This window comes from Microcoleus sp. Z1_B2 (genome assembly GCF_036700325.1).
Lineage (GTDB): Bacteria > Cyanobacteriota > Cyanobacteriia > Cyanobacteriales > Microcoleaceae > Microcoleus.
Genome location: NZ_JAUBOQ010000030.1, coordinates 57672 through 100943, shown reverse-complemented (window position 1 = coordinate 100943; position 43272 = coordinate 57672). Strand labels below are relative to the sequence as shown.

At 44.9% G+C, this 43272-nt stretch carries 38 protein-coding genes and 1 pseudogene (1 of these 39 cut by a window edge); 20 read left to right on the top strand and 19 right to left on the bottom strand.

From position 1 onward, the window contains the following. Positions 1 to 345 precede the first annotated feature (345 nt). Positions 346 to 579 carry a hypothetical protein gene (locus tag QT984_RS18680; protein ID WP_333035767.1) on the top strand — a complete coding sequence of 78 codons (234 nt, stop codon included), beginning with the start codon at positions 346 to 348 and terminating at the stop codon, positions 577 to 579. A gap of 429 nt (positions 580 to 1008) precedes the next feature. Here QT984_RS18680 and QT984_RS18675 read toward each other — a convergent pair whose 3' ends face one another. From QT984_RS18675 to QT984_RS18665, 3 genes are all read right to left on the bottom strand, one after another. Continuing rightward, positions 1009 to 1242, bottom strand: coding sequence for a ferredoxin-thioredoxin reductase variable chain (locus tag QT984_RS18675; RefSeq protein WP_333057518.1), 234 nt, complete (start codon positions 1240 to 1242; stop codon positions 1009 to 1011). A 277-nt stretch (positions 1243 to 1519) separates the two neighbouring features. Beyond that, the gene (locus tag QT984_RS18670; protein ID WP_333211315.1) at positions 1520 to 4288 is read right to left on the bottom strand and encodes a DUF3536 domain-containing protein; all 2769 of its coding nucleotides are present in this window, start codon (positions 4286 to 4288) and stop codon (positions 1520 to 1522) included. Positions 4289 to 4384: 96 nt separating this feature from the next. Beyond that, complete coding sequence (locus QT984_RS18665; protein ID WP_333057522.1) at positions 4385 to 4615, bottom strand: hypothetical protein; 231 nt, start codon at positions 4613 to 4615, stop codon at positions 4385 to 4387. Positions 4616 to 4837: 222 nt separating this feature from the next. On the opposite strand from QT984_RS18665, the gene QT984_RS18660 reads away from it, so the two are divergent. From QT984_RS18660 to QT984_RS18640, 6 genes are all read left to right on the top strand, one after another. Next, entirely contained in the window at positions 4838 to 5047 is a 210-nt protein-coding gene (locus QT984_RS18660; RefSeq protein WP_333211313.1) for a hypothetical protein, read from the top strand. A gap of 73 nt (positions 5048 to 5120) precedes the next feature. After that, positions 5121 to 5213: a nucleotidyltransferase domain-containing protein gene (locus QT984_RS29835; protein WP_445243045.1), complete on the top strand. Its 93-nt coding sequence runs from the start codon at positions 5121 to 5123 to the stop codon at positions 5211 to 5213. 85 nt (positions 5214 to 5298) lie between these two features. Further along, positions 5299 to 5559, top strand: coding sequence for a DUF4160 domain-containing protein (locus tag QT984_RS18655; protein WP_333211310.1), 261 nt, complete (start codon positions 5299 to 5301; stop codon positions 5557 to 5559). Between the two features lie 3 nt (positions 5560 to 5562). Beyond that, entirely contained in the window at positions 5563 to 5844 is a 282-nt protein-coding gene (locus QT984_RS18650) for a DUF2442 domain-containing protein (protein ID WP_333211308.1), read from the top strand. A 55-nt stretch (positions 5845 to 5899) separates the two neighbouring features. Then, complete coding sequence (locus tag QT984_RS18645) at positions 5900 to 6397, top strand: DUF4365 domain-containing protein (RefSeq protein ID WP_333211306.1); 498 nt, start codon at positions 5900 to 5902, stop codon at positions 6395 to 6397. Next, positions 6394 to 6936, top strand: a complete 543-nt coding sequence (locus QT984_RS18640; protein WP_333272111.1) for a hypothetical protein — start codon at positions 6394 to 6396, stop codon at positions 6934 to 6936. Before QT984_RS18645 ends, QT984_RS18640 begins: the two co-directional genes overlap by 4 nt. A gap of 27 nt (positions 6937 to 6963) precedes the next feature. Here the strand turns inward: QT984_RS18640 and QT984_RS18635 are convergent, their stop codons facing one another. The 7 genes from QT984_RS18635 to QT984_RS18605 form a co-directional block, all read right to left on the bottom strand. Beyond that, on the bottom strand, positions 6964 to 7779 hold the full coding sequence (locus tag QT984_RS18635; protein ID WP_333233921.1) for an alpha/beta hydrolase: 816 nt from the start codon (positions 7777 to 7779) through the stop codon (positions 6964 to 6966). Between the two features lie 253 nt (positions 7780 to 8032). Then, positions 8033 to 9232, bottom strand: coding sequence for an FAD-dependent monooxygenase (locus QT984_RS18630; RefSeq protein ID WP_333374626.1), 1200 nt, complete (start codon positions 9230 to 9232; stop codon positions 8033 to 8035). A gap of 157 nt (positions 9233 to 9389) precedes the next feature. After that, positions 9390 to 9986, bottom strand: a complete 597-nt coding sequence (locus QT984_RS18625) for a Uma2 family endonuclease (protein WP_333057532.1) — start codon at positions 9984 to 9986, stop codon at positions 9390 to 9392. Positions 9987 to 10234: 248 nt separating this feature from the next. Continuing rightward, positions 10235 to 10618 carry a VOC family protein gene (locus tag QT984_RS18620; RefSeq protein ID WP_333057533.1) on the bottom strand — a complete coding sequence of 128 codons (384 nt, stop codon included), beginning with the start codon at positions 10616 to 10618 and terminating at the stop codon, positions 10235 to 10237. Positions 10619 to 10786: 168 nt separating this feature from the next. Next, positions 10787 to 11443 carry an MAE_28990/MAE_18760 family HEPN-like nuclease gene (locus QT984_RS18615; protein WP_333057535.1) on the bottom strand — a complete coding sequence of 219 codons (657 nt, stop codon included), beginning with the start codon at positions 11441 to 11443 and terminating at the stop codon, positions 10787 to 10789. Further along, entirely contained in the window at positions 11440 to 12552 is a 1113-nt protein-coding gene (locus QT984_RS18610; protein WP_333057537.1) for a DUF262 domain-containing protein, read from the bottom strand. The genes QT984_RS18615 and QT984_RS18610 overlap by 4 nt, the downstream gene beginning before the upstream one ends. Positions 12553 to 12753: 201 nt before the next feature. Then, complete coding sequence (locus QT984_RS18605) at positions 12754 to 12879, bottom strand: hypothetical protein (RefSeq protein WP_333233918.1); 126 nt, start codon at positions 12877 to 12879, stop codon at positions 12754 to 12756. A gap of 46 nt (positions 12880 to 12925) precedes the next feature. Here QT984_RS18605 and cax point away from each other — a divergent pair, with 46 nt between their 5' ends. Further along, entirely contained in the window at positions 12926 to 14047 is a 1122-nt protein-coding gene (cax, locus tag QT984_RS18600) for a calcium/proton exchanger (RefSeq protein WP_333057539.1), read from the top strand. A gap of 741 nt (positions 14048 to 14788) precedes the next feature. Continuing rightward, positions 14789 to 16858, top strand: coding sequence for a serine/threonine-protein kinase (locus QT984_RS18595; RefSeq protein ID WP_333211286.1), 2070 nt, complete (start codon positions 14789 to 14791; stop codon positions 16856 to 16858). Between the two features lie 467 nt (positions 16859 to 17325). Here the strand turns inward: QT984_RS18595 and QT984_RS18590 are convergent, their stop codons facing one another. Further along, positions 17326 to 17964 (bottom strand): transaldolase family protein, encoded by a 639-nt coding sequence (locus tag QT984_RS18590; protein ID WP_333057543.1) that lies wholly within the window; start codon positions 17962 to 17964, stop codon positions 17326 to 17328. Between the two features lie 583 nt (positions 17965 to 18547). Between QT984_RS18590 and QT984_RS18585 the strand changes: the two genes are divergently transcribed. After that, positions 18548 to 18775 (top strand): hypothetical protein, encoded by a 228-nt coding sequence (locus tag QT984_RS18585; protein WP_333057544.1) that lies wholly within the window; start codon positions 18548 to 18550, stop codon positions 18773 to 18775. Between the two features lie 435 nt (positions 18776 to 19210). Here the strand turns inward: QT984_RS18585 and QT984_RS18580 are convergent, their stop codons facing one another. Then, positions 19211 to 19879 carry an ElyC/SanA/YdcF family protein gene (locus QT984_RS18580; protein WP_333233916.1) on the bottom strand — a complete coding sequence of 223 codons (669 nt, stop codon included), beginning with the start codon at positions 19877 to 19879 and terminating at the stop codon, positions 19211 to 19213. A 101-nt stretch (positions 19880 to 19980) separates the two neighbouring features. On the opposite strand from QT984_RS18580, the gene QT984_RS18575 reads away from it, so the two are divergent. Together QT984_RS18575 and QT984_RS18570 are read left to right on the top strand one after the other, a co-directional pair. Next, on the top strand, positions 19981 to 20652 hold the full coding sequence (locus tag QT984_RS18575; protein WP_333057546.1) for an aminotransferase class IV: 672 nt from the start codon (positions 19981 to 19983) through the stop codon (positions 20650 to 20652). Positions 20653 to 20756: 104 nt separating this feature from the next. Further along, complete coding sequence (locus QT984_RS18570; RefSeq protein ID WP_333374623.1) at positions 20757 to 22208, top strand: anthranilate synthase component I; 1452 nt, start codon at positions 20757 to 20759, stop codon at positions 22206 to 22208. Positions 22209 to 22685: 477 nt separating this feature from the next. Here QT984_RS18570 and QT984_RS18565 read toward each other — a convergent pair whose 3' ends face one another. Further along, entirely contained in the window at positions 22686 to 23846 is a 1161-nt protein-coding gene (locus tag QT984_RS18565; protein ID WP_333233915.1) for a quinone-dependent dihydroorotate dehydrogenase, read from the bottom strand. Between the two features lie 230 nt (positions 23847 to 24076). On the opposite strand from QT984_RS18565, the gene QT984_RS18560 reads away from it, so the two are divergent. Continuing rightward, the gene (locus QT984_RS18560; RefSeq protein WP_333233914.1) at positions 24077 to 26998 is read left to right on the top strand and encodes a GAF domain-containing protein; all 2922 of its coding nucleotides are present in this window, start codon (positions 24077 to 24079) and stop codon (positions 26996 to 26998) included. 404 nt (positions 26999 to 27402) lie between these two features. Here QT984_RS18560 and QT984_RS18555 read toward each other — a convergent pair whose 3' ends face one another. Further along, the gene (locus tag QT984_RS18555; protein WP_333211278.1) at positions 27403 to 27876 is read right to left on the bottom strand and encodes an ABA4-like family protein; all 474 of its coding nucleotides are present in this window, start codon (positions 27874 to 27876) and stop codon (positions 27403 to 27405) included. A 178-nt stretch (positions 27877 to 28054) separates the two neighbouring features. Here QT984_RS18555 and QT984_RS18550 point away from each other — a divergent pair, with 178 nt between their 5' ends. Next, positions 28055 to 29065 (top strand): leucine-rich repeat domain-containing protein, encoded by a 1011-nt coding sequence (locus tag QT984_RS18550; RefSeq protein WP_333262322.1) that lies wholly within the window; start codon positions 28055 to 28057, stop codon positions 29063 to 29065. Between the two features lie 139 nt (positions 29066 to 29204). Here QT984_RS18550 and QT984_RS18545 read toward each other — a convergent pair whose 3' ends face one another. After that, a complete protein-coding gene (locus QT984_RS18545) occupies positions 29205 to 29576 on the bottom strand; it encodes a hypothetical protein (protein WP_333211274.1) in 372 nt (123 codons plus the stop codon). Between the two features lie 46 nt (positions 29577 to 29622). On the opposite strand from QT984_RS18545, the gene QT984_RS18540 reads away from it, so the two are divergent. The 3 genes and pseudogenes from QT984_RS18540 to QT984_RS18530 form a co-directional block, all read left to right on the top strand. Then, the gene (locus tag QT984_RS18540) at positions 29623 to 30222 is read left to right on the top strand and encodes a transposase (RefSeq protein WP_333057556.1); all 600 of its coding nucleotides are present in this window, start codon (positions 29623 to 29625) and stop codon (positions 30220 to 30222) included. Between the two features lie 131 nt (positions 30223 to 30353). Further along, positions 30354 to 31190, top strand: a complete 837-nt coding sequence (locus QT984_RS18535; protein WP_333338023.1) for an IS5 family transposase — start codon at positions 30354 to 30356, stop codon at positions 31188 to 31190. A 46-nt stretch (positions 31191 to 31236) separates the two neighbouring features. After that, a pseudogene (locus QT984_RS18530) lies at positions 31237 to 31846 on the top strand (RNA-guided endonuclease InsQ/TnpB family protein); the annotation flags it as partial. A gap of 48 nt (positions 31847 to 31894) precedes the next feature. Here the strand turns inward: QT984_RS18530 and QT984_RS18525 are convergent. After that, the gene (locus tag QT984_RS18525) at positions 31895 to 33394 is read right to left on the bottom strand and encodes an NAD(P)/FAD-dependent oxidoreductase (protein ID WP_333056358.1); all 1500 of its coding nucleotides are present in this window, start codon (positions 33392 to 33394) and stop codon (positions 31895 to 31897) included. 207 nt (positions 33395 to 33601) lie between these two features. On the opposite strand from QT984_RS18525, the gene QT984_RS18520 reads away from it, so the two are divergent. The 3 genes from QT984_RS18520 (at position 33602) to QT984_RS18510 (ending at position 37826) form a co-directional block, all read left to right on the top strand. Next, on the top strand, positions 33602 to 35293 hold the full coding sequence (locus QT984_RS18520; RefSeq protein ID WP_333056355.1) for a hypothetical protein: 1692 nt from the start codon (positions 33602 to 33604) through the stop codon (positions 35291 to 35293). A gap of 111 nt (positions 35294 to 35404) precedes the next feature. Beyond that, positions 35405 to 36400: a pentapeptide repeat-containing protein gene (locus tag QT984_RS18515; RefSeq protein ID WP_333056353.1), complete on the top strand. Its 996-nt coding sequence runs from the start codon at positions 35405 to 35407 to the stop codon at positions 36398 to 36400. Positions 36401 to 36491: 91 nt separating this feature from the next. Beyond that, positions 36492 to 37826 (top strand): serine/threonine-protein kinase, encoded by a 1335-nt coding sequence (locus tag QT984_RS18510; protein ID WP_333211270.1) that lies wholly within the window; start codon positions 36492 to 36494, stop codon positions 37824 to 37826. Positions 37827 to 38024: 198 nt separating this feature from the next. Here QT984_RS18510 and QT984_RS18505 read toward each other — a convergent pair whose 3' ends face one another. The 3 genes from QT984_RS18505 to trpA all read right to left on the bottom strand — a co-directional run. After that, the gene (locus QT984_RS18505) at positions 38025 to 40454 is read right to left on the bottom strand and encodes an ATP-binding protein (RefSeq protein WP_333211328.1); all 2430 of its coding nucleotides are present in this window, start codon (positions 40452 to 40454) and stop codon (positions 38025 to 38027) included. 1184 nt (positions 40455 to 41638) lie between these two features. Further along, a complete protein-coding gene (locus tag QT984_RS18500) occupies positions 41639 to 42274 on the bottom strand; it encodes a DUF6658 family protein (protein ID WP_333056350.1) in 636 nt (211 codons plus the stop codon). Positions 42275 to 43166: 892 nt separating this feature from the next. Beyond that, on the bottom strand, positions 43167 to 43272 hold the final stretch of the coding sequence (trpA, locus tag QT984_RS18495; protein ID WP_333233507.1) for a tryptophan synthase subunit alpha. The gene runs 692 nt beyond the window's last position; 106 of the gene's 798 nt are visible here — the last part of the coding sequence; the start codon falls outside the window, past its right edge; it ends in the stop codon at positions 43167 to 43169.

Sequence of the window (43272 nt, the reverse complement as noted above, 5' to 3'; positions counted from 1 at the left end):
TCTAAAATCTAAAATCTAAAATCTAAAATCTAAAACCTAAAATCTAAAATCTAAAATCTAAAATCTAAAATCTAAAATCTAAAATCTAAAACCTAAAATCTAAAATCTAAAATCTAAAATCTAAAATCTAAAATCTAAAATCTAAAACCTAAAATCTAAAATCTAAAATCTAAAATCTAAAATCTAAAATCTAAAATCTAAAACCTAAAATCTAAAATCTAAAATCTAAAATCTAAAATCTAAAACCTAAAATCTAAAATCTAAAATCTAAAATCTAAAATCGATTGAGTGTGTTAGCTTAAAGTCATTACAGCCAATATTAGCCACAGTCGCCCCCAAACAATCATGCTGCCCCACGAGTTGCAAAACATTGCCCCAGAACCGACTCCCGCGGCCGAAATTTTTCAGAGACACCAAATTGTCCGCGAGTTTTACGACGAAATTAAGTACCGTCAAGAACTAGAACTTCACTGCCAGTGGTATTACGCTACAGCCAAGCAGCATCAGCAGGAATTGCAGAAAATGCAGGGAGATTGGAATATTTTAGGTTGGTTCAGCCGCAGACGGTCGAAAAATTAAGGAGTGAAAACAAAAAATGGTTTGTAGTAAGGACTTTAGTCCCGTCGATCGACTAAAAGCCACAGAAAAAACTGAACTCCTCACTACAAACTCTACAACTGTTATATGACCAAGAATTTCTTCATGTGGTACCCGCCACGTGATTTATCTCGCGCAAGTCAATCGAAAGCATCTCAAATCTAAAATCCTTGCGTCCCCCGAATTTATCTCGCGCAAGTCAATCCAAAATCTAAAATCTAAAATCTAAAATCGAATGACCCCCGCCCAAAAACGGATAATTGCTTTCCGACAGGAGTCGCGACGATCACAAAATTTTAGATATTAGTTCAAGCTTCCAGATTCATCTGTGGAGTAAATCTAAAATCTAAAATCTAAAATCGACTGACGGGATTTGATTTTGTCTTTGGGCTGCTTCAACTTTTGAGACAGCTAGACTTCCGAAGATATCAATTCGACCTCATCCTCTTTGAAGTGAGCTCGAAATTTTTTGTCAAATTGTACTAGAACCGGCCAATTAGCACTGACCGGTCTGCCGTGCCATTCGTGAACGATCGCCACGACTTCTCCTTCCATACCCTTAATATCAAATGGTTGACTGCGATTTTCAGGGTGGTGGTAGACAACAACAGAGTTTTTAATGCAAACGCGATCGCCAACTTTCATAAATTTAAACTTAGTGTTCTTTCTTCCCAACTATACAAAGCGTGCAAGTGCAGAACACCTGTACGCTTTGGCGACAGTCTTTTTATCTTCCCACAAGTAGAGCGAAAACTTAAACAAACTTGGCGGTTATCTGTCGGTGCTTTGATCGCCCGCCGCGATCCCGGGAAGCCACAACACAGATATATTCTCGGTGGAACCCGTAGGCCCGATAGGCCTTTAAAGCTTGATCGGGCGGATTCTCAAGGGCGGGAATTGATGCAGGCTAATCACGAAACGATTAACTTAACTGATTTAACCAACACTCAACATCAACAGCCAAGGTTTGACCCAACTCCAGCAACTGCCGGATCGAAGACAACTCCCAGCCGCCGCCTGAACCCGCAATCTCCAAGGCAACAGCAGCCACCGCATTTTCGCCCGCCGAGGCCTCTTGCCGTTGCAGCCAGCCCAAACACAGAGGCACAATTTGACTGTACAGAGAATCGAAATACAGTTCCTGCGATTTGTCCAAGCACAAACCCAGACTCAGCCGATCGCCCACAGCAATCAAACGCTCGATCGTGCGGATCTCAGCTTCCAACTGGACAGGCGAGCGATCTTCCACACCCGATCCTGCTTGCAGCAGCCTGTCTAGCGATCGCCAAACCATCTTTTCCAAAATTTCCTTGACTTCGGGAACGTTCAACCGACAGCGGAGATGGCCGGCTTCAGTGGCGATCGCCTCAATTTCGGCCAGCAGCGGTTCCACATCCTCGGTTTCCAATTCCAGGGCCTTGGCCGCCGTCAAACAGCGATGTCCCAAAGCCACCTCAGCAGCCACCTGCAACTCTACCGGCACCGGCAACTCGTCGCGGTGGAACGCCATCATCACCCCGTAATTTTCGCGGTAAACCTGAGTGTAAAGCTGATCCAACCGAGTCAAATTTTCCTGACTCAGCAACTGCACGATCCGGTGGCGTTCCTCAGCGAATAAATCCCGCAAGCTAAAGGACTGATCCCCAAACAGCCGCACCATTTCCAGAATCGCGTGGGCTGCCGAAGCTTCTTGCATAACTCCAAACAGCCGCTCTTTGAGCATAGTGTACGATCGGCGGCTGCCAAAAGGCTGAATGCAGCAGTGGAAGTCCCAGCCGCCGAGGTGCAACGCAGCAAACACAAAAACCTCTGTTTCCCGCGTAATTTCCGAGGTTAACTGCAATTGACCCACAGCCAGAGTCATCGAGCCCATGCGCTGAATTTGGAAATCTTCCTGCTGGGCCTGATAGCAGTAAACTCGCTGTTCGCGGGGATATTTGGCAAACAGAGAACTGATCGCGTAGTGGGCGGCCACCTGTTTGAGACTAATTTGGGCTGTTACCACGAGTTTGCGGTAAACTTCGGCCCCTGTTTGGAAATACTCAACGTTGCTGGGTACGAGGGCTAGTCGATCGACAAAATCCTTTTCTAGCTGCACCCCGGTAACTTCCCCCGCCAATTCGAGCGCCCGGGCCGCGTAGCGCAGAATTTGCACGCCTTCTGGCCGCGAGATTTCTTCAAAAAACCAGCCGCAGCTAGTGAACATTAACAGGGTGTGGCGCTGCATTTCCAGCAGTCGCAGGGCGTCCACCTGTTCTCCGGCATCGAGGGGGCGCACTTGATGGCGTTGGAGGAAACTGTCAACATTACTGGGGGATCGATCCCGGATCACCTCAATATATTCATCTCTGGCTTTCCAGGGATCGCACAACAGCTTGCGCCCTGCTTCTTCGTAAATCGGAATCAGTCGATCGCGCAGCCAATTGAGAGTATCCCGCAGAGGGCGGCGCCATTTGAGGTGCCATCCGCCGCCACCACCGCAGCCGCAATCATCTTGCCAGCGATCGACCCCGTGAGAGCAACTCCAGGCCGTCACAGGTTTGAGTTCAACTTCCCAAGCGCTCGGATTTTGACTTAAATAATGAGCAAAATTCGTCACCGTCCAACCGCGGCGGGGAAACTCTTCTGTGAAGGCGTAGGCGAGGCATTTTTCCGTACTGTTTTTGTGGTGGCCGAAAGTTTCGCCGTCCGTCGCCACGCAGATTAATTGAGCCTGTCTGTGGTCTCCCCGCACTGCTTGACCCAAGCGCCCGGCCAAGTGGTGGCTGCTGCTGAGAACGTCATTGAAGCCCATATCCCGCGAGATCGGGCCATCGTAGAAAAAGATATCGATGTAGGGAGTGTTGGTAGTTGGGGCTGCAGAATTTTGGGAGTGCCCGCGCCCAAAATAGTGAGTGCTCAGCGGCGAGAGTTGGTGGTCAGCCATCAACCGCATTTCCGGTTTCAAATAGCAGCGGTACGGGCGAGTCGGATCGATTTGACCCCCGCCGACTTCGTGCCATTCGGAATTTTCCGCTGGTTCCCCTTCTTGGTTTTGCCCGATTAGCGGGCGGCAGCGTTCGGCTTGGGAGGGGGCTAAGACAATGAAGCGGATGCCTTCAGCGACTAAAACTTCGAGGGTGGCGTAGTCTACGGCGGTTTCGGCGAGCCACATTCCTTCGGGATCGCGATCGAACCGGGAGCGAAAATCTGCGATCCCCCAGCGAATTTGGGTGTATTTGTCTCGCTCGTTAGCGAGGGGCATGATGATGTGATTGTAGACTTGGGCGATCGCGTTGCCGTGACCGTTGAGTCGCTGACAGCTTTTGCGATCGGCTTCCAGAATCCGCTGGTAGACTTCCGGGTCGTAGCGTTCCAGCCAGCTCATCAGGGTCGGCCCGATGTTGAAGCTCATATACTCGTAGTTGTTGACGATCCCCGCGACTTCGCCCCGATCGTTGAGTATGCGGGCAAAGGCGTTCGGGCGGTAGCACTCGATGTCAATGCGTTCGTTCCAGTCGTGGGCTGGAGAGGCGCTGGCTTGGCGTTCGATCGCGTCCAGGTAAGGGTTTTCCCGGGGTGGCTGGTAAAAGTGACCGTGAACCGTCACGCACACCCCAGTTGCAGTCGCCGCACTGCTTTGGGTTGCAGCCGTTACGGTTGGCGAAGACAAAGGTAGCACATCGGATTGAGTAGTAGAAATCGAAACCATGCGATCGAATCCTCAAGTAGTTAAAGACAATAAAACCAGCCTATTTAGAAACTGAAACCTTACGCAGCAAGAGTTACAGCTAGGCATCTGTTCGGGCTAAATTTTGGCAGATAAGTTTTGATACATTTGTAGTATTGCTAGCAAAGCATTCGTTCCAAGATGCCAACCGTCGATCCCTGGTTTGTTTGCCAATGCTTTGCTGTTGAAAGAGTTAAAAAAGGTAGCTTTTGCTGCTTTTTGGCACTTGCGACCCATTTCGGGTTCGTGCTTGCAGGGCTGCTCATTGAGATTTTGATTTACATTGCTGGATCTTAAAGTCTTATTCATTAAATAGCAAGTTTTCGCCGGAAAAATTTAAAATTTGGCGATAAATCTTGGCGATTGTGGATATCGGTTTAATGCCCGATCGATTTATAGAATAATAGTTTAGCCAGAGTTTCGCATCATACTTTAGGTGCTTTTTACCTAAGTTCTGGAGAAGTTAGGCCAGTTGGGTTAGGGCGGGGCAGATTTCCTGCAAATGTACTTTCCAGAAGAGTTGTAACAATTGTGCGGAGTCAAAAGGCAACAAAAAAGCAAAACGGTAACTGTTATATTTTAACCCCTGAGAGGTATGTGGGGGCGGAGGCGGAGGCATTGGAGGATGAGGAGGGTTTGGACGAGAAGAGGCTGCATTTGACGGCGAAGTTGGAGAGGCAATTTGCCGAGAGTGCCAAGTTAGAGGCGATGATTCTGGAAAATCTACCGGGGTGGAGTTAGGGGAATTGAGGAATTGCTGAAGTCCAAGCCCTCCGATATCCTGAGAATTGCGACTCACCCAGCCGCGTTAAATGTGCGCGTTTTAGGTTCGGTTGCCCGGGGTGAAGCAACAGCAGATCGCGAGGTAGATTTTTTAGTAGAATTGGAACCAAAACGCACGTTTTAAGCAATATTAAAGAATATATTGAGCGGATTTAGTCTTACGAAATTCGGGTAAAAGACGCCGAAATAATTGTATAGGAGACAATCTAATGCCAGAACTCAGCAGATTTTTAGGCATCATCATCACGACGTACTATAACGACCACCCGCCCCCGCAATTTCATGCCCGCTACAATCAACAAAAAACCATCATTGATATCGAAACCCTCTCAATCCTAGAAGGCAAACTTTCCCCTCGCATCTTAGGATTAGTGGTAGAGTGGGCTGCCCTTCATCAAACAGAGCTCATGCAAAATTGGCAACTTGCCAGACTTCAAACACCATTAGAACCTATTGCACCTTTGGAATAAACAATGCTCAAAGATATTAGCTCAGTTCAACCATTAAAAAATTATCAACTTCACATCAAATTTGAAGATAACCAAGAGGGAGTAGTTGACATTAGCCAATTAATCGAATTTACCGGAATCTTCGCCCCCCTGCAAGACTTGACTTACTTTAACCAAGTCAAACTAAATCCAGAATGGGGGACAATTTACTGGGAAAATGGAGCTGATTTAGACCCCGATGTTCTCTACTCCATTGTCACCAACCAACCGATACAAATCAAGGAAACCATAACCAACCTGATGTAATTTTATCTACGAGCTAAAACCAAACAGGTTAACAAGAATAATCGCTACGTAAAAAGTGGACATTAACCAACAAAAAGAACAATTCAGCAACATCTACCTGCAAGCTGTCACCACCGTTGCCGGCTATTCCCTCTACAAACCCTTCGTAGACGATGACAGCGTAGACTGGGGAGTAGCTGCGAAAGGCGGGATAGGCCCCATTAGAGCGCCTCGCTTAGAATTGCAGTTAAAATCTACATCAAGAGACATCCAAGACGATCGCTCCATCCGCTACCCCCTCAAACTCAAAAACTACGACGATTTAAGAATGGATGACTTCGCCATTCCCCGAATTTTAGTTGTCGTTTTAATCCCAGAAACACCCGAAGACTGGTTAACCCAGTCGGAAACAGAACTCTGCATCAGAAACTGCGGATATTGGATCTCGCTGCGGGGAAAGCCAAAAACACAAAACACAAACGCTGTCACCGTTACCATCCCTAGAACCAACCAATTTACAGTCGCCGCCCTTCAGTCAATTATGGAGGGAATTAGCCAAGGAGTTCAACCATGAAAGTCACCGTACAAGATAGCCAAACTCTCGAAACAATCGAGCTAAATCAACTGAGAAATTACTTACAAACTCACGGCTGGCATGAAGACCAACCTTTCTTAGATAATGCCACACTTTGGCACAAACCAACAGCCGATGCAGAAGACTTTGAAATATTGCTGCCTAACCGGGAAAACCTGGGAGATTATGCAGCCCGCATCCGGGAGGCAATCCAAACGCTAGAAAACGCAGAAAATCGCCCAAAAATTGAAATTTTAAGCGAACTGCTTACCAGCATTCCCAACATGACTATTCAGGGAATTGTTATGCAAATTCACACCCCCAACACAGACCAATTAAGCGGCGAAATAACCTTAATAGGGGTCATTGCTGACAAATTGCGGAAAATTCAAACTTCTCTCGCAGACAAAGATTATATCTTGGCGATTAAAGCTTATCAAGAACGCTTACCGATTCTCTGTAGCGGTGACTTAATCAAAGACAACAACGCCTTCATCCTCAAAAACCCCCACAACTTAACTCTCGATGAATTGTGGTAAGACTAACAGATTTTGTCGAAATCTATATTAAACACCTTCCAAACAAATATCAAGTTCCCTAGCAAAGGCCTCTGGCGCATCCAGCATCAGCCAGTGTCCAGTATCGGGGATCGTAGTTGTCGTCAGTGTGGGACGGAGGATGTGGAGGCTGAAGGGAAAAGTGTTTGAGGGAGCAATAATCGCGTGGGCCCGTGTTCCAGGGGCTGCTAGGTAGCGATCGAGAGCATTAACTGCTTCAAAGGCAAACATCCCGCGAGACATTCCAGACAGACAATCCTGTGGAGTCGCCGCCAAGCAAGCGAGAATCCGATCGCGCGTATCGGCCCTGCTTCCTGTCAGCGCCTCATTGAAGCTGGTTTCCACAGCAGCCCGCCAATCCTCCGTCTCCAGAGCCCTCTGGTAGGGAACGATGCGTTCCTCGTGCACATCTGCAGGCACCTTGGTAAAGTCTCCAGGTGGGTCTGCCAGAATCAACTGCGCGATGCGGTGCGGTGCGGCTGCTGCTGTGGCGAGGGCAATACAAGCACCGAAACTGTGCCCGACGATCGCCACTCGATCGAGTCCCAGCCCATCCAGTACCGCCAAAACATCCGCTGCACAGGAGGCGGGCGCATAGTTGCCGTCCTCCGGCGGTGCAGAATCACCGTGTCCCCGCATATCAAGGGCGATCGCCCGTCGGGTACGGGCGACACGGGCAAGCTGCGCCTCCCAGATGCTCGCAGAAACCGTCATACCGTGCACGAACACCACCGGCAGCGCCTCGGATTCCCCAGCGGTGACAGGGGGGCTGGCTTCGATGATGTGAATAGTGCCGATCGGTCCTTTGATATTTGTCGATCGCATAAAAACTTCTCCTAAGTTTTATAGTCCTAGACGCACGGGTAGTCAGAAACCGGATTTTTCGCAAAAATACTCGGTTATATCAAATCCGTTAACATCGGAATTATTATCTCACTCTTCTCTTTCTCTGTGTCCTCTGTGCCCTCTGTGGTTTAATCATTCCGATACAACCGGAATTGATATTAGACATCGCAGAAAAGGTAAAAACCCGGTTTCTTGGGTTTGGACGGGTAAGTCAGGTTCCAATTTCCTCATTTTACACAACCAATTTTACCTCTGTTACTCCTTGACGCAATTCATACTGTCCTTTCACCCAAAATTGTTTAATTTTTTCACCCAAAAACGGAGCAGCTTGCATCATCAATAAACGCAATAATCCATTTTTTCGTAGTTGTTCGCCTTTCCACGCTTCTTGTGCTTGAAGTTGTTGGGCGCGAATAATTTCGGGTTCGCGTTCTGCCTGAATCCGCGATAATGCTAAGTCAATATCCTCAGAATTAGCCCCTGCTTTCAATAAAGGTACAAGGTGATTGGCCGCAACAATTACATCGCGCAAAGCCATGTTAATTCCTTGAGCGCGAACCGGAGACATGGGATGTGCCGCATCCCCCAAAAGTATGATTCCTGGTCGATGCCAGCGCGGACAGCGACCAACCACAACAGATAATCGCATCGGAGATTCGATCGTATCGGCACAGTTGCGGAAATGTTCTGCCATCCACGCAGGCGATCGCGATGCGAAAGTTTCTGCCCAGTCTGTGTGTTTCCAATCGGTTTTGTCATCTGCCGATAGCACCCAAGCCAGATGCAGTTTTCCTGATTCTGCCCCATGAAAGACACTGAATCCGCTACCGCCATTCAGGATAGAATAAAATACATTATCCGCCACAAACCGAGGATGAGCGGCAAGTTTAAACCACAGAACATCTATACTATTCTGCTGTTTTACTAACTCTAATTCTGCACGCTGTCGTACAACCGAGTTTCTACCATCTGTACCAATCACAAGTGCTGCAGGAATTTCTCGCCCATCTCCTAGCTTTACACCCGCAATGCGATCGTTTTTGTACAGTAAATCTTTTACGGGAACACCTGGGATAAATTCAAACTCTGGATGCAACTGAGCTTCTGAAATTAGTGTTTCTAACAAAGGCGGTTGCGATACCAGTGTACAAGGTCGATTTGACCCCATTGGCTCATCAACTCGAAATAGTTGCCGATCGCCCACAATGAACTCCCAGGCATCAATTTGTCGGTGTGGAACACCTTCTAGGATTGTGGATAAGCCCATTTGGGCGATCGCATCCAATCCGCTGGGCATTAAGCCTTCACCGCGAAACACTCGGTAGGAATCTTTTGCCGCCTCAACCAAGGTAACAGCAATACCTCGTTTCACCAGCAGTAAGGCAAGTGCCGCACCAGTTGGCCCCGCTCCGACAATTACAACTTGTGTCATTTGGTATTTTCCATTGCTTGTTGCGGATATTGAGATGCAAACAGAGGTGGTTAAAGGGTGCGCGATGATCTATTAGACATCTCCCATAATTATTATCGTGGAACAGGCATCCTGCCTGTTCAAAACCTGCTTTTTTGGAGAAGTCTCTTAATCCCAGCTATTTTTGGAGTGCCTGTTGAAAAGTCTTAACTGCATCAACATGATTCACCATATTGATGCAGCGCAACAACAAATCCAAATCGATCCCTTTCACCTCCTCACTACTGGAAACCTTTTCATAATGAAGTGTATTGCCCTCTCCCCGCAGGTGATAAACCTCTAACAATCCATCTTCCCAGAACCACACTTCCTTTATCTTCAGCCGCTTGTATGCCTCCAGTTGGTTGATGCCACCACTGGAAAACACGACCTCGATCGCCAAATCGGGTAGCCTGCGACCAGGAGCAAGTTTATAAGATTCATCCGCCTCTCGCTTGACTTTTCCCGTTTCACTTTCCAGAGTCATTGAGCCAGTGGGAGTAAAGTCAAACCCCGCCATCAGCAGGTAAAGCTCCAACAATCCGGCAATTCTCTTCTTAACGGTTTCGTGGGGTTCTCCAGGCATTAGTTTAATCTCCAGAATTCCATCCAGGAAAGAAAGTCGATATCCTGGACGGTCTAACAATTGCTCAACTGCTTTGAACTCTCTCCAAGTGAGTCCCTCAAACAGAAGGGGCGATTCTTTTCTGGGTGGTGCGATGATTGCTGCAGTCATTTGATTCTCCAGTCTATTTCCAGATGAGAAACGATCGGGTTTGGAGGGCGATTTGTTTATTATAACTTTAAGTAGCATCCTCCACTGTAAATCCGATTTCTTGCCCGTAGGATAGTTCCAGCGTGTGACAAGCGAATTTCTTCATGTGGTACCCGCCACGTGATTTATCTCGCGCAAATCAATCCCAAATCGAAAATCGAAAATCACTTATTGCCCCCGCATTTATCTCGCGCAAGTAAATCTAAAATCTAAAATCTAAAATCTAAAATCGATTGACCGTCCGGGTCTCGCAAAAAAGCCCAGTAGCTGATCGGATATCCAGAATCTTTTGGTTCTTCAAGCAATACGCCTTCTTGACGTGCTTTGTCGCAGAGTTCGTCCATATATTCGCGGCTTTTGCAACCTACTCCGAGGTGTGCAAAGGGAGACAGAACGGGATGTACGGAGTCTGTTTGAATTAGCACAATTACAAAAGGGCGAGTGCGATCGGAGAGCCAGACCACAGCAACACCAGTTTCTGCATCGATGCGGCGGTGAACGACCTGCATTCCAGCATACTTGGAGTAGAATTCGATAGTGCGATCGACATCAGAAACGGGCAGTGCGATGTGTGTGAGACCGATATCACTCATATGTTATGTTGCTCCCGTCATATTAGGTTTAAAATCAAGAATTGCCACTTCCAATATCATAATTTTAATGAGATGCTCGCCACTTTGCCGCTTTCATATCGATTTGTTTTTTGAAAAAATCTAGTTTTCTTGACATGGTTGATAATTATTGGCTCCTGTTGTCATTATCTAAGGTGAATCCCGCCTAAATTTTTTCTGAATAGCAGCATTTTCTATATCGGTACGAAATATATCGAGCATTCCTATAATTTCTCTGTGTAGCTCTAGATATTCATCCCTATCAAACACCGAATCCTCACCGTGGGCAATTTCGTTCCTTGTCTTTAAAAGCTGGGTATCAATTAATGGCGATTTAGTAGAGTATATTGAAAAGTCAATTCCTAGAGTATAAGTTATTTCTTTTAAAACCTCAGAGTTTAAATTCGATCCAGTAGATATTGCATCTTTAGGTTTAGGTAGGATAGATCTCTGATTTAATTCGGAAAGAAAAAATTCACAAACAGGTATATACAATGATGGCTTATGTGTCTCTTTTGCCTTTTTAAGTTTTTCTTTCATAGCCAAAGCTAAAAAATTACTAGAAAGCTTTTGATACGTAAGCTTTTGTGAGATAACATATTCTAGATAAGAGTTTGCTGCTAACTTGACAAAACCTTCCCAATGGGAATAGAGAATACATACTCCACTCCGAACTAATACTTTATGTCTTTGGTCAGAAACATTTTTCGCTTCTATCAAAGATTTCATTTCTGACAGTTCCTTCTTTCGCCAAGCAAGATCCGTTGCCAATCTATCGATTAATTGTTCCGGTGTTTGGATGCTCATGAAGGGGAAAAGACCTCTCTACCAAGCGGAATAAGATACGGTAAGCGTCTTGCTGCATTCACTCCAGCTCCCGACCATTGTTTATAAGTTGGATGTGACCAAATACTTTTTATACGATTAGGTAATTGGTCTGTTGGAACCGGATTTTGATAGTTGTATCCAATTCCTAATGCTATTACCTCATATGCCGATAAGAGAAAGCCTCCCAGGAATTTATCATTCTCCGATTTATATCGCTTGAAGCTGTCTTCTCCCATAGCTTCATTAAGCATACTGAATGCCACATCAAACGCTGTCTCTATGTGGGTGCTGTCCAAATCTTTTTTAATAGCCATTTCATACATTCTAGCCGTTAGAAACTCGCTAACATCACCGCCCAGCGTTAGAAGACTTGCATAATCTATATCGAAGAAAAGAATAAAACGCAATACTAATTCCATATCATACTGTTCTTCATAAAGTCTATCGCTCAAAGCAATGCAGCTTTTAAATGAATGGCGATTCGCAAGTGAACGCATTAAATTATATAAATCTTTATTCAACATTAAAAGAATGCAATTTCTTACTTCTTGCGGTGTAGCAATCGATCCTCCTGTATTCAGCCGCTGAAAAAGCTCATATTTAATCATTTCATCACTTTCTTTTGCAACAATATTGACGGATATTTTGGTTCTTTTTATCAATAAACGCTGCGCCTGAGTTAAAGAGTTATCTTTATCGTCAGGATCGTTCCATTTTTTACCTTTTAACGAAGGTAAGTAAGTTGTTTCTTGTAAGGCGATAGCAGAAAATGTATCTTGCTCTTGATTGTCTGGTTTCAAAATACCTACAAATTCATATATGGTTGAGAGTCTCTGCAAACCATCGATCACATCCCAAATCCCATCATCTCTTTGACTGACAAAAATTGGTGGGATCGGTATACCTAAAAGAATTGATTCTATAAACCTGGATTTTTGAAAATCCGACCAACGAAAAAGCCTTTGAAATTCTGGGTGAATATCGATTTCCTTACTCTCATAAAGACTGATCCACTCGCCAATAGACATTGAGTAGCTATCTGTCCGAATTTCTTGCCTTGTTCTTTCAATCTCTTCTTGTAGAGGCATGGCTGAAGCAGTCCTAAGTATTATGTATAGCTATACTTGCAGAATGGCAATATTTAAAGATTATATCACGCTTACGAACATCTGAAAAAACGATCGCCCAGAAATAGTCAACTTTGCTCTCAAGACAATGCGGAAGCTGATGCGATCGATCGGGTAGAATACAAAAATCCATTGAACCGATCGGCTAAACAAATCGCTCTCTTAGTTTGTCACATCCGTGAAAGCCGCAATGCAGCGATCGCCCGTTAGCGAAGCTTGCAGAAGAGGATCGCCCACCCCCAGCTTTAAGCGAACACCCAAATCCCTCACCCTCACCCTTTTTTTCATTTGGTCACAGGCTATGATTGACGGTTGGCAGCTTTTGAGAATCTAAATGCTAAACACAAATACAATTATTTCCAGCCTGCTGTTATTTATCCCAGTTTCCATCGCCGGACACTTTCTCGGCTGGGAATCCTCCACCATCTTTATCACCTCGGCTTTAGCCATCATCCCTCTAGCCGCGTGGATGGGGACGGCCACCGAAGAAATCGCCGTCGTCCTCGGTGCCAATTTGGGGGGTTTGCTGAACGCTACCTTCGGAAATGCCACGGAACTGATTATCGGCATCGTCGCCCTCAACGCCGGACTAATAGATGTTGTCAAAGCCAGCATCACCGGTTCAATTATGAGCAACCTGCTGCTGGTGATGGGATTGGCGATGCTGCTGGGCGGCTTGCGCTACAAAGAACAAGAATTTCAGCCGACAGTCGCCCGGTTGAATGCTTCAGCGATGAACTTAGCCGTGATTGCCATTTTGGTGCCAACTGCAGTTAATGCCACCTCTATTGGCATCCCTCCGCAAACTATGCAGAACCTCTCTAGCGCTGTTGCTATAGTCCTGATTGTCGTCTACGTGCTGACGCTGCTGTTTTCGATGAAAACCCACAGTTATCTGTACGATGCAGGGGTGGCAGAAATAGAAATGCTGGAAGATTTAGCCGAAAATAACTTAGCACCAGAGGGTCCTGACCACAAAGTCAATCTGCCGCTGTGGATTGGGGTGCTGTTGGCCTGTACCCTGATGGTAGCTGTCGAGTCGGAACTGTTGGTGGGTACTCTGGAAGAAGCGACGGCGCGTTTGGGGCTGACATCACTGTTTACCGGGGTGATTTTAGTGCCGATTATTGGCAATGCAGCCGAACATACGACGGCGGTGACGGTGGCGATGAAAAATAAAATGGATTTGTCGGTTTCTGTGGCCGTGGGTTCGAGTTTGCAAATTGCTTTGTTTGTTGCGCCGGTGTTGGTTTTGGCAGGTTTTGTCTTGGGCCAACCGATGGACTTGAATTTCAACCCGTTTGAACTTGTAGCAGTTGCGGTGTCGGTGCTGATCGCCAATTCTATCAGTTCTGATGGCAATTCTAACTGGCTAGAAGGTACTTTGCTGTTGGCAGCTTATACGGTTTTGGCGCTGGCGTTCTACTTCCATCCGGTAATTGAGGGACTTGTTTAAAAGGCTTTCTTGTGCTGAAGGAAGAGGGAAGAGGTTCGAGGGAAGAAGGCAGATTTTTTCACTCCCTCACTCGTTCACTCTCCCACTCTCACTTCTTTCTTCGAGAGTGGTGGTTGCGATCGTACAATTGAAATGTGGATGCTCTCTCGTTATTATTTCTGGTCTGTTTGTACATTATGTGCTGCGATCGGGGATTTGTGACCTCGATCGGCTGTGACAAATAACAAAACCTTTGGCCTCAAGCCGATCGTTCGATCGCACTGCCCCGGTTATACAAAAACACGGGATGCTGAAGTCAAGCAAGACTAAAGCCTCCCTCGACTTCAGAGACGTTGGAAGATTTCAATCAAGGGTGCTCATGAGTCTTTTACTAGGTGTGCTACGATCGTCATAAGTTGAAAATTGAGTTGGACTCAGTAAACGACGGTCGATTTAAAACTGACCAGCCTATAAAAAGGTCGAACGGGATACCACGATTCGTTAAATTGGTTGAAAATAATGGTTAAACAATGGCTAAAAGCTTCGACAATAATAAATAGTTGTAGAGACTTCAAAAATAGGGTGCTGCTCCACCCGAATTTACGCCTGTGGACAAGTAAGAGCCGACTCTCTTGGCAGAAGCAGGAATCAGACCCTCTAGAAAATACTTCTAGTTGAATGGTGAAACTTAGATAAGTTTAGCCAACTTTTGTAGAGCAGTGTCAAAGTAAAACTTGATAGAGCAACCTCAATCAGGGTTATGTGGCTTCTGTGAGTTATTGCCTCAATCCCAAATGCCCGAATCCCTCCGATCCAGCCAACTCTGGCAAATCCGCGTGTATCCACTGCGGGTCAGAACTTTTGTTGCAAGGTCGATATCGGCTAGTCGCGCCTCTCGGAGGCGGCGGCTTTGGCAGAACATTTGAAGTGGACGACAACGGCGCCCGAAGAGTGCTCAAAGTCCTGCTCAAAGAACATCCCAAAGCTGTAGAACTGTTTAAGCAAGAAGCCGACGTATTGGTCAGGCTCAGACATCCAGGTATTCCAAAAGTCGATCGCGACGGTTATTTTATATTTACGCCAGCTCACAGCACAGAGTCTTTTCACTGTCTGGTGATGGAGAAAATTGCTGGGGCCAATTTGCAAGACTGGCTGAAACATCGGGGCCGCCCGATCAGTCAAGAACAAGCTGTAAACTGGCTCAAACAACTGTCGGAAATTTTAGACCAAGTTCACCGCCTCAACTATTTCCATCGGGATATCAAGCCGCACAATATTATGTGCAAGCCAAACGGGCAGTTAGTGCTGATTGACTTCGGGACTGCTCGGGAAGTTTCGGCGACTTATTTCGCTAAGGTGGGCCAGGGGCAAAATGTGACTGGTATTGTTTCCCCAGGCTACACGCCGCCGGAACAAACAAATGGCAAGGCTGTTCCGCAGTCGGATTTTTTTGCTCTGGGGCGCACTTTTGTTTATTTGCTGACTGGAAAGCCGCCGACTGCGTTTCCAGAGAACCCGCGCACGGGCAGATTAATGTGGCGCAAAGGAGCACCTCAAGTTTCCGACTCCGTGGCTAATGTGATCGATTATCTGATGGCGCCTTTTCCGGGGAATCGACCTCAAAGTCCCCAGATGGTTTTGCAGTGCTTGGAGGAAATTAATCTCGACGGCGCAGAAACTCAGGTGCCGACTCAGTTGCCGACGACGGGGCAAACTAAAATTCGCACAACTGCCGGGGAGGGTGGGGCGAAGAAACAGAGCTCCATAAACCGCCTCAGACCTCTGAATTCGGGATTGAACAAGACCCAGAAAGATGTTTTTGATTGGAAAAAGAAGTTGCTGGCGGGCACGGCTGTTTTGATGGTGAGTATTGGCGCGTCTCAAATTTACGGTTCGCTGCGTTACGGGGTGTTTCCGGCAAACCCCGTGTGGCTGCTTTCGACTTTACCTACCACTCATTTTTTGCAAAGAAGTTTGGATAATGTCGGGAGTGTAAATGCGATCGCCCTGTCGCCTGACGGTCAAACTTTGGTAAGCGCAAGCTTTGGGACGATTAGAATTTGGAATGTGAGGACGGGACGCCTGGTGCGGACTCTTAATTCGGTGCATTCTAAAAAATCGGTCAACACGCTGGCGGTGAGCCCGAACAGCTCGATTTTGGCCAGCGGCGGCGGCGATAATAATGTGATTCTCTGGGATTTGAAGACGGGGCGACGGATGCGGACGATTGCCGCTCACAAAGCAGCCGTCAATGCGATCGCTTTTAGCAGGGACGGTCAAACTCTCGCTAGCGGCAGCGATGACAAAACTGTTCGCTTGTGGAATGTCAGAACCGGCAGCAGGTTGCGGACTTTGAGCGGCCACGCGGGGGGAGTAAACGCGATCGCTTTGAGCCGGGATGGTAAAACTCTCGCTAGCGGCAGCCAGGACAAGACTGTGCGTTTGTGGAATCTCGGTACCGGAGAAGTCAGAAGAATTATCACAGGTCACGGGGGCCCGGTTAATGCTGTGGCTTTTAGCCCCAACGGGCAAATTGTGGCTAGTGCTAGCACCGACAATACGATCCGTTTGTCGAACGTACAAGACGGGAAGCGCACCCGCACTTTTAAAGGGCATTCGAGCTGGGTGAGGACGATCGCCTTTAGCCCGGACAGCCGCACTTTGATCAGCGGGGGCGGAGATATTATAGTTTGGGATTTGAAGACGGGAAAAGAAAGAAGCAGTCTTTCGGGTCACAGTCAGTTTGTGAGTTCGGTTGCTATTTCCAGAGATAGCAAGACTTTTGTGAGCGCCAGTCCCGATCGCACTATTAAGATTTGGCGAATGCCATAGTCCTACTATTTTAGATTTTAGATTTTAGATTTTAGATTTGAGATTTGGTAATGACTGATTTTGTAAGGTTTGAAGTAATGGCTTATAGTTGCATTGTTTTTTTGAGTGGTATCAATAGTCATTAGGAATGAGAATTAAATAACTTCCACTCTTGAAAGTGGGATGGGCTCTTATAGCCCATCCAAAAAAGACGGGCTATAAGAGCCCATCCCACAATAACAATTAAAATTGTAAGTTATTTAATTCGCGCTCCTTAGTTAGTATTCCTCACTCATCAGTCTTATCAAATAGGGTGACTCGGAATTTACCCTGCAAGCTAGAGTCCCGCTCGTGAGCTCTCATCGAGAGCAGGACGCTCGCACGATCGGCATCATTCGGATGTTAGCCTATTTGATATTAGTGATTCAAAACCCATACCAATTACCCACTAGGAATTCGCAATTTGCACTTTTCACATAAATTTGGTATTATCCCAAAATTCCCCGCCCGTTTTGGGCAAATTCATCAACTGTTTGCTGGGATAATTCGTGAACTGCGATCGCCTGCAACACATCAAAAGGCAATGTTAAATGATGGGCGCCAGCTAATAATGTCTTCACCGCTTCTTCCGGCGATTTAATGCTAGCTGCCAAAATCTCAGTATTACTTCTGTGCAACACATTTGCCATATCCCGCACTAAGGCAAAACCGTCTCCCAACAATCTGGTGGCGCGATTCACGTAGGCGATCGCATATTTAGCCCCCGCTTCTGCTGAAACAACGGCCTGGGCCGCACTGTAAATAGCTGTCACCGCGCAAGGAATGGACGGTGACAAATGCGCGACTGCTTGAAAACCAGCCGCCGTTGCGGGAACTTTCAACACTGTTTGCTGTCCAATTAATTCAAAAGCCGCTTTTCCTTCTGCTACCATGCCATCAACATCAGATGCCATTAGCTGATAATACACTTCCCCTGGAATCAGTTGTGCCAGTTGTTTAAGGGTTTGCTCAGGAGATAACTCACTTTTTGCCAAAAGTGTCGGATTAGTAGTAATTCCCGCTATCCATCCGAACTTGCTCGCCCGTGCGGCTTCCGCTACAATTGCAGTATCAACATAAATTGCCATCGGCTCTACACCTTCAGTTTGTTAATAATTTCCAGACACTTGCTTGCAGATTGAGATAAATCCGAGCAAAATTAATTGTTAAGCTTTAACAATATCAGAATCTTGGAAATATTACTGTTAAGTAAATATAACAATTCAGTGATGTGCATCATCAGTAGTAGTGTGTGAGTTTTGAATTTAACAGGACTTAGGCTCAGAAATCCCGTTTCTTACAAAAAATTCGTTGACGACGACATATCTGTGAACAAATCGGCTTTCTGAGGAAAATTGGCTAAGTGCTATTTAAGATAGCTAACAACTGACATCCCAATTTTTAAGTCAGTTGGTAACTGCGATTGTCGGGTACGGAAAACTTGACAATTCCCGCATCCAGGATACCCGCCACGTGATTCATCCGTGGAGAAATCAAAAACCTGTATCCGAGAAACTTGCCGAACGTATTTATCTCGCGCAAGTCAATGCTTCAATCTAAAATCTAAAATCTAAAATCTAAAATCGATTGACTCGCCAAATCCCGGATACAAATAAATTACATTTGTATTAAGGGTTATGTATGCAATAACTCCAGGATGTGACTCAGAAAATGACCGAAGAAAAAAATCAGCAGCCACAAGTCAGCCTTGAGACATCTTCTGAACAACCTCAGTTGGAAAAACCAGCAGAAACTGCTGAAGAATTGTCGAAAAATCTTAAGTCTGAAACTCTGTCTCAATTGGTTGAAAATAACGCCGAAGAGCGTTTGAAGGCTCTAGGCCGCTTAATGATGGTGAGCCTAACTTGGTCGCTGGCGGGGCTTTCCAAACGCGAGTAAGTTATGGAACACTACCGGAACGAGCGAGTTATGATTGATGAGTTGTGTCGGGACTTTGGTTTAACTCAAAACTTACAACTCCCGGACTTAGGAATGAGAATTAAATAACTTCCACTCTTGAAAGTGGGATGGGCTCTTATAGCCCATCCAAAAAGGACGGGCGGGACGCCCATCCCACAATAACAATTAAAATTGTAAGTTATTTAATTCGGGATCCTTACCTGATGTCCGGTTAGTTGTAATAAAATTTGTTTTTAGTCAAGACTTTAGTTTTTGTTTTAAGGACTAAAGTCTTCAACATATCACTCATATCATGTCCGCTCGATTAACCATAATATCCTGGTCTGGGCGGGTTTTTGAGATTGTCCTTTGTTGGCAGGTATTGTTGGCTCACGGGCCCCTACAAAAATCACGGTCGCTCGACTGGACATGATATCATAACTTTTCTTGAATTCCTTCAAACGGCCCCAAAAAAGTCGGTTCGGGACGGGTAACGCGCACTTCCCAAAGCGCTTTGATGACTGCCAAAAATTCGCGGAAAGTGTAGCGAATCATGCCCTTTTGGCGAAATTTGCCCCAATCCGGCGTTCCTAAGCCGATCGCCTTTATGCCCAACCGGCGACAGGTATAAACAGCGCGGGCTAAGTGAAAGTTTTGGGTAACTAAAACAGCCTGCGTTATGCCAAAAATCTCTTTCGCCCGGTAGCAACTTTCATAGGTACTAAATCCGGCATAATCGAGAACGATATTATTAATCGGTACGCCCTGGGCTTCGGCGAAGTCCTGCATTGCTTGGACTTCGTTGTAATCGACGGTGCTATTGTCTCCTGTCATCAAAAGTTTGTCCACTCGCCCCGCTTTGTACAAATCGACGGCTGCTTGCACTCGATCGGCTAACATGGGGCTTGGAGTGCCGTCTTCCCAAAGTCCGGCACCAAAAACTATAGCAATGGGTTCAGCAGGCACGTTAGCTATATCGCTGTGGCGGTAGTTGCGGGTAACAAATCGGACGTAGTAGTTGAGCGCTAGGGGTGTGAGCACTGAGGTTAATATTAACAGCCCGATGGCAAGGCGCCATTGAAATATAAAGGATTTAGGCAACATAAATTCAAGTTAACTTCCTATATAATTACACGAACAGGCCGCTTCGCGGGTCTAATAATTGTCTTGTTCCCGAATTTACATTATATTATATTGACAAAAATATGATTCAACACCAGCCAAACTTTGAATTGCTGGAATCACTTTTATGGGAACCCAAAAACGGCTATTTTTTGCTAGACAGACATCTTCAAAGATTAGAGCGATCGGCTGATTATTTTAAATTTTCCCTATCGCTAACAGAAACAAGCAAAGCTTTACAAGCATTAAGTATGACTTGCGGGTCAGTCAAACACAAAATACGGTTAACAATATCTTGTGAGGGAAACATAACGTTACAAGCTCAGACACTAGATAGCGGTATCTTAAAAATCGGTGCATCTGTGGGAATTGCCCGCCAACCGATCGATTCTCAAAACCCATTTCTTTACCACAAGACAACTTACCGATTGCCTTATACAATGGCTTTGGAGTCGCAGCCCCAATATCAGGATGTCTTTCTGTGGAATCAAGATGGAGTTATCACCGAATCCACGATCGCCAATATCGCGATCGATACACCCGCAGGTTTAATCACACCTCCCCTCAAGTGCGGTTTATTACCGGGGACGTTTCGTTCTCAACTTTTAGAGGAGGGAAAAATCAGAGAAGAATTAATTACCTTAGATGATTTGCAAAGAACCAAAACTATATTTCTCATTAACTCCGTTAGGGGTTGGATACGCCTCAAAAAAGAGGCAAGCGGAGATATTTGGAAAGTTGTAAATAATGGCTGAGATAACGCTTTAAATCGATTTTAGGAGGGTGCGAACTGTGCACTTTACTACAGAATTGACATTTTGCGTAATTCCTGAAAGTGTTAACCAGAGTGCAATCTATTATGAAAAAAATACAACCTTGGCATTGGCGAAAGCTTCCCCTAAATCAGCGCAGCGGATCGGAGATTTTTCAAACTTTATTTCTCGGTAAAACCGCCGACAGTGCAGGCTCAATATCGGAGTGTTTCCCCCGCGATATGGCTGTTCTGCTAGAAAGTCCAGTTACATCTTCTACTAACTTGGCACGATATTCTATTTGTGCAGGTTCTCCCCGGATAATTGACGGTCAATCTCAGCTATGGACACCGCCAGTCGGTGAAATTTTACCTTTTTTGCGCGCTCTTTTGGACTCTCAAGAGCAAAATTTAGCAGTGAATGTACCGCCGGAAATTCCTTTTACGGGGGGTTGGTTGGGATGGCTAGGTTATGATTTAGCATGGGAAATCGAACACCTGCCCCAACTCAATACCGATCCGCTTCCTTTCCCGGTTAGCTGTTGGTACGAACCAGAATCTTTTGCGGTTTTAGACCATCAAACGCAAATTCTCTGGTTGGCTGCGAGTCAACCTTCTCAACTCGATGTTATGCAGCATCAATTAGAGCAAGCCAAGGGAGAAATAATCCAGAATAATTTACCGGAAAATTATCAACAAAATTCCGCTACTCCTATTTTCCAATTATCTCAGAGTGAGTATAAAGAAATAGTGCGAAAAGCTCAGAAGTATATTCATGCAGGCGATATTTTTCAGGCTAATTTATCTTTGCGGTTTGAAGCCCGTACAGATTGCAGTAGTTGGTCAATTTACCGCGCTTTGCAACGGATCAATCCTTCGCCTTTTGCAAGTTATTGGCAAACTCCGTGGGGGGCGATAGTTAGTTGTTCGCCGGAAAGACTGGTTCAATTATTAGGAAAAAAAGTGGATACTAGACCGATCGCGGGAACGAGACGGCGAGGTTCAACCTGCATTGAAGATGAGCAGTTAGCACAGGAATTAATAGAGAATATCAAAGAAAGAGCAGAACATATTATGTTAGTTGACTTAGAGCGCAACGATATCGGGAGGGTGTGTGAATGGGGTTCGGTAAAAGTTAACGAATTTCTGACCATTGAACGCTACAGTCACGTGATGCACCTCGTCAGTAATGTTATCGGTACATTAAGAGGAGATTGCGACGCGATCGACTTAATTCGAGGGGTATTTCCGGGCGGTACGATTACAGGTTGTCCAAAAGTGCGCTGTCTGGAAATCATCGAAGAATTGGAACCGGTGAAACGCAATTTATTTTACGGTTCCTGCGGTTATTTGGACTGGCGCGGAAACCTGGATTTAAATATTTTGATTCGCACCCTTTTATATGCACCAAAAAGTGACGGTACGACGGGGGGGGTTGTTTGGGGACAAGTGGGTGCGGGGATTGTTGCTGATAGCGATCCAGAAAGGGAATGGCAGGAGTCGCTGCAGAAAGCTCAAGCTCAAGTTAATGCTTTGAAATTAGCGGAAATATTTGATTAGATGCGTGTTAGATAAATCGAGTTGTTAAGATTGTTGAAGATTTTGAACGCCGATTTACTTTTGATGCAATACTAATTAAAATCGATCGAAACCAAAAGATTTTTTGTAGTATTAATGTTAGGGAACTGTTGGTATGGTGTTGCCTGATACTTTTTTTAGCGATCGCACTGTGAGTCATATCAATTCCGGCAGTCAGGCCGGAATGATATCAAATCCGCGCTTCTAAGTCGGGCTTAAAGTCGAATCAAGCTGCCAACAAATAATTCGCGCAATTTTCATTTTTTTACTCACAGTCACCAGTCAACAGTCAATAGTCATTAGTCATTAGTCATATCAAATCCGTTAGCATCAGAATTATTCATCTCTCTGTTCTCTTCCTCTGCGTTCTCTGCGTTCTCTGCGGTTTAATCATTCCAATGCAACCGGAATTGATATCATTAGTCATTAGTTAACAGTTAACAGTCAACAGTCCTATGTCTATTGATTGTCCGAACCTACTGCCTCAGAAATCGAACTAAATCCGCTTTCTTCTAACTTTTGCAGCAAACCTTGGAGAATCCGACGCACCATCCAAGGCCCTTCGTAAACCCAACCGGTGTAAACTTGAATTAAACTCGCACCGGCGGCTATTTTTTCCCAAGCATCTTCGGCGGTGAAAATGCCACCAACTCCAATTATGGGTAATTCGCCTTTTGTATATTGCCAGATAAATCGGATTACTTCTGTCGATCGCTCCCGCACAGGAAGCCCGCTAATTCCCCCGGCTTCTTCGGCGATTGGTTTGCCTGTTTCTGGCAATATTTGTGTTTTCAATCCGTCGCGGCGGATGGTGGTATTGGTGGCGATAATTCCTGCTAATTGGTAGGTTTTTGCTAAGTCGAGGATAGATACGAGATCCTCGGACTCCAAATCCGGCGCAATCTTGACTAAAATGGGCTTGATTCCCTGATTTTCTTGTTGCAAGATTTCCAAAATTGTGCTAAGCCCAGCAGCATCTTGGAGCGATCGCAACCCAGGCGTATTCGGAGAGGAAACGTTGACTACAAAATAGTCGCCCCAATCTTTCAGCAGCTTAAAACTCTCCAAATAGTCGGCTGCTGCCTGCTCTAACGGTGTTACCTTAGATTTACCGAGATTGATGCCCAAGGGGAACGGAGACTGAGGCATGGGGCCCTGGGCATCGAGTGGGGACTTTTTCTGTGCTGCCTGAAACCGGGCTGCCATTGCCGCGGCTCCTTGATTGTTAAATCCCATGCGGTTGAGGGCTGCACTGTCCTCCGTCAAGCGAAACAAGCGAGGTTGGGGGTTTCCCGGCTGTGGTTGACAAGTGACAGTGCCAAGTTCGGCAAAGCCAAAGCCAAAATTTGCCCAAATATCGGCAGCTACGCCGTTTTTATCAAATCCGGCGGCCAAGCCGACAGGATTGTTAAAGCTCAGTCCCCACAAAGATTGTTCGAGGCGAGAATCTTGGACTCCCAAAGATTTCTGCAATCGAGAGAGCATTTGGCTGGTGGCGGGGTTTGACTGGGTTCTGGCTGCAAGTTCAAGAACTTGGAGAGTGCGGTTGTGCAGCCACTCGGCATCGGTTTTCAATACGGAAAACAACAGCGGGCGTACACTTGATTGATAAATATCCAATGATTTGTACTGGGGCAATTTACAAATGAGAAAGGAGAAGGAAAATAAAAATATTCACGAGCAGGCAGGGAAGGCGAAGTTTTTACTTCAACCTCGATCGACTTTATCCAATGTTTGAGACTGAAGGATAAGTGAGACGATTATATTATAAGTTGACTCTTTGGCATTTTAATTTTTTGAATCTTTAAGTTAGTAATTTTAAATTAGACAAGGTGCGGGGAAGCTTGGAAATGGGGCAGCAGCAAAGACCAAAGGATTTAGACGAACAAATCGCGACCCTAGAACGCGTTCTCCAGACTCTCCGAGAAGAGGAGAATGTGGAAGTGCTACTTTCGACCACACTCGGTTACTTGCAAGCGGAATTTGACTGGGGTTTGATTTGGATCGGGTTGTACGATCGACAGGCCCACAGATTGTTCGGGAAAGGCGGCATAACTCCTAACGGCGACCAGTCTTTTCTCAAACAGCGGTTTGCCCTCAGCCCAGGGGATTTGCTGGAACAAGTGGTGATTCAGCTCCGGCCGGTGGGAGTCCCGGATTTGCGATCGGAAAACCGAGCCGGAGAATGGCGCAAAGCAGCTCAAACTTTCAATATTCAAGGCACGACTCTGTTTCCGCTGCGCTACAAAGACCGCTGCTACGGCGTGATTTTGCTCGGAACTGAGGTATGGGGAGCGTCGCCCAAGTCGGGGGAAAAAACCCAGTTGGCGATCGTATTTGGAGCGCTGGCAACTGCTCTTTACCAAATAGAAAAAGACTGGCAGCGACAACAAGTTAAACACCCAGATGAGTCTCTTTTAGCGCTGATTTCGCAGTTGGGGGAATTGCGATCGCTCGACCAATACTTGCAAGCGGTGGTAGAACAAACTCATGAATTTATTGAGCCGACGCGCACCAATGTTTATTGGTTCGAGCGAGAGCGGCGCTATTTTTGGCGCAGAGTCAGCAACCGCGAAGTTACTCCGGGTTTGAGCGGGCCGGGCCGAGCGGCTTCGGGCATCACCGTCCAAGACTTGGGCGAATTTTATCAGGCTTTGGGCAGGGAAGAAATGGTTTGGATCGGTGAATCTCAAAGTTCTCTGAAAACTGAGCTGACAGGGCGGTTGATGCAGCAAATCCGCGCTCGCTCTCTGTTGGCTGCGCCGATTGTTTCGGAAGGGGAATTGTTGGGATTTTTGGCAGTCGAAGCCGGCGAGCCCCGGATTTGGCAAGACAATGAAAAGCATTATCTGCGGGGAGTGGCGCAGTTAGTGGCTCTGACGGCTCCTGTGTCGGAGATGGAGGAGAAAATTCAGCAAATTGAGATCGATCGAGATTTAACTGCCGGAATAGCTCACGCCATCTACAGCGATGCTGACTGGGAGACGACTTTGAAAAATACCGCCGAACAGTTGTGCGATCGGCTCAAATGCGAATACTTTTTGCTGCTGCTGTACGGCGAAGAACAAAATCGCTTTGAAATTGTCTGCCAAAATCTGCCCCGCAACCGCAGGGCAGTGCCGTCGCCACTCAACGCCCTGGATGTGGCTGACGTGGGGCTGTTGCAAGCAAGTGCACCTCTGGCTATTGAAAATTGGGAGGAAGATGGGCGGTTGGGCGCTTGGCGGGAAGTGTTGGGGGAAGCTGGGGTGCGATCGCTGTTGGCATCGAGCACTAGGGCGAAAAAGTCCGAGGGAGAAAACCCCAATCTCAAATCGAAAATCGCCAATCGCAAATCGATCGAGGGTTTGCTGGTTGTCGGACACAGTGCAACTCGCACTTGGAGGCGATCTGAGCAAGAATTAGTTCGGCTAGTGGGCGAACAACTCGGATTGATCCTGCACTCGTGGCAGCAGAGTTCGGCAATCGACAAATATCAGCAATTTGAGCGATCGCTCAAATCGGGTTTGGCGGTTTTGCACCATTCTCCTGATGAGCAATCTGAGCAAGAGATATCTGCTGCTTCACCGCCGATGTTCCCAGAGTTGCCGCTACAAAAGCTCGATCGTAACTTTGCTCAACACGTTTCCCAGACAATTTCCTGTCCTTTAGTAGCCGTAATTACTTGGAATCCCGGTGATGAGGAAGGTTCGATCGTGGCGACGGTAGCTGCTAATCCCGTATTTGCCCTCAATCCCGAGGCGGTGATTCCTGTCCAAACAGATGCTTTGATCCAACAAACCCTGGCTGCTAACTGCGTGGTGCAACAGAGCACGAGCCAACTGCCACTGGCGACAAAGCGGTGGCTACGCAGTCCGGGAATTGGCGAGATTATGACGGTGGCGCTGCGGACGGCCCCAGAACACGCTCCGGTGGGCATTGTGGTGGCTGCAGACGCTCCGGGCCGCCAGTGGTCGGAGTTGTCGGTGAGTTTACTTAGCTCGATGGCGTCTCAGTTGGCTTGGTGGCGCAGGTATTTGGCGGTGCAATCGATCCAGGAGTCGCAGCGATTGGATCTAGAGTTGCTCAACTGGTACAAACAACGCCGTTTTGAGGAGTTTTACCGCACTGTGGGAGCGGGGGTGAAGGAGTTGGGGGAGTTGAGTCAGTCGATTTTGCAGTCGGCGAAGGAACAAAAGGATGCTCTGAAAATTTTGCGCTACCAACAGGTTTTGCGGCAAATTGGCAATGCTTTGGGGTCAACTCATTTGCTGCTGAAACAGGAACATTGGCGGCTGCAATTCGCACAAGATGCGGTGCCTGTGAGCGCTTGGCTGAGACGATCGCTCGATCGAACGGCCCCCCTGGTCAAACACTCGAAAGTCTTGCTGGATGTGCACAGAGAAGCTGCTGTGTCTATGCCGGCCGGTCAGACTTTGAGCGTTCGCGGGGACAGCATCAAGCTGGATTTGATTCTGTGCGAATTGCTGGCGACGGCTTGCAGGCGCTCTGCTGTTGGTGCCAAGATTGAGATTCGCTCTGAGTTGTTGGGGGAAGATTTGTTAGAATTGTCTGTGATCGATAGCGGCGCGTGCGATCGACAGTTAATTGCTGCCTTCAACGGCGGTTCCGAACCCGATATATTAGCGGTTGCTAATTCCCATAGGTCGATCGTGCAAAATCTCTTAATTTGTCAGCGAGCAGTACGCTTAATGGGGGGAAACTTTTCTCTAGAAATGTTAGAAAACAATTTAATTGTCGCTCGTTTAGTGCTGCCCCTAGCCAATTCTTAATCTGGTAAAATTTTGTAAAAGTTCCAAGCTGCGATCGAGGATTGTAGGGGCGGGTTTCACCAACAATAATTGCCTAAAACCCATAATTTTCTAAACCCGCCCCCACCCAACAGTAAACCGCCATCTACCTCTTTCAAAATACAAGGGACGGATTTAGCTAATACAGCCTCTTCGGTGGTTCATGAAGTACACTATAAATATATTGTGTGGTGTTAATCTGTAGGGTGCGTATCTGCAAAATATTGGTCGATAAAACTTACAGATTGACGGGTGTATCCGCACCTTACACGGGCTAGAAAATTGTGTGTACCACATCTACATGGAATATGCTGTATCTATATTGTTACTGATATCTTGCGCCATTCTTAGGAACGAACGGGCAGGAGAGCCCGTTCCACAATACATCAATTTTCTTGCGGGTGAACCGGAGAAACCCCCCCTGAAAGACTTTCAGAACTCGGGAAAAACCTTTGAGTAATCCAAGCAGTTACAATATGAGAAAGCAATCCCATCGGCCCAGCAAAAAAACACAAAGCCAAAGAATGAACCGTCCAAACTCCTGTCCGCTGTCCTTCCAAATAAATCCAGCGCCCGACAAACAAGTCCATCACTAAAAAATGTATCCATCCCGTAGCCGCCGCCGTTTCCTCCCCCAGAAACTTAGCAATATCTGCTAACTTAGGATTCGACAAAGCAGCCGCATTTTCCGCCGTCAGACTGCTACCAAACAAATATATGTACAAAACGGCGAGCACTGCAAACGGAATAAAGGAATTCATCACTTTTCGGGTAATTCCCCAGTTGGGTAATAAAATCATAATTGCCCAGAAAGGCACAACGAACAGATTACCGGCATTAAAAATTAGTTCTGGTGTCATAGTTGGCTCTTGGCTCCTGCGAAGGCAATGCAATTAACGATGTTAAGATTACTTTACACAATTTTTGCTAAAATTTCTCAAAACCCGAAAAAAATCTCATTCACCAATGAAATATAATTGCTATACTTATCTAAAATTTCAAATCTCGCATCTAAACTCGATTAAGGCAGCACAGCTTATGATAAGTTATAATAACTTTACCGATTGGTGCAAGCACAAAGAAAACATCTCTTCAGGCGCCAAACATACCGTAGACATACTGTTGCAAATATCAGACACCGCCGAGTGCGATCGAGCTAACGAACTGCTTTCTAATACAACAGAACTTAACCTCAAAAATCTTCAAATTACCGATATCAGCCCCCTCTCATCTTTTACTCAACTTACTACTCTCATCCTCGGCAGTAATCAAATATCTGACATCGCTCCCCTGCAATCTTTAACTAACCTGAAAGCTCTGGTTATAGATGTCAATCAAATATCAGATATCCGTCCGCTTTCCTCTCTAATAAATCTGACTATACTCGTTCTGGATACCAATCAAATCTCAGACATCAGTCCCCTGGCATATCTAACTAATCTTACCGCACTTGTCTTGTTTGACAACAAAATTTCAGACATCGCTCCGGTGCAAAAGTTAACTAACTTAAATGCGCTGATTCTCTACAACAATCAAATTTCCGATCTCGCTCCTCTGGCAAATTTAACTGAACTCCAGACACTCTACCTTTATAATAATAAAATATCGGATATCACGCCGCTGGCTTCCTTAAAAAATCTCAAGACGCTGTTTCTGTTCGGAAATGAAATATCTGACATTACTCCGTTGAAATCTTTAACTAATTTAAATAAATTGGTTTTATTCCAAAATCAAATATCAGATATTAGTCCTTTGACATCGCTGACTAATTTAATTGAACTCAACCTCGGTAACAATCAAATATCAGACATCAGTCCGCTGAAATCGTTAACTAATTTGACTGAACTTTATTTGTTCAACAATCCGATTTCGGATAGCAGCGCGCTACAAGCTTTAAATAATTTATTTTTACTAGACTTGTACAACAATCAAATCTCGGATATCAGTTCCCTGCAATCTTTGCAAAAGTTGACTACGCTGGACTTGCGCGGCAATCCCATTGTTAATAAAATTTGCCCTGTCAATCCTGAATCTATCTGTCGGTTTTAATTAATTATTAAGACCGAGGCAAGATGGCAGTTTATAGAGTATAATGTTTAACGTCAATATCAGGAGAAAGTGATGAGCGGACACGATGCTTTGATGTTAGGATTGCTGCTGTTGCCAGGTTTGGCTTTGTCGATCGCAATTATGGGCGCTTTTGCCGCTGGTGGATAATCAGTTTTGGCAGCAGGGAGATTTTGTAAAAAGTAGTTTTTTCCTCGTTTTCCTCGTTCCCAGGAAGAGCCTGGGAACGCATTTCACTATTGCTCTGCCTCCTGTTTTTTTGCAAGCGAGGCAGAGCCTCTGGATCTCGGTTCCCAGCCAGAGCCAGGGAACCAGTTAATTTTCCTTCTCCCTTCTTCCTTCTTCCTTCTTCCTTCTTCCTTCTTCCTTCTTCCTTCTTCCTTCTTCCTTCTTCCTTCTTTCTTCTTCCTTCGCTTACCAAAAAATCGGGTCTAAAGCCCCCTCCTTCTAGGACGGCTTTAATTCCCACAATGTGTGAATAATTGTTAAACATACAGATTTGCAAGTAAAAGTCTTTGTAGAAGTGGTAGGCTATTCCAATGATAGTTTTAGAGTTTAAGTTAAAGGGCAAAACGGAGCAGTATCGGATCATCGACGACATGATTCGGACGGCTCAATTTGTCCGAAACAAAACTCTTAGGTATTGGATAGAAAATCAAGGAGTTAAGTTAGTAGACCTGTACAAACAATGCGCCATCATGGCAAAAGAGTTTGAATGGGCAGGCAAGCTTAATTCGATGGCACGTCAGGCTTCGGCAGAACGTGCCATTTTTGCTATCCAACGTTTCTTTGCTAATTGCAAAGCCAAGAAACCAGGGAAAAAGGGATACCCGCAGTTCAAGAAACATACTCGATCCGTTGAGTATAAAACTTCGGGTTGGGAATTTTCTACCGACAAAAGATGCTTGACACTTAAGGATGGTTTTGCTGCTGGAAGGTTTAAGTTAATCGGTAGTCGGGACTTGCATTTTTATGCACCCAGTGAGATAAAGCGAATCAGAATTGTGCGTCGTGCCGATGGCTACTACGCACAATTTTGTATCAATGCGGAACGAAAAGAGGAATTCGTTTCTACTGGTGAAATTATTGGAATAGACGTTGGACTAAACCATTTCTATACTAGACCTCTTGCAAAATAATTTTATGATATAATGAAAAGTTTTGCTGAAAGTTGATTGAATCCCAACTCTTAACTTATTTTCACTCTTGTCTTGTTATCAACAAAATAAAATGCTATAAAGTGCTGTTGTAGTTACAAAACGAGTAAATCATGAAAAATCAATTTTATCTAAACTTAAAACCCGATCAATTTCAACGTAGATTTGGTATCAAGATTGAAACCTTGAAAGCAATGGTTAGCGCATTGGAAAATTTCAAGTCAGAAAATCATAAAGACAAAAGAGGGCGTCGCACTATCCTAACTCTCGAAGAACAGGTCTTAGTCACCTTGGAATATTGGAGAGAGTATCGAACATATTTTCATATTGGGACAACTTGGGGAGTATCTGAATCAACAATTTGCCGAATTGTAACTGATATTGAATCTACTTTAATGAAAACAGGAAAGTTCCGTATTCCGGGGAAAAAGGCATTACTCAAAGACTCTGATTATCCAGAATTCGTGGTGATGGATGTCACAGAAACAACTATTGAACGACCCAAAAAAAAACAGAAGAGATATTACTCAGGAAAGAAAAAGTGTCATACTCTAAAAACTCAATTGGTAATTAATCAAGAAACAAAAGAAATTATTTGCACTGCTTTTGGACCAGGGCATTGCCACGACTTTAACTTGTTCAAAAAAAGTAAAATTCATTTTCATCCCGAAACAAATAGCTTACAAGATAGTGGCTATCAAGGGATAAAAGACTATCACACTAATAGTTATATACCTAGGAAAAAACCTAAAAATGGGAAACTTTCTCGAATAGAAAAAGACTACAATCTAGTCTTAGCGCAGGAGCGAATTGTTATTGAACACGTTAATCGGAGTCTCAAAATTTTTAAAATATTGTCGAGTCGTTATCGGAATCGCCGTCGCCGTTATGGTCTACGTTGTAATTTGTTGTCAGCAATTTACAATCATGAGTTAGCTCTAGCCGATTAAAATTAAAACTTCTGATTATAACATATATCTTTTTTGCAAGAGGTCTACTGATAGCGATGGCGAAACAGTTGCCAACCCTCGATATCTCCGTAAAAGTGAAAAAGCTTTGAAGAGATTGCAGAAGCGAGTTTCTCGAAAAAAGAAAGGATCGGGTAATCGGAAGAAAGCGATCAACAAGTTAGGAAGAAAACATCTGAAGGTCAGTCGGCAGCGTAAAGACTTCGCCATAAAGACGGCGTTGTGCGCGGTAAAATCTAACGATTTTGTAGCCTACGAAGACCTTCATGTGCGGAATATGGTCAAAAATCACAAGCTTGCTAAATCTATTAGCGATGCAGCGTGGTCACAAACTTGATCATTATTTGGAGTATTTTGGAAGAGTGTACAGCAAAACAATAATTGCTGTGGCTCCTCAGTATACTTCTCAAACCTGTTCAAATTGTGGAAATCTTGTTAAGAAAACGCTGTCAACTCGAACCCACATTTGTGGTTGCGGTACGATATTGGATCGCGATCACAACGCCGCGAATAACATTTTGGCGAAAGGGTTGAAGCAGGCAGGAGTTGGCTTTAATTTAAATACGGTGGGGCACACCGAAATCAAAGCTTGGGGACAGACCGATCTCTACTCAATGGTGGCAGCAAAACAGAGATAAGTTCGACTGATTGATCCAAGAATCCCCGCGCCTTCAGGTCGGGGAGTGTCAAAAAAATTGTGCTGTCACATCGGAATTTACCAAAGTATTCGCGCACAAAATACCCGATGCTGCGACAGCGGGCACGCCAATTCCCGGCATGGTGCTGTCTCCCACGCGATACAAGCCTTTGACTGGTGTTTGCGGCCCGGGAAATGTGCCTTTTCCGGCGGCAATTGCAGGCCCGTAAGTTCCTTGATATCGATGCAAAAATCGGGCGTGGGTTAGCGGTGTGCCGATCGACTCTAAGACTATCCGCGATCGCAAATCCGGTATAATTTTTTCTAAAGCTTGAAACAGAGATTGCGATCGCTCTTGCTTTTTCTGCTGATACAATTCGCCATATTCCCAACCTTCGTAAGGTTCCAATGTATAAGCGTGAATGGCGTGATGTCCGGGCGGCGCCAGAGTTTCATCCCACACTGTAGGAATCGAAATCATGCAAGTATTTCCGGGTACTGTAATGTCAATCTTGCTGTCGTGAACGACGACGTGGTGGCCGGTCAAACCTTCGAGTCCTTCGGCTTTAATTCCTAAATGCAGGTGCATGAAACTGTCTACTGCTGGCATCGACAAAGCGTTTTTTCGGTAGCTTTTCGGCAAATCTTCAGGCCGCAGTAATTTTGTATAAGTATCCCAGATTGTGGCATTGGAAATGACAATTGGGGCGCGGATAATTTCGCCATTTTTCAAGCGAACGCCAGTGGTTTTGCCGGATTCAACTAATATTTGCTCGACGGGAGCTCCCAGGCGCAATTTTCCTCCCCAGCGCTGCAAGCCTCTGACTAAAGCATCGACGATCGCACCGCTGCCACCTACAGGATATTCGATCGCACAGCGCGATCGTTCGCCAATCATAAAAGCTATTTCCGGCGCGACAGTTCCGTGCGCTTTCAAACCAGACAGCAAAAAGCACTCCAAATCGATCAAACGCCGCACCCAAGGGTCACGCACGTCCCGATCCATCAAGGAACCTGCTGAACCCGCGATCGCACCTACTAGCGGCAACAGCTTCAGCAAAGCAGGCGAGTACCGAGACAGCAAAACAGGTATCAACTGCCAGTCGGATCTCAGCGCTAAAGCCGGAATTCCACGCAAAGCTTCATACAAAACTAATAAATTTTGTTGAAATTGCTGTAATTCTACAGCACCTTGCGGTGCGAATTTAGCTACAGCATCTAAGTAACTTCTCGCATCAGCATAAATCGGTAAACTTCCCTCTGGAAAATGGTAATGCCCCAGCGGATCGTAAGAAATTGCAGCGATCGATTCCTCCAAAACATCAAAAACTTGCCGCAAAGGATTGAACGAGCGGGAGTCAGTCAAACCGCAATAAAAAGAAGGCCCCGAATCAAAGTGAAATCCCCGGCGCGAAAAGCTGTGAGCTGCCCCGCCCGCTATGATGTGGCTCTCGCAGACGAGCACCTGCTTCCCGTAGCGAGCTAGCATCGAGCCTGCGACTAAGCCCCCAATACCGCTCCCAATTACGATCGCATCAAAGTCTTGCATTTATCAAATGTGGTATAATTGTATTATTTCTTGCTAAGTGTTGACCCGCCCAAAAACGGGTACCGTGCCACCTACGCTCCTGAGTGGAGATACTAAAATTTTAGACTCAAGTTCTGGTTCCCAGATTCACGGCGCTGCAAGTAAATCTCAAATCTAAAATCTCAAATCTAAAATCGACTGACAGGGTATTTTTATGGGAGGAAAACTATGAAAGCTTTATCTATTTTAGATGAAGTTGTTCGCGAATTAGAACAAGACGTGAATCTCTCGCGCATTAAAAAAATAATATTTTTTGCTTGTAAAGAGTTCTGGGAAAACGACCCTGCCCAACTCGCCAGCGCCGATGTAAGGATTTTAATCGAAGAACTGTGCGCCAAATACAGCAGGTTAGAAGATATTGAAGCTGTTTTAAATAGTATAGTCTCTAAGGTTAATAAAAAAAACGAGTATGCTTTAGTAGCAGACCTCATAGTCTGTCAACTTAGCAGGCTGTATGAATTTGAAGACTTCACCAAATTAGAAGTAAACATATCTAGTTTTGGCGGTCAGGAATCTCCCGCATTTGAAGAACACTTTAGTTCGGAAGTACCCAGCAGCGAAGAAAGGGCAAGAAACCCCGGCACTTTATTTGATGTGCGACAAAAAATTTTGCAGCAAACAAATCCGCTGAGGGCGAAAATCCTCATTTTTTCTACTCTTTATCACCAGTTTACTTTTAGCGATCGCGACTGGCTACTTCTGAAAACTCAAGAACTTGACAATCTACTGCGACAACTGTTTAATGTCTGTACCACCCTAGCCGAACTGGAATCTCAGTTGTACAGAACTGCTAGCAATCTCGACAACAGAGATGAAAACGACCAAGCAGCGAGCGTAATCATCAAAGCGATGAATCCTTGTTACGCAAAAATGCAACAGGAAGAACCCCATGAAGCCGAATCTTCGGCTAGTGAAGATTACGATCAGACACATTTAAACAACAGTGTTTATCAAGAGATCGAGCTGGTGGACAAAGGCAGCGATTATTTTGATCCAGGCGAGATTACCCACATCCTTCAAGCTGCTCCACCTCACTATCATTATGACCCTCAAAAGAGTTACTTAGTGCCGGACACGGCAGAAAATCTACCGTTTCAAGAACCCGAAACCAGCAATAATTATCCTACTGAGTTCAGACAGGAAATGGTAGAAACATTCCCAGTTGCAGAAATGCCGACTATTATCGAAATTTTAGAACCTGCTGCTCCTGTTATTATAAATATTAGCGATTCCATCAAACGCAAGTTGGGATTGGAAGAAGAAATGACAGAATTAGTCAGTCAAAGTGCTAACTCCGCCACAGCGCAAATAGAAAATATATTCACCCAGTTAGAATCAGCCTTAAATGGAAAGTTTTCAACCGGAAGTGCAGAGGATCGTTTGTACTGGAAATATAAAAATCTCAGAGAGTATGTAGGCAAAGTTCAGAAGTTTACCGATAAATTGCTGGAAATTTTGATTGAATTGGAGTCAAAAGAAAGCGGAAAAAATCTTTCTAAAATCCCAGAAAATATGGCAGACAATATTTCCGAAATCCCGCCGGAAAACTCTAGCCCTAAAGCAAATCAGTATCAGCTTCTGGAAATGGCAAAACAAGGCAAACCAAAGGCGATCGCCCAATTGATCAATCAATTGCTACAGCCTAAAGGAATTGCTGCTACAGTAGGATTTAAAGACGGTTGGCTCCATGTGATTCTGGAGTCTGCTGAAGTACCAAACCAACAGACTACAGCTACATACATTCACAAAAAACTGTGTACTTTAAAATCAAAATATCTTACTCATGTGAAAATTCACGGGCGACAGTTAGGCAGCAAAACAGTTTCTTGGACTCAAGAATTTGTCAATCAAAATCATTAAATATCCCGACTTAAGTCAGGGGCTAGACAAACTAATTCCGCCTGCGCGAACAGAAGAATTTTAACAATTCTAGAAATAGCAGATTGTACCTAATTAACAACAAAAACAAATATGAATGCCAGCGAAATTTTAAGGCGATATACATCAGGAGAACTAGATTTTCAAGGTATGAATCTCAGAGGGGTATACCTGAGCGGTGCCGATTTAATTGGCGTCAATTTAAGTAATGCTGACCTCTGGGGTGCAAACTTAGCGATGTCGTACCTGAGCAGAATTAACCTTCAGCGCGCCAATTTAACTAATGCAAAGCTGTGCGGTGCTAACTTAAATCAAGCAAACTTGAGCGGAGCAAATTTGTCCGATGCAGACTTCCACGGAGCGACTTTGCAAGGTGCAGACTTTCGCAGAGCCAATATCTCTTTGGCAGTTTTTATTGATGCAAATTTGAGCGATGCAGATATGCGAGGTGTGAATTTGCAAGGTGCAGATTTGCGCGGGGCGTGCTTGCGGGGTGCAAATTTGCGGAAGGAGGTGCGGATTTTTGAGGGTGCAAATTTGCGGGGTGCAAATTTGCAAGGTGCCGATTTGCGGGGCGTCAATTTGCAAGGTGCCGATTTGACTAAAGCTAATCTCAGTCACGCGAATTTGACAGAAGCATCTCTGGGGGAAGCAAATCTGACTCAGGCGAATTTGAGCGAAGCTATTTTAGATGGCATATATTTGACTGAAGCAACTTTGGTAGAAACAAATTTTTCCTGGGCTGTAATGACAAATGCTAAGTTGGAAAGAGCTGTGTTAATTGATGCTGAATTTGCTGGCGCTAACTTGCGGGGTGCATTTCTTCCTGATGTTAAGTTGAGCAATGCTAATTTAGTTATGGCTGACTTGAGTCGAGCTAATTTAGTGAGGGCTGATTTAAGTCGAGCTAATTTGAATCAGGCAAATTTGAGTGAAGCTGATTTGACTGATGCTTACCTGGCTAGAACAGATTTGCGGGAGGCAATTTTGCACCGCACAACTTTGATTAGGGCAGATTTGAGCACTGCTAATTTAGCGGGGGCTCAGTGGCGCGGTACAATTATGCCGAATGGAGAAATGCACGGATAATTACTTGTACTAGCAATTTAACGCTCTCGGGAAAATAGTTAATTTAATAGTTAAGGAAATTTCATATAATTAAAAAAAATAGTGCAATGCTGTGTTAAATCCAGGAAAAATTTTACAAGAACGTTATCAATTGCAACAGCGTTTAGGGCGCACAGCGACCGGTCATCAAACTTGGCGAGCAGTAGATTTAGAGTTTCAAGAACAGGTGACACTAAAAATGTTAGCTTTTAGCCCGGAAATGCAGTGGGAAGAACTCAAGCTCTTTGAAAGAGAAGCACAAGTTTTGCAGGCGCTAAATCATCCCCGCATTCCTTGCTATCGAGATTATTTTTCCCTGGAGAGGGAAGCCGGATCGGGATTGCCTTGGTTTGGGTTAGTGCAAGATTATATTCCGGGGTTTTCGCTTCAGGAATTGTTAGAAAATGGTCAGCATTTTTCCGAAAAACAAGTACGAAAAATTGCCACTGAAGTTCTGGAAATTTTAATTTATTTGCATGAATTAAGTCCCCCGGTTTTGCACCGAGATATTAAGCCGAGTAATTTAATTTTGGGGGAAGATCAGCAGGTTTATCTAGTAGATTTTGGTGCGGTACAAGCTCAAGCGGCGGTGACAGGTGTAACGTTTACAGTGGTAGGAACGAGTGGCTATGCACCCTTAGAACAGTTTTGGGGGCGGGCGGTGGCGGCTTCGGATTTGTATGCTTTGGGAGCTACTTTAATTCATTTGTTAACGGGGGCGACTCCTGCGGATTTGCCACAGAAAGATTCTCGGATTCAGTTTAGCGATCGCGTGAGTGTCAATCCTACTTTGGTAAGCTGGATTGAGAAGATGACGGAAATCGGGTTAGAAAAGCGTTTCCCCCTGGCTAGAGAGGCTTTAGCCGCTTTGAAATCGGGCAACATACAAGGAGCTAATCTTCAAATTGCGACTGTTCGGAAAATTGCTAAACCGCCTCACAGTCTCATTCAAGTTAGCAAATCAGCGACGGAGTTACACATTAAAATTCCGGCTGTCTTAGTCAGAAAGCCTTTATTCTCTGCTTATCTAGGAACAGTAATGCTAATGATATTCATCCCGACAATTATCCCCTTTTTAACAGGAGAATTGAGCATAGGGGTAGTAATTTCGGTACTTATAATAGGTTTCTTAGTTAAGGTTATTTTTGAGATAAAGCAAGTTAAATTTAATCGCAAATTTTTTAAAATAACACATCAGGTATTGGGGTGTAAATACTTACAAGAAACAGGAGAAATATCAGAAATCTTGGGTGCTTTCATTCACAATAACTCTCTTTCGGGAAATCAAATCAAGATTCGTGCCGGTAACGATATGGGAACTTACTTTTATGTTGTAGCAAAAAATTTGAAAGAGGTTGAGGCGGCTTGGTTAGCGCAAGAAATTCAAGATTGGTTAAATTTAAGATAAATTTTTGTAGGGCGAAGCCTTGGTGATTAATTTTTTTTGTATAATAGACATCTCCCAACTCAAAATGGGTGACGCGCTCACTTATAGGGTGTCTAAAATACAACTTTAAAAGAGTTATGCTAAGGCTTTCAAGAAAAGACCCGAATTAAAGTCAGTATATGTTATTACCCGATCGCCCAAAAAACATTAAATTTTAATTCAATTTTCTCCCTTCACAGGCAAAACGATCGCAAACTCAGTGCCAATTCCCGGCTCGCCATTCACTTCGATGCTTCCGCCATGTTTCTCTACCGCAATCTGGTGGACAATTGCCAACCCCAATCCAGTTCCTTTTCCGACACCTTTCGTCGTGAACAAATGGTCGAATATCTGCTGTTTAATTTCCTCTTTGATTCCGGTGCCGTTATCAGCTATTTTAATTTTAATGTACCCTTCGCCAACTATATCAGTGCATATCGTGATGCGGTTGGGATTGGCGGTAATTTCGCTAAAAGTGCGTCCTATATTTGACTCTTCTAAGGCATCGATCGCATTGGCAAGGATGTTCATGAAAACTTGATTTAATTGACCGGGAAAACATTCTATTTTAGGGAGATTGCCGTATTTAGTGATAACTTCGATCTGCGGGCGGTGTTCGTTTGCTTTGAGGCGGTGTTTCAAAATTAAAATAGCGCTATCAATGCCTTCGTGAATATTAAAAGGAACTTTGTAGTCTTTGTCGCCTCGCGAGAAGGTACGCAAACTGTTGCTGATGCTGCAAATGCGTTCGCATCCGAGTTGCATTGAATCAATCATCTTTGGTAAATCTTCCAAAAGATAATCGATGTCTATCTCTTCGGCGTGGTCGGCAATTTCCGATGGCGAGGCCGCGGAGCGATACAATTCTAAGTGTTCGATTACATCTTCCAAACTCCTTTTACCTTCGCTTAAATTGCCAGAAATAAACCCAATCGGATTGTTGATTTCGTGGGCGACTCCGGCGACTAAATTGCCCAAAGCTGACATTTTCTCGCTTTGGACGATTTGCAGTTGTGCTTGCTGTAAATTTTTTAAAGTTTGTTCGAGCTGTTGATTTTGCTCTTGCAAAAGTTCTGCGGCTCGCTTGCGCTCGGTGGCATCCACGCCCAAACCGATAATCCCGATTGTCTCGCCCTGGGAATTTTTTAACTGCACTTTGGTGACTTCTAAATAGTGCAGTTTGCCGTCAACAAGTCTGAGAGTTTCGCTGGAGTAATGCGGCGAATCTTGGGCAAGGCAGGCCGCATCTGAAACCAGACAGTTCGCTGCATTCTCTCCGAGTATATCTTTGTAATGATCGACAGCTAAAAACTCGCTCAGGGGCACGCCCACATCTTCACAAAATGTCTTGTTGAAAAACTGTACTTTACCTCTAGGATTAACCATCCAAATCCAAATCGGAGCGACATCAAGAATTGCTTGCAGCATTTGTTTCTGCTCCGCAAGCTGAGCTTCGGTTCGGCTAATTTTTACTAGCGATCGCTCTAATTGTTGGTTATAATCCTGATATTTTTTATAGAGCAGAGCATTTTGCAAACAGATGGCTGCCTGGGAAGACAGGAGATTGAGAAGTTGCAGTCGATCGCGGGTAAAAACTTTTGCGGTTAAGCGATTTTCCAGATACAAAATGCCGACTAAGCTGCCTCGATCGAGAATCGGCCAACACAGCAGGCTCTGCGGTTGATATTTGAGGATGTAGGAGTCGGAATCCCAATCACGTTGTTGAGTGAGATCCCGAACAATCACAGGTTTCAATAAATTTTTAACGCAGTCAACAATTTTGAGGGGCAAGATATCGCTGTTGTCATCGAGTTTTGCGGATGATAAGTCGATCGCCCACTCGACTCCCGAATTGTCGAGCGTGCTGGTAGCCGCGATTTCCCATTGATTGCCGTTTGGTAAAATCAGCGCTCCTTTGTCAGCTCCTGTATTTTTCATCGCCAGTTGCATGAGTTTGGCAATCAGTCGATCGAGTTCTCTTTCACTAGAGAGCGCTTGACAAGCTTTGAGCAGTGTTGAAAAATTCCCGAAATCTGAGACACTCGCCGAAACAGACGGATGAATGGATGGATGAATGGATGGATGAATGGATGGATGAAGCGATTGATTTTGCCCAGCAGGTGTTGGAAAATTTGCTAATGAATTTGCAGGGAGTTTTGCCTGTTCTAAAATCGGTTTTAATAATTGAGGATAACGTTTTTCTAAGTCATCAATTTTTGCTCTGTCTCCCCAGCGGACATAGCAATCATAGGCATCTATCATGTAGATTCTGGCAATTTTTTCCCTTCCTAATGACAGGTAAAATTTAGCAGCGAGTTCGCAGGCAAGAGCTTCTTCATTGACATATTCGTTAGCTTTAGCTCCGGTAATAGCTCGATCGTACAATTCCATTGCTTCTGCTGTCTGTCCCAAAACGCCCAGCAATTCTGCCTCAACCAGATCGAACTTGTGTTGGTAATTGATCGGCGTATGGTGCGCGAATTCTTTGAGTTTTTTCTGACTAGCCCCAACGCGATCAAGGATTTGTTGGCGCTCCGCCGGTGGGGCCTCTGCATAGATTGCCAAATCTGCCAGCGCATCATAAAAGTCGTGCATCATCGTTACTAGCATCAAAACACAATTCCCAAGATAAGGTTTACCTCCATTTCCCCTGTCGATTGGCTGCGGATTACTGCTCTAATATATCCTGAATCCGTGGCCTCTTTTTGCTAAATTTTATACACCTCTATATAGCAGGTAACAGTCAAGATTAATTGAAAGATTGGAAGGTTTAATGTATTTGTAAATAACCGGTCTGCATTTCAGTCTGTCGAAAATTTTTCTTCTGTTTAGGACTATTTCTACCGATGCAATTAACGGTCGCTAATGCAACTTTTGGAGATTTGGGCAGCACCGCCTCTCGGAAATCCTCCGCCACAATAGCGTAGGTTTGAGAATTTTAGCGGCGGGTTGTCGGTCTTTCTCCCCCATGAATCGATCGATAGCCGATCGAGAATCTGTGTACGATTGCGCGATTGCGCGATCGAGCGATACCCCGGTATTACCCTAGTCAAATATACTCCATTTATTATTGTGTCCATATTGGCTGACCTCAACCCAGACATTAACTTGACAAAACTTGGTCTATCTATCTTAGGGCATAAACACCATAATTTTCGAGCTGTAGATCAAAAAATCAAATTATCTATTAAAAAATAATGTTTTATACTTGAGCGATCGCGATTAAAGCTGTTTACTTACGTATAAGTTTCTGCTCTTAATCTCAAAGGCGATTAAATAAACGCAAAATTCCGTATAAACACTGCCTTGTCATGTATTGAAAAATACACACCTTAATTAATTGAATTTAATATAGCTCGATCGCCCAAATTTCCGCAAAGCCGATCGAAAAGTTATTACCTTAAAAAGTCCAAATACAATCTATATATATTATAAAGAATCCGTCGTGAGAGCAGTGGCATTCCAGTCCCCCGAATTTATCTCGCGCAAGTCAATGCTTCAATTCTTTAATCTTTAATCTAAAATCGATTTACCGAAAGCATCCAGGATACAGGCCCCGAATTTATCTCGCGCAAGTCAATGCTAAAATCTAAAATCTAAAATCTAAAATCTAAAATTGATTGACTTTACCTACATTCCGACAGAGGTTAAAACCCCTGTCGGAATGTAGCTTCCAGAAAAGGAAACAGCGTTATTTGAGATTAGTAGTCTGTCGCTCTTTGGGCCTATCGTTGAGTTCAGTCAATATCTCGATTCACTTTCGAGCAAATATCGTCTGAGGCATCTTGAGCCTTCTATCTTGCATCTCGTGCTGCATCATTGATATTTTCTTGGCCGCCGGCGGTATTATATCTCAGAGACTCAGTACCCTCTGATACTCTTTCTTTTGCTCCCTCGGTGGCTTCTTTAACAATATCTTTTGCTCCCTTCAAGCCTTCGCGAGTGTTTTCTTTAAGATTAGCAAAGCCTTGTTTGGTTTTGTCGCCAAAGTCATCAGCTTTCTGCTGGGCGGTGCGAGCATCCTCCTTGATCTTTTCGCCAATTTGGTCGAGTTTTTCAGGCGCATCATCCGCTACCCGCCGCACATTTTCACCTACATTGTTGCTAGATTTCGTGTCAATGCGGCGCTGCGCTTGATCTTTGAGAAGCTGAGCTTTTGCTTCTGTTGTTGTCATCTTTTTGTTTCTAGGATCGACATCGCTGTAATCGTTCATGCCGCCTTTGAATTCGGACGTTACAGCGCCGCTCGGCACTTCTTCTCTAATTTGGTCGGCAGTTTTTCCTTTTCCTGTCATCACATCAGTTTTTCCTGCCATAATATCAGGGGCGCTGCTGCAGGCCGTACTCACAAATACTAAAATGCCAGCCAGAAAAACTGTTAAAATTTGTACAGCTCGAATTTTTTTCAGAAATGCAGTTAGTGTCTTCATAAAAATGCTCGGTAAGTGGGAAACAAGCGTGGCTTGAGCCCTGAGAAGGAAACGACGCGGCGGTTTCAACCGCTTTGAATCGCCTTTCGGGGTTGGAGAGGTATGGTTGCCCCTCCGATGGAGATATGGTTGTCTCCTTTCTCCCTTGCGGGGTAATGTTCGCCTCGACCTGGTTATAAAGGCTTGTTAGACCTGCAACACTGTTTCAGTGACTTTAAAACTGTTTAATTGCAGATGACAGAGCGGAAAACTGGCGTCGCATTCACCGGTGTCGTGACCTAAATAACGTCTCCGCCATGCGGGGGTCTGGTCAGAACAGCTTGCAATTTCTTACAAGCTCAGTGGCACTTAGCCCTGAGTTCCTGACAAAAATGCTCCTTTCTATTGTGAGATGCTCAAATGCCTGGTGGTTTTGTAGATGGCTAGCCTTACCAAATTAGGCACTTAAACACTTTTTTAAGTATACGAATAGAAACCGTAGCTTTTCATCTATCCCAAGTTACATTCCTCAAGTTATAGTAGGAGGAAGAAGGAAGAAGGAAGAAGGAAGAAGGAAGAAATAAGAAGGAAGAAGGCTCTTCAGCTTGGCGAGCGGAGAGAAATCACCAATCAGGAAGAAGGAATGAATAATCCTCAATCTTTTACCCATTATTAAAAGTCGCAGCACAGCCCACCGGAGAAGGCAAAGTCGTTTGCATACATAGCTGTTTGGTTCTCCATGCCTCCACTATGTTGAAATGTTGTGCGTGTTCGGCTCAAAAAAAACCTTCTAGTCAGGAACTAGAAGGAATGTGGTGTATTATCTCAAGTACAACAAGGTCTTTAATCGCAATTGTGATGGCACATCCCGATCGCACACATCTGTCTAATGGCTGAAAGTATTGTACAGTTACTAAGGATTTTGAATCGCTGTTTTTAGACTTTTGCAGAATTCGCCGATCGCCTCTAAACCCTGTTCTGGAGTACCTTCTGCCAACCGTTTGACAAAAGCACTACCA

Excerpts from the sequence above, each read along its gene's own strand:
- QT984_RS18680 (WP_333035767.1), top strand. The coding sequence starts at position 346 with ATGCTGCCCCACGAGTTGCAAAACATTGCCCCAGAACCGACTCCCGCG.
- QT984_RS18675 (WP_333057518.1), bottom strand. The coding sequence starts at position 1,242 with ATGAAAGTTGGCGATCGCGTTTGCATTAAAAACTCTGTTGTTGTCTAC.
- QT984_RS18670 (WP_333211315.1), bottom strand. The coding sequence starts at position 4,288 with ATGGTTTCGATTTCTACTACTCAATCCGATGTGCTACCTTTGTCTTCG.
- QT984_RS18665 (WP_333057522.1), bottom strand. The coding sequence starts at position 4,615 with ATGAATAAGACTTTAAGATCCAGCAATGTAAATCAAAATCTCAATGAG.
- QT984_RS18655 (WP_333211310.1), top strand. The coding sequence starts at position 5,299 with ATGCCAGAACTCAGCAGATTTTTAGGCATCATCATCACGACGTACTAT.
- QT984_RS18650 (WP_333211308.1), top strand. The coding sequence starts at position 5,563 with ATGCTCAAAGATATTAGCTCAGTTCAACCATTAAAAAATTATCAACTT.
- QT984_RS18640 (WP_333272111.1), top strand. The coding sequence starts at position 6,394 with ATGAAAGTCACCGTACAAGATAGCCAAACTCTCGAAACAATCGAGCTA.
- QT984_RS18635 (WP_333233921.1), bottom strand. The coding sequence starts at position 7,779 with ATGCGATCGACAAATATCAAAGGACCGATCGGCACTATTCACATCATC.
- QT984_RS18630 (WP_333374626.1), bottom strand. The coding sequence starts at position 9,232 with ATGACACAAGTTGTAATTGTCGGAGCGGGGCCAACTGGTGCGGCACTT.
- QT984_RS18625 (WP_333057532.1), bottom strand. The coding sequence starts at position 9,986 with ATGACTGCAGCAATCATCGCACCACCCAGAAAAGAATCGCCCCTTCTG.
- QT984_RS18620 (WP_333057533.1), bottom strand. The coding sequence starts at position 10,618 with ATGAGTGATATCGGTCTCACACACATCGCACTGCCCGTTTCTGATGTC.
- QT984_RS18615 (WP_333057535.1), bottom strand. The coding sequence starts at position 11,443 with ATGAGCATCCAAACACCGGAACAATTAATCGATAGATTGGCAACGGAT.
- QT984_RS18610 (WP_333057537.1), bottom strand. The coding sequence starts at position 12,552 with ATGCCTCTACAAGAAGAGATTGAAAGAACAAGGCAAGAAATTCGGACA.
- QT984_RS18605 (WP_333233918.1), bottom strand. The coding sequence starts at position 12,879 with ATGAAAAAAAGGGTGAGGGTGAGGGATTTGGGTGTTCGCTTAAAGCTG.
- cax (WP_333057539.1), top strand. The coding sequence starts at position 12,926 with ATGCTAAACACAAATACAATTATTTCCAGCCTGCTGTTATTTATCCCA.
- QT984_RS18590 (WP_333057543.1), bottom strand. The coding sequence starts at position 17,964 with ATGGCAATTTATGTTGATACTGCAATTGTAGCGGAAGCCGCACGGGCG.
- QT984_RS18585 (WP_333057544.1), top strand. The coding sequence starts at position 18,548 with ATGACCGAAGAAAAAAATCAGCAGCCACAAGTCAGCCTTGAGACATCT.
- QT984_RS18580 (WP_333233916.1), bottom strand. The coding sequence starts at position 19,879 with ATGTTGCCTAAATCCTTTATATTTCAATGGCGCCTTGCCATCGGGCTG.
- QT984_RS18575 (WP_333057546.1), top strand. The coding sequence starts at position 19,981 with ATGATTCAACACCAGCCAAACTTTGAATTGCTGGAATCACTTTTATGG.
- QT984_RS18570 (WP_333374623.1), top strand. The coding sequence starts at position 20,757 with ATGAAAAAAATACAACCTTGGCATTGGCGAAAGCTTCCCCTAAATCAG.
- QT984_RS18560 (WP_333233914.1), top strand. The coding sequence starts at position 24,077 with ATGGGGCAGCAGCAAAGACCAAAGGATTTAGACGAACAAATCGCGACC.
- QT984_RS18555 (WP_333211278.1), bottom strand. The coding sequence starts at position 27,876 with ATGACACCAGAACTAATTTTTAATGCCGGTAATCTGTTCGTTGTGCCT.
- QT984_RS18550 (WP_333262322.1), top strand. The coding sequence starts at position 28,055 with ATGATAAGTTATAATAACTTTACCGATTGGTGCAAGCACAAAGAAAAC.
- QT984_RS18545 (WP_333211274.1), bottom strand. The coding sequence starts at position 29,576 with ATGTTTAACAATTATTCACACATTGTGGGAATTAAAGCCGTCCTAGAA.
- QT984_RS18540 (WP_333057556.1), top strand. The coding sequence starts at position 29,623 with ATGATAGTTTTAGAGTTTAAGTTAAAGGGCAAAACGGAGCAGTATCGG.
- QT984_RS18535 (WP_333338023.1), top strand. The coding sequence starts at position 30,354 with ATGAAAAATCAATTTTATCTAAACTTAAAACCCGATCAATTTCAACGT.
- QT984_RS18525 (WP_333056358.1), bottom strand. The coding sequence starts at position 33,394 with ATGCAAGACTTTGATGCGATCGTAATTGGGAGCGGTATTGGGGGCTTA.
- QT984_RS18520 (WP_333056355.1), top strand. The coding sequence starts at position 33,602 with ATGAAAGCTTTATCTATTTTAGATGAAGTTGTTCGCGAATTAGAACAA.
- QT984_RS18515 (WP_333056353.1), top strand. The coding sequence starts at position 35,405 with ATGAATGCCAGCGAAATTTTAAGGCGATATACATCAGGAGAACTAGAT.
- QT984_RS18505 (WP_333211328.1), bottom strand. The coding sequence starts at position 40,454 with ATGCTAGTAACGATGATGCACGACTTTTATGATGCGCTGGCAGATTTG.
- QT984_RS18500 (WP_333056350.1), bottom strand. The coding sequence starts at position 42,274 with ATGAAGACACTAACTGCATTTCTGAAAAAAATTCGAGCTGTACAAATT.